This window comes from Nonomuraea sp. NPDC004186 (assembly GCF_053603495.1).
This window is the reverse complement of record NZ_JBSGFQ010000103.1, coordinates 1-44354: the sequence shown is the minus strand read 5'-3', so window position 1 is coordinate 44354 and position 44354 is coordinate 1. Positions and strand designations below refer to the sequence as shown.

General features: G+C 70.9%; 42 protein-coding genes. 18 read left to right on the top strand and 24 right to left on the bottom strand.

From position 1 onward, the window contains the following. Positions 1–114 (top strand): zinc ribbon domain-containing protein (locus ACWEPL_RS50620; protein WP_452440581.1); only part of this gene is annotated, 114 nt, incomplete at its 5' end. Positions 115–374: 260 nt separating this feature from the next. Here the strand turns inward: ACWEPL_RS50620 and ACWEPL_RS50615 are convergent. The 6 genes from ACWEPL_RS50615 to ACWEPL_RS50590 are packed head-to-tail and all read right to left on the bottom strand — an operon-like array spanning position 375 to position 7920. Further along, positions 375–2189, bottom strand: a complete 1815-nt coding sequence (locus tag ACWEPL_RS50615; protein WP_452440580.1) for a right-handed parallel beta-helix repeat-containing protein — start codon at positions 2187–2189, stop codon at positions 375–377. Next, a complete protein-coding gene (locus tag ACWEPL_RS50610; protein ID WP_363966693.1) occupies positions 2186–2953 on the bottom strand; it encodes an RraA family protein in 768 nt (255 codons plus the stop codon). The genes ACWEPL_RS50615 and ACWEPL_RS50610 overlap by 4 nt, the downstream gene beginning before the upstream one ends. A gap of 8 nt (positions 2954–2961) precedes the next feature. After that, positions 2962–4914, bottom strand: a complete 1953-nt coding sequence (locus ACWEPL_RS50605) for a hypothetical protein (RefSeq protein ID WP_452440579.1) — start codon at positions 4912–4914, stop codon at positions 2962–2964. Positions 4915–4916: 2 nt separating this feature from the next. Beyond that, a complete protein-coding gene (locus tag ACWEPL_RS50600) occupies positions 4917–5687 on the bottom strand; it encodes a carbohydrate ABC transporter permease (RefSeq protein ID WP_363966690.1) in 771 nt (256 codons plus the stop codon). Positions 5688–5719: 32 nt separating this feature from the next. Continuing rightward, on the bottom strand, positions 5720–6652 hold the full coding sequence (locus ACWEPL_RS50595; protein ID WP_363966689.1) for a carbohydrate ABC transporter permease: 933 nt from the start codon (positions 6650–6652) through the stop codon (positions 5720–5722). Continuing rightward, positions 6649–7920, bottom strand: a complete 1272-nt coding sequence (locus tag ACWEPL_RS50590) for an ABC transporter substrate-binding protein (RefSeq protein ID WP_452440576.1) — start codon at positions 7918–7920, stop codon at positions 6649–6651. Before ACWEPL_RS50590 ends, ACWEPL_RS50595 begins: the two co-directional genes overlap by 4 nt. A gap of 161 nt (positions 7921–8081) precedes the next feature. Here ACWEPL_RS50590 and ACWEPL_RS50585 point away from each other — a divergent pair, with 161 nt between their 5' ends. Next, positions 8082–9170, top strand: a complete 1089-nt coding sequence (locus ACWEPL_RS50585; RefSeq protein ID WP_363966685.1) for an FCD domain-containing protein — start codon at positions 8082–8084, stop codon at positions 9168–9170. Positions 9171–9253: 83 nt separating this feature from the next. Here ACWEPL_RS50585 and ACWEPL_RS50580 read toward each other — a convergent pair whose 3' ends face one another. After that, positions 9254–11656 carry a glycoside hydrolase family 95 protein gene (locus ACWEPL_RS50580; protein ID WP_452440575.1) on the bottom strand — a complete coding sequence of 801 codons (2403 nt, stop codon included), beginning with the start codon at positions 11654–11656 and terminating at the stop codon, positions 9254–9256. 193 nt (positions 11657–11849) lie between these two features. On the opposite strand from ACWEPL_RS50580, the gene ACWEPL_RS50575 reads away from it, so the two are divergent. Together ACWEPL_RS50575 and ACWEPL_RS50570 are read left to right on the top strand one after the other, a co-directional pair. Then, positions 11850–12728 carry an aldo/keto reductase gene (locus tag ACWEPL_RS50575; RefSeq protein ID WP_350733790.1) on the top strand — a complete coding sequence of 293 codons (879 nt, stop codon included), beginning with the start codon at positions 11850–11852 and terminating at the stop codon, positions 12726–12728. A gap of 3 nt (positions 12729–12731) precedes the next feature. Continuing rightward, positions 12732–13562, top strand: a complete 831-nt coding sequence (locus tag ACWEPL_RS50570) for an amidohydrolase family protein (RefSeq protein ID WP_363966682.1) — start codon at positions 12732–12734, stop codon at positions 13560–13562. Here ACWEPL_RS50570 and ACWEPL_RS50565 read toward each other — a convergent pair. From ACWEPL_RS50565 to ACWEPL_RS50540, 6 genes are read right to left on the bottom strand one after another with little or no spacing between them, the layout of a single operon-like run. Next, positions 13559–14599, bottom strand: coding sequence for an aldose 1-epimerase family protein (locus ACWEPL_RS50565; RefSeq protein ID WP_452440573.1), 1041 nt, complete (start codon positions 14597–14599; stop codon positions 13559–13561). The genes ACWEPL_RS50570 and ACWEPL_RS50565 overlap by 4 nt on opposite strands. Continuing rightward, on the bottom strand, positions 14596–15294 hold the full coding sequence (locus ACWEPL_RS50560) for an SDR family NAD(P)-dependent oxidoreductase (protein WP_452440572.1): 699 nt from the start codon (positions 15292–15294) through the stop codon (positions 14596–14598). Before ACWEPL_RS50560 ends, ACWEPL_RS50565 begins: the two co-directional genes overlap by 4 nt. Beyond that, entirely contained in the window at positions 15291–16307 is a 1017-nt protein-coding gene (locus ACWEPL_RS50555; RefSeq protein WP_452440570.1) for a hypothetical protein, read from the bottom strand. Before ACWEPL_RS50555 ends, ACWEPL_RS50560 begins: the two co-directional genes overlap by 4 nt. Beyond that, positions 16295–17485: a CaiB/BaiF CoA transferase family protein gene (locus tag ACWEPL_RS50550; RefSeq protein ID WP_363966675.1), complete on the bottom strand. Its 1191-nt coding sequence runs from the start codon at positions 17483–17485 to the stop codon at positions 16295–16297. Before ACWEPL_RS50550 ends, ACWEPL_RS50555 begins: the two co-directional genes overlap by 13 nt. Next, the gene (locus ACWEPL_RS50545) at positions 17485–18249 is read right to left on the bottom strand and encodes an enoyl-CoA hydratase/isomerase family protein (RefSeq protein ID WP_363966674.1); all 765 of its coding nucleotides are present in this window, start codon (positions 18247–18249) and stop codon (positions 17485–17487) included. Before ACWEPL_RS50545 ends, ACWEPL_RS50550 begins: the two co-directional genes overlap by 1 nt. A gap of 26 nt (positions 18250–18275) precedes the next feature. Next, positions 18276–18986, bottom strand: a complete 711-nt coding sequence (locus ACWEPL_RS50540; protein ID WP_350733778.1) for a FadR/GntR family transcriptional regulator — start codon at positions 18984–18986, stop codon at positions 18276–18278. An 83-nt stretch (positions 18987–19069) separates the two neighbouring features. Between ACWEPL_RS50540 and ACWEPL_RS50535 the strand changes: the two genes are divergently transcribed. The 6 genes from ACWEPL_RS50535 to ACWEPL_RS50510 all read left to right on the top strand — a co-directional run bounded on the left by ACWEPL_RS50535 (position 19070) and on the right by ACWEPL_RS50510 (position 23869). Then, a complete protein-coding gene (locus tag ACWEPL_RS50535; RefSeq protein WP_452440568.1) occupies positions 19070–19717 on the top strand; it encodes an aspartate/glutamate racemase family protein in 648 nt (215 codons plus the stop codon). Further along, complete coding sequence (locus ACWEPL_RS50530; RefSeq protein ID WP_452440567.1) at positions 19714–20961, top strand: RuBisCO large subunit C-terminal-like domain-containing protein; 1248 nt, start codon at positions 19714–19716, stop codon at positions 20959–20961. The genes ACWEPL_RS50535 and ACWEPL_RS50530 overlap by 4 nt, the downstream gene beginning before the upstream one ends. Positions 20962–20983: 22 nt before the next feature. Beyond that, entirely contained in the window at positions 20984–22246 is a 1263-nt protein-coding gene (locus tag ACWEPL_RS50525) for a four-carbon acid sugar kinase family protein (RefSeq protein ID WP_452440566.1), read from the top strand. Positions 22247–22279: 33 nt separating this feature from the next. Further along, complete coding sequence (locus ACWEPL_RS50520) at positions 22280–22540, top strand: type II toxin-antitoxin system VapB family antitoxin (protein ID WP_350733771.1); 261 nt, start codon at positions 22280–22282, stop codon at positions 22538–22540. Beyond that, entirely contained in the window at positions 22537–22929 is a 393-nt protein-coding gene (locus ACWEPL_RS50515) for a type II toxin-antitoxin system VapC family toxin (protein WP_355201028.1), read from the top strand. Before ACWEPL_RS50520 ends, ACWEPL_RS50515 begins: the two co-directional genes overlap by 4 nt. A 187-nt stretch (positions 22930–23116) precedes the next feature. After that, a complete protein-coding gene (locus tag ACWEPL_RS50510; RefSeq protein WP_355201026.1) occupies positions 23117–23869 on the top strand; it encodes an SDR family NAD(P)-dependent oxidoreductase in 753 nt (250 codons plus the stop codon). A 6-nt stretch (positions 23870–23875) separates the two neighbouring features. On the opposite strand, the gene ACWEPL_RS50505 is transcribed toward ACWEPL_RS50510, so the two are convergent. The 4 genes from ACWEPL_RS50505 to ACWEPL_RS50490 all read right to left on the bottom strand — a co-directional run bounded on the left by ACWEPL_RS50505 (position 23876) and on the right by ACWEPL_RS50490 (position 28095). Then, positions 23876–25465, bottom strand: coding sequence for an FAD-dependent oxidoreductase (locus ACWEPL_RS50505; RefSeq protein ID WP_452440564.1), 1590 nt, complete (start codon positions 25463–25465; stop codon positions 23876–23878). 214 nt (positions 25466–25679) lie between these two features. Beyond that, positions 25680–26435 carry a class I SAM-dependent methyltransferase gene (locus ACWEPL_RS50500; RefSeq protein WP_452440562.1) on the bottom strand — a complete coding sequence of 252 codons (756 nt, stop codon included), beginning with the start codon at positions 26433–26435 and terminating at the stop codon, positions 25680–25682. Positions 26436–26449: 14 nt separating this feature from the next. Further along, positions 26450–27076, bottom strand: a complete 627-nt coding sequence (locus ACWEPL_RS50495; protein ID WP_452440561.1) for a sulfotransferase family protein — start codon at positions 27074–27076, stop codon at positions 26450–26452. A gap of 11 nt (positions 27077–27087) precedes the next feature. Continuing rightward, positions 27088–28095, bottom strand: coding sequence for a cytochrome P450 (locus ACWEPL_RS50490; protein WP_452440560.1), 1008 nt, complete (start codon positions 28093–28095; stop codon positions 27088–27090). Between the two features lie 827 nt (positions 28096–28922). Here ACWEPL_RS50490 and ACWEPL_RS50485 point away from each other — a divergent pair. The 4 genes from ACWEPL_RS50485 to ACWEPL_RS50470 are packed head-to-tail and all read left to right on the top strand — an operon-like array spanning position 28923 to position 34516. Further along, entirely contained in the window at positions 28923–29900 is a 978-nt protein-coding gene (locus ACWEPL_RS50485; protein ID WP_350733761.1) for an ABC transporter permease, read from the top strand. A gap of 1 nt (position 29901) precedes the next feature. Further along, entirely contained in the window at positions 29902–30741 is an 840-nt protein-coding gene (locus ACWEPL_RS50480; RefSeq protein WP_363966662.1) for an ABC transporter permease, read from the top strand. Beyond that, positions 30738–32807, top strand: coding sequence for an ABC transporter ATP-binding protein (locus ACWEPL_RS50475; RefSeq protein WP_363966660.1), 2070 nt, complete (start codon positions 30738–30740; stop codon positions 32805–32807). Before ACWEPL_RS50480 ends, ACWEPL_RS50475 begins: the two co-directional genes overlap by 4 nt. Continuing rightward, a complete protein-coding gene (locus ACWEPL_RS50470; protein WP_452440559.1) occupies positions 32804–34516 on the top strand; it encodes an ABC transporter family substrate-binding protein in 1713 nt (570 codons plus the stop codon). Before ACWEPL_RS50475 ends, ACWEPL_RS50470 begins: the two co-directional genes overlap by 4 nt. Here the strand turns inward: ACWEPL_RS50470 and ACWEPL_RS50465 are convergent. Together ACWEPL_RS50465 and ACWEPL_RS50460 are read right to left on the bottom strand one after the other, a co-directional pair. Beyond that, positions 34504–35391 (bottom strand): NAD(P)H-binding protein, encoded by an 888-nt coding sequence (locus tag ACWEPL_RS50465; protein WP_363966656.1) that lies wholly within the window; start codon positions 35389–35391, stop codon positions 34504–34506. The genes ACWEPL_RS50470 and ACWEPL_RS50465 overlap by 13 nt on opposite strands. Beyond that, positions 35388–36434: a saccharopine dehydrogenase NADP-binding domain-containing protein gene (locus ACWEPL_RS50460; RefSeq protein ID WP_452440557.1), complete on the bottom strand. Its 1047-nt coding sequence runs from the start codon at positions 36432–36434 to the stop codon at positions 35388–35390. Before ACWEPL_RS50460 ends, ACWEPL_RS50465 begins: the two co-directional genes overlap by 4 nt. A gap of 85 nt (positions 36435–36519) precedes the next feature. On the opposite strand from ACWEPL_RS50460, the gene ACWEPL_RS50455 reads away from it, so the two are divergent. Next, positions 36520–37230: a TetR/AcrR family transcriptional regulator gene (locus ACWEPL_RS50455; protein WP_452440556.1), complete on the top strand. Its 711-nt coding sequence runs from the start codon at positions 36520–36522 to the stop codon at positions 37228–37230. Here ACWEPL_RS50455 and ACWEPL_RS50450 read toward each other — a convergent pair whose 3' ends face one another. The 4 genes from ACWEPL_RS50450 to ACWEPL_RS50435 form a co-directional block, all read right to left on the bottom strand. Then, positions 37231–37656 (bottom strand): peptidase inhibitor family I36 protein, encoded by a 426-nt coding sequence (locus ACWEPL_RS50450; RefSeq protein ID WP_363966651.1) that lies wholly within the window; start codon positions 37654–37656, stop codon positions 37231–37233. It abuts the gene before it with no gap. Positions 37657–37763: 107 nt separating this feature from the next. Further along, positions 37764–38216, bottom strand: coding sequence for a hypothetical protein (locus ACWEPL_RS50445; protein WP_452440555.1), 453 nt, complete (start codon positions 38214–38216; stop codon positions 37764–37766). Continuing rightward, a complete protein-coding gene (locus tag ACWEPL_RS50440) occupies positions 38165–38389 on the bottom strand; it encodes a hypothetical protein (protein WP_452440554.1) in 225 nt (74 codons plus the stop codon). Before ACWEPL_RS50440 ends, ACWEPL_RS50445 begins: the two co-directional genes overlap by 52 nt. Positions 38390–38654: 265 nt before the next feature. Next, a complete protein-coding gene (locus tag ACWEPL_RS50435; RefSeq protein WP_449964484.1) occupies positions 38655–39233 on the bottom strand; it encodes a TetR/AcrR family transcriptional regulator in 579 nt (192 codons plus the stop codon). 109 nt (positions 39234–39342) lie between these two features. Between ACWEPL_RS50435 and ACWEPL_RS50430 the strand changes: the two genes are divergently transcribed. Together ACWEPL_RS50430 and ACWEPL_RS50425 are read left to right on the top strand one after the other, a co-directional pair. Next, the gene (locus tag ACWEPL_RS50430) at positions 39343–39750 is read left to right on the top strand and encodes a nuclear transport factor 2 family protein (RefSeq protein WP_355201006.1); all 408 of its coding nucleotides are present in this window, start codon (positions 39343–39345) and stop codon (positions 39748–39750) included. A 123-nt stretch (positions 39751–39873) separates the two neighbouring features. Next, entirely contained in the window at positions 39874–42312 is a 2439-nt protein-coding gene (locus ACWEPL_RS50425; protein ID WP_452440553.1) for a glycoside hydrolase family 3 N-terminal domain-containing protein, read from the top strand. 147 nt (positions 42313–42459) lie between these two features. On the opposite strand, the gene ACWEPL_RS50420 is transcribed toward ACWEPL_RS50425, so the two are convergent. Continuing rightward, positions 42460–42981: a snapalysin family zinc-dependent metalloprotease gene (locus ACWEPL_RS50420; protein ID WP_350733745.1), complete on the bottom strand. Its 522-nt coding sequence runs from the start codon at positions 42979–42981 to the stop codon at positions 42460–42462. A 162-nt stretch (positions 42982–43143) separates the two neighbouring features. Between ACWEPL_RS50420 and ACWEPL_RS50415 the strand changes: the two genes are divergently transcribed. Further along, the gene (locus ACWEPL_RS50415) at positions 43144–44274 is read left to right on the top strand and encodes a hypothetical protein (protein ID WP_452440552.1); all 1131 of its coding nucleotides are present in this window, start codon (positions 43144–43146) and stop codon (positions 44272–44274) included. The last annotated feature ends 80 nt before the right edge of the window (positions 44275–44354 follow it).

Below are 44354 nucleotides of genomic sequence, written 5' to 3'. Positions count from 1 at the left end.
CAAGCCGTCTTCCGATGTACGGGGTGCGGGTTTTCCGCGCACGCCGACGTGAACGCGGCGATCAACATCTTGAGGGCAGGGCTTGCCCTTCGCGACGCTGCGCAAGCGGCTTAGCGAGAAGCCGCTCCCTTCATAGAGCGGAGGAGTCACGATGCGTGCGCTCCAGGGGTGCGGCGCCCGCGCGACGGACGCGGACACAGGCTGCTAGGAGGCCGGACAAGCGGGCAGCCCCCGCCGCGATGCGACGGCGGGCGTCAGGTGTCGGACGGCGGACGGTGGACGGCGGACGGTGGGTGTCGGGCGGTGGTCGGCGGTGGGGCGAGGGGCGAGGGCGAGCGCGAGGGCCCGGCCGGGCCGGACCCTCGCGATGGCGTCTAGCTCGGGATCGGGTACGGGAACGCGCTCGTCACACCGATCTTGTCGTACTCCATCTTCGAGGTGTCGAAGCCGTCCGCCCAGTTGGCGTTCTTGACCTCGTTGCACTTGTAGGCCTGGTACTTGTCGTCGCTGACCTTGCCCACCTCGACGTTCTCGATCGAGAACCCGCAGCCGCCCGCGTCCATGTGGACGCCGCGCGTGCCGGAGTCCGGCATCTGCCCGGCGGGGTCGTTGATGACGTCGCCGATCACCATCTGCGAGACGTAGTTGTCGATCGGGTGCGGTTCGACGTTGTGCACGCCGTAGGTGTAGAAGGCGCCCATGTCGCCGCTGTCGAGGCCGGTCTCCTCCAGGCGGATGTAGGAGAACCGGTTGTTGCGGGCGTAGTTGTCCTCGTTCTTGATCTCGGGACGGACCTCCAGGCTGATGCCGTAGCGGGCGCTGTGCTTGACGACGATGTTGCTGACCACGTTGTTGCCGGTGCTCATCAGCTCGATGCCGGCCGCGTCGCCGGGCACCAGCTCGCCGACGTGGTAGATGTAGTTGTTGGCGAACGTGTGGTGCCCGGTGATGTCGCCCTCGCCGGGATAGCCGCCCTCCACCTTGATGCCGTCGCCGCCGATGTTGTCCAGCAGGCTGTCGGTCACCTTGACGCGCTCGTTGGCGAAGAGCAGGAAGACGCCCGTGAAGCCGCTGTCGGACAGGTGCAGCCTGGTCAGGTCGATGTCGCGGGAGTTCGTCACGGTGATCATGCCGAACCGGTTGCGCGGCAGCTCGATCTGCCGGTCGTAGATCGGGTACTTGTGCTCGTAGCCCGAGTCGCCGGCGGCGTTCCACCCGTAGCGGTACCAGTCGACGAAGTCGGAGTACTGCAGCGCCAGCCCGTCGAAGGAGAGGTTCTGCACCCGCCGCTCCGGCGAGGACCCGGCCAGCGAGATGAGCGTCTTGACGGTGGGCGCCACGACCTTGTCGATCGAGCCCTTCGGCCAGTAGTAGACCTCGCTGTTGGCGAAGTCGAAGTAGTACTCGCCCGGCTGGTCGAGGAAGCGCAGCGTGTTCTGCAGGAAGTAACGCGAGCCGCTGCGGCTGTTGACGAGGCTGAAGCGGGTGTCGTGGTTGAAGGTGAAGAAGTTCTTGCGGAAGTCGGCCCCGCCCAGCGGCACGGTGTCGCTGAACCAGCTCCACGACCCGCCCGACCAGACGACCATCTGGGCGTTCTTGTCGAAGTCGGCGTCCCACTCCTTCGGGACGTCCTTGGGGTCGAAGAAGAGCCAGTTGTGCACGGCCTGGTACTCCGCCTCCGGCAGCACCGAGAACAGGTACGGCGACCAGAGGTCGTCGCTGGTCCTGTTGGGGTAGCGGGCGGTGGTGGCGCGCTTGCCGTCCTCGAAGAGGGTGTAGAAGTTCCGGTCGACCTTGGTCTTGTAGATGTTGTCGTCGTACTTCTGCCAGCCCGTCAGCGGCCTGGCCCCGAGCAGCCTGGCCTTGCCGGGGCCGTCGGCGCTGCGGTAGATGATCTTGTGGCCGTTCTCGCCGGAGTCGGCCTCGGTGAAGGTGATCGTCTTGTCGACCACGTAGTCACCGGTCTTGAGGTTGACCACGATGTCGCAGTTCTGGTGGTACTTCTTCTTGGCCCGGAGCTGGTCGCGGGCCTGCTCGATGGACTTCCACGGGCGCTGGGCGCTGCCGTCGCCGCGGTCGCCGCCTGAGGGGGAGACGAAATAGTCACACGTCTTGGCGGCAGCCGCCGGGGTCGGGGTCGTCAGTCCGCCCAGGAGTAAGACGACCGCGCCCAGGGACCTGAGGATCACTGGCTCTCCTTAACTTCCCGCCACCGCTCGTACTCGGCGCGGGTCTCGGGGGTGAGTGGGTAGTAGTCAGAAAGCGCCCCGCCCTCCTCGATGCGGGCGCGGCTGTAGCGCTCCCACTGCTCGTGGTCGGCGGCGGCCTCGAGCACCGACGTGGCGCGCCGGCGCGGCACGACCACGGCGCCGTCGTCGTCGGCCACGCACAGGTCGCCGGGCAGCGCGAGCGCCCCGCCCACGGCCACCGGCACGTCGTACGCCCACGGGAACAGCTCCGCCTGCGAGGCGTAATGAGGGGTCGCGCCCGTCGTCCAGAGCGGCAGCCCGATGCCGCTCACCCGGGGCAGGTCCCGGATCCTGCCGTCCACGACGATGCCCGCGCCGCCCTTGCGCTTGAAGTAACGCACCAGCATGTCGCCGAAGCAGCCGGTGTACGCGCTGCCGTACGCCTGCACGAGCAGCACGTCGCCGGGCTCGATCGTCTCCAGCACGGCCCACAGCGCGGTGTGCCGCTCGACGTACTCCTGGCCGAGCCCGGAGGCGATGTCCTCGCGCTGTGGCATGAACTGCAGCGTGCGGACCCGGCCGGCGATCTTCTGCCCCTGGGCGATGGGACGCGGTCCCTCGATGAAGGTCCGCCGGATGCCCTGGGCGTGCAGCTTGGCGCAGGCGGTGGCCGAGCTGATCCGCTTCAGCCCCTCCACGAGGACGGGGTCGGGTCCGGCGGGCAGCTGCCCGCGAACAGGCAGATCCCAGATGGCGTCGTCCATGTAACTCCTCAGTAGTACTGGTGTGACGGCGTGCGGACGCGCGCGGTCGTGTGCAGGTCGAGCCGGATGCGGCGGCCGGGCGGCAGCTCGACGACGAGGCGCGGCCCGTCCACCGTCACCTCCCGCTCCGACTCGGTGATCGGGGGAGTGGTGTAGGCGCGCGGGTCACCGGGGTAGTCCTCGTCCCCCCGGGTGATGACCGCGCGGTCGATGCGGTGCTCGCCGAACGCGCCCGCCTGGAGCACGACTCTTCGGGTGTGGGTGAGGCCGAGGTTGACCAGCTCGACGCGGGTGCCGTCGGGGCGTACCGAGTCGACCAGCGCGGCCACGTCCCGGGGCAGCCCCGGGCGGTGGCGGTCGGCGTCGAAGTAGGCCAGCCGGGTGGGCAGCAGCCCGCCGTTGTAGAGCACCTGCGGGGTGCCGGTGACGAGCTGCAGCAGCGCTTCGGTGAGCACGGGGTTGAGCCGCTGCCAGTGGTGCACGTGGATGGCGGACAGGTCCTCGTGGTCGGCGTCGATGAGCGCCATCCGGCGCTGCACCTGCCCGAGCGCGGTGGACAGCATGGCCTCGGGGAAGCCGGGGTTGGCGCCGCGCAGGAACTCCAGCCAGGGCGCCTCGTGCCCGGCCTCCTCCTTGTTCCGGAACGGGCGCACCGTGGCCCAGTCGTATCCGGAGGCGGCTCTCAGCCGGTCGAGCCGCTCGGCGTCCTGCCCTCTGAAAGCGGTCTGTCCTCCGAGCGAGGTGTGCCAGAGCCAGACGGGCAGGCCGAGCTGCGGCGGCTGGAAGTCGAACCAGCCCCCGTCGTCGTGCCGGTTCGGCACCAGCATGGTGGGCTTGCCAGCCTCGTCGCCCAGCTCGGCCAGCCAGCGGTCGCTGGTGCTCATCTCCGTCTCGGTCACGCCGGCCTGGATGGCCTTGTCGTACACGATCTCCAGGGGGTCGCGGCCGATGGCGAGCGCGGCTTCGTCGCCGGTCAGCAGGTGGGCGTTGACGGCGGCGATCGCGGCGGCGGCGCCGACGCTGTAGAGGCCGTGCGGCCACTGCCAGCCGTAGGTGCCGCCGTACCAGCGGCCGCCGTGCAGCTCGCCGACCTCGCCGGACAGGCCCACGTTGTCGGGCAGGATCCCGCCGTTGGCCGCGGCCCGGCGCTCCCAGGCGCCGATGTAGCGCAGGGCCCAGTCGCGGTAGCGGTCGTCGCCGTCGTACAGCCAGGCGTTGACGGCCAGGCTGGTCGCGGCCAGGTTGACGGCCACGTCGCCGCGGCCGAGGCGCTCGTTCATGGCGGCGCCCATGCGGGCGGCGTTGCTCGGGTCGCCCAGGTCCGCCCACTCCGCGATGCCCGGCAGGTCGCGCAGCGGCAGGCCGTACGGCCGCATGCTGATCAGGTCGGTGTGGTAGGAGGCCCACTCCCACTGCAGGCCGTAGCGGGGGCCGCCGGCGCCGTTGTGCGGGGCGCGGATGATGTCGTGCTCGGCGTCGTAGTTGGCCGAGCCGGGCAGGTAGAGGTCGGCGAAGCGGCGGGCGCGCTCACGGAATTGCTCGTCGCGCGGGTCGGCGGCGCAGATGCCGTAGAACAGCAGCAGCGACTCGCCCTGGTGGAACCAGTCATAGCCGCGCTCGAACTCGTCCACCAGGTAGCCCAGCTCGGTGAGCTGCGCGGTCACGCCCTCCCAGTGGTGCTTCGAGGCGTCCAGCAGGTCGTCGGCCCCGCCCAGCTGGTAGAGCGTGGGCCAGTTGAAGAACGCCTCGTAGAAGTCGTCGGCGCCGTCCCGGTCGGCGGCCGGCCCGTGGTAGACGAGCCGCCCGTCGGGGCCGCAGTAGCGGGCGGCGAACGCCCGCCAGGCCTCGTCGAGGGCGTCGAACAGCCTGCGCTCGAGCACCGCCCAGACCGGTGGCACGCCGAGCGGGACGGTCGCCGTGACAGAGGGACCGTTCGCGGGTCCCGGAGATACTGTCCGCATCTTCACCCTTTCGTTGCTCCGGCGGTCAGGCCGCTGATGATGTGCCGTTGCATGAAGACGAAGAAGACCAGCAGCGGGGCGATGGCCAGCAGCAGCGTCGGGAAGACCACCGTGTAGTCGGTGGAGTACTGGCTGACGGCCGCGTAGACGCCGGTGGTCACGGTGTAGAGGCCGCTGCCGGGGCCCAGGATGATCTGCGGGTTCACGAAGTCGTTCCACACCGAGAAGGTGTTGAGGATGACCATCGTGGCGACCGCGGGCCTCATCAGCGGGAAGACGATCTGCCAGAACGTACGCAGCCTGCCCGCCCCGTCCACGGCCGCCGCCTGGTCGAGCACGGCCGGGATGGTGGCGATGTAGCCGGCGTACAGGAAGATCGAGAACGGTAGCGTTAACACGGTCTCGAACAGCACGAACCCCCGGATGGTGCCCATCAGGCCGAGGGTCTTGAGCACGTACACGACGGGGATGACCAGCACCTGGCCCGGGATGAACGTCCCGGCCAGGAAGAACAGCATCAGCATCCGGAAGCGGCGCTTCGGGCTGCGCGCGATCACGTACGCGGCCGGCGCGGCCAGCACCACCGACAGCACGTTGACCGCCACCACGAACAGCAGCGTGACCGCGTAGCCCTTGACCACGTTGAACTGCGGGTTCGTCAGCGCCCTGCCCAGCGGCTCCAGCGTGAGACCCCCCAGGCCGAACGGGTCGGCCAGGATGTCCTGCTGGCCCTTGAACGCGTTGACGGTCAGCACGTACAGGGGGATCAGCATGAAGGCGACGGTCGCCCAGAGGAACGTCCTTCTCACTGGTGGACCGCCAGTTCCCCGCGCCTGCGCAGCCTGGTCACCACGAACGCCAGCGCCGCCGTCACCAGCATGAGCAGCACCGACTGCGCGGAGCCGAAGCCGAGGCGGGCGTCGTGGAAGGAGTTCCACAGGATGAGGTAGGCGACGGTCTGCGTCTGCCCGGCCGGGCCGCCCGCCGTCAGCGACACCACCAGGTCGTACGTCTTGAGCAGCGTCACCAGCGACAGCACGATGTTGACCGTCACGGACGGGCCGAGCGCCGGGAGCGTCACGTTCCTGAACACCTGCCGGCGCGTCGCGCCGTCGATGCGCGCCGCCTCGATCAGGGAGTGCGGCACGGCCTGCAGCCCCGCCAGGTAGAGCACCACGTTGACCCCGAACCCGGCCCACACCAGCACCCCGATCATGGTGACCGTGGCCCACGCCGGGTCCGACAGGAACGGCAGCACCTCGCCGCCCCACTTCGTCACCAGGTTGTTGACCGCGCCATTGGTGCCGAGGATCGCCGACCAGAGGAAGCCGACCACGAGGGCGCTGAGCACGTGCGGATAGAACAGGACGATCCTGAAGAACGTGTTCGCCTTCGAGGCGCCGTTCACCAGGAGGGCGAAGCCGAGGCCGAGCAGGTTGAGCCCGGCCGTGCCCGCGGCGGCGACCAGCAGGGTGACGAGGGCGGCGCGGCGCAGCTCGGGGTCGTCGAGGAGGTCGAGGTAGTTGGCGGCGCCGACGAAGGCGGGGTCGGCGCTGAAGCCGTCCCAGTCGGTGAGGCTCAGGTAGAGCGCCAGGCCGACCGGGACGATCAGCATCACGGTGTAGAGGACGGTGGCGGGGGCGACCATGATCGTGGTGGCCCACCCGTCACCGCGCCTGGTCTTCGGAAGGGCGGGAGCTTCGGGGACGGCTGGGGGCGCTTCCCGGGTGAGCGTCATTTGCGGCCGGCCAGCCAGCGGTCCACGCCCTCGGCCACTTCCTTGGGCGACTTGCCCACGTACAGGCCCTGGACCTCGGTGTTCCACGCGGCGTTGAAGCCCTTGGGGAGGGTCGCGTCGCCGTACCCCTCACCCTGCGGGACGCCGGAGGGGGCGCTGTCGAGGATCTGCTGCACCTGCTTCTCCAGCGGGGTGAACTCGCGCTCCACGCCGGCGCGGAAGTTGCCGTCCTGCTTGAGCTGGCTCTTGACCGCCACCTGGTCGGTGACGAGCCACTGCACGAGCTTGAGGGCCGCGTCCTTGTTCGGGGTGGACTTGAGGATCATGTACGGGGCCGCCATCGTGGCGCCCTGCGGACCCGGGTACGCCTGGCCCTTGTCGACCGGGGCGGGGAAGACGCCGACCTCGAAGTCCTTCGTGGACTTGGCCTCGGCGGCGGTGAACCAGCTGCCCATCACGTACATGGCAGCCTTGCCGGACAGGAACGCGGTCTCGGCGTCGGCGTACTTCGTGCCCAGGGCGTTCTTGTCGACGTAGCCCTTGTCGATCCAGGTGCGGTAGCGCTCCAGGTAGGGCAGCAGCGACTCGCCGGCCTTGAGCTTGTCCGCCTTGACGTCCTGCTGCCAGGTGGGGTGGAGCTGGGCGCGCGACGGTCCGGAGAACTGCAGCAGCTGGAGCCCGGTCAGGAACTCGCCGCCGGTCTGCAGCGGCAGCCACCCGGCCGTCTTGAGCTTGCCCATGGCGGCGTCGAACTCGTCGAGCGTGGCCGGCGGCTTGTCGATCCCGGCCTTGTCGAACGCGCTCTTGTTGTAGAAGACCAGCGACTGCGCCTGCACGCCGACGCCGACCGTGTAGATCCTTCCGCCCAGGCTCGCCTCCTTGGCCAGCGGCGTGTCCTTCGCCCACGGCTGGTCGGTCAGGTCGAGCATCTGCTTGGAGAGCGTCTCGTCCACCGTCAGCGTCTCGACCACGTCGGGCGCGTTGCCCGCCGCGAGCTGCTGCGGCAGCGTGTCGGCCACGCCCTTGCCGGTCGGCGCCTCGACCTTGACGTCGACGCCGGGGTTGGCCTGCTCGAACGGCTTGACCAGGCCGTCCCAGTACGCCTGGGTGAGGTTCGGGGTGATGTTGACCAGCATTCGCACGGTGATCTGGCCGCCCTCGCCCTGCTTGGCCTGCGAGTCGCCGGCGAAGCCGCCCCCGCCGCAGCCGGTGAGCAGGAGCAGGCAGCTGAGGGCTGTGGGAGCGAGGAATGGATGGGGGGAACGCATCGCACCTCCAAGGGGGCGAGATCTGCGACGCCTTTTAATGGGTCGATACTCGATTAGCGATTATTTAATACGTTGGTCACATGGCCTCGTCAAGGGGCTATGTGGTGCTACAAATAAGTTTCCAGCGGATGACTGAGTCATAAATACGTTAAGGTGGGGCCGTGGCTGGACGCGATGACGACAAGCGGCTGATGCTGGGCGAGGAGGAGCGCACCGCGCTGCGCGAGTGGGCCGAAGGGTCCTCCGGGGGTCTGGGACTGCGCAGCCGGATCGTGCTCGCCTGCGCGGACGGGCTGCCGCGCAAGGAGATCGCCGACCGGCTCGACGTGAGCCCGGCGACGGTGGCCAAATGGCGGGCCCGCTTCGTGGAGCGCGGGCTCGACGGGCTGGCGGACGCGCCCCGGCCCGGCCGCCCGCGCACCGCGGAGCGGCAGGAGGCCGAGCGCGTGATCGCCGCCGCGGCGGTCGGCACGGCCGTGCCCTCGACCCGTACGATGGCGCGCCAGCTCGGGCTGTCGCAGTCGACGGTGGCCCGGATCTGGCAGGAGCAGCAGATCGCGCCGCCCGCGGCCCGGCTGCTGCCCAGGGAGCTCCTGTCCGACCGCGTCTACGCGCTGCTCCGCGGGTGGATCGTCTCGGGGGAGCTGGTGGCTGGGCAGCGGCTGGTGGAAGCGGAGATCGCCCGCCGGGTCGGCACCAGCCAGGCCCCGGCGCGTGAGGCGATCAAGCGGTTGGCGCACGAGGGGCTGGTCATCTCCTATCCCAACCGGGGGAGCTACGTCGCGGAGATCTCGGACGAGCAGGCCCGGGAGGTCCGTGACATCAGGGTGCTGCTGGAGGAGTATGCCGCACGGGGCGCCGCCGCCCGCATCCAGGCCGACACCCTGCGGGAGCTCTCGGCCGACGTGCTGGCCATGCGGCAGGCCGCCCAGGACGGGGACATCGGCGCCTTCCGCGACGCCGACCTGGCCTTCCACCGGCGGGTCTGCGCGGCGTGCGGCAACTCGTTCCTGCTGCGGCTGTGGCGGACCATCGAGTCGAACCTGTGGAGCCTGCACGTGGTGGGCAACCCGCTGTACGACGGTGACTGGACGGCCATGGCGGGCCACCACGACGACCTGGTGGCGGCCCTGGCGTCGGGCGACCCGGACGAGGCGGCCCGCCTCTTCGCCGCCCACGCCCGGGGCGAAGCCTCCCGCACCCGCCCCCGCACCCGCACCTCCCCACCCCCGCCCACCGCCACCGTCTGAGCGGCGCCGCGTCCGGACGGGGTGCGGTGGAGCCCGGCGCCCAGGCAGGGCGCTTGCCCGGGCGGGGCGGGGGCGGGCGGGGGTCAGGGGGACGGGGTGAGGTCGTAGGTGGTGCCTCGGCGGGTGTCGAGGACGACGACGTTAGGCTCCGGGCGGGAGACCGTGACCGGGCGCCCGCCCGACGTCACCGTCACCGGCGCGGCGGTCCGGAGGGTGAGTTCGCGGCCCAGGTCCGAGCGGATCCGCCCCCCGGTCAGCGCGCCCGCGCTCCACGACAGGTCCACCTCGAAGCCGCCCCGCGCCCGGAAGCCCCGGATCGACCCGGCCGGCCAGGCGGCGGGCAGGGCGGGCAGCAGGTGCACCTGGTCCCCGTGGCTCTGCAGCAGCATCTCCGTGATCCCCGACGTCCCGCCGAAGTTGCCGTCGATCTGGAACGGCGGATGCAGGTCGAACATGTTCGGCGCCGTACGGGCGGGCAGCAGCAGGTTCGACAGCCGCTTGTACGCCTCGGCAGCGTCCAGCAGCCGCGCCCAGAAGTTGATCTTCCAGGCGAGCGACCACCCGGCCCCCGCCTCGCCGCGCAGCTCCAGGGTGCGCCGGGCGGCGGCGGCCAGGTCGGGCGACAGGCGCGGGTCGATCTGGTGGCCGGGGAAGAGGCCCCACAGGTGCGAGATGTGGCGGCTGCGCGAGAGCGCCGCGTCCCCCCGGTAGTCCTCCTGCCACTCCTGGATCTGCCCCAGGTGGCCGATCTGGTTGGGGACGAGCTTCGACCGGGCGTCGGCGGCCTTGGCGCGCATGTCCGCCTCGACCCCCAGGATCTCCGACGCCTCCGAGAAGGCCCCGAACAGGTCCCGCAGGATCTGCATGTCCATGGTGGGCCCCGCGCAGATGCTGACGTTCTCGCCGCCGTCCTCGTGGTGCCCGACCTCCGGGGAGTGCGACGGGTTCGTCACCAGGTAGCCGCTCCGGGGATCGGTCTGCAGCGTGTCCAGGAAGAACTCCACCGACCCCTTGATCAGCGGGAAGTGCTCGCGCAGGCGCCGCTCGTCCCCCGTGTAGAGGTAGTGCTCCCAGAGCATCAGGCACAGCCACGCCCCGCCGCTGGGCCACACGCCGTAGAAGGCGAAGTCCACGGGCGCCGTCCCGCGCCAGCCGTCGGTGTTGTGGTGCGCCACCCAGCCCTTCGCGCCGTACTGCGCCGCGGCGGTCCTCGCCCCCGTCTCCGCCAGGTCCTTGATCAGGTCGAACAGCGGGTCCATGCACTCGACCAGGTTCGCGGGCGCGGCGGGCCAGTAGTTCATCTCGCAGTTGATGTTGATCGTGTACTTCGACTCCCACGCGGGCGTGAGCGAGTCGTTCCAGATGCCCTGCAGGTTGGCGGCGTGGCCGGGCGAGCGGGAGGAGGAGATCAGCAGGTAGCGCCCGAACTGGTAGTACAGGGCGGCCAGCCCGGGGTCGGTGTCGAGCTGCTTGCGCGCGATCCGCTGGTCGGTGGGGAGCGCGGCGGCCTCCGAGGTGCCCAGGTCGATCTCGAGCCGCCCGAAGAGCCGCTGGTAGTCCCGTACGTGCTTGCGCTTCAGCACCTCGTACGGCTGCCCGCACGCACGCGTGAGATGCCGGCCCGCCACCTCGGCCGGGTCGCCGCCGACGTCCTTGTAGCTGCGGTAGCTGGAGCCCATGGAGATCAGCAGCGTGACCTCGTCCGCCCCCTCGACGATCAGCGTGCCGCCGTCGGTGCGAACCGCGCCGCCGCGGGCCTCCGCCCTGGCCAGGGCCCGGAAGCGGACCTCGCCCTTCAGGCCCTGCGTGTCGGTGCTGACCCCGTCAAGGGCGATGGAGTCGCGGCCGGCGGAGGAGGTGGAGGACGCCTGCGGGCTGGTGAAGGCCGCCTGGAACGTCACCGAGCCGGGCTTGTCGGCCGTGTGGCGGACGACGACGACCTGGTCCGGGTTGCTGGCGAAGACCTCGCGCGTGTGGCGCGCGCCGTCCCGCACGTACGTGACCGTCGTGACGGCCCGGGACAGGTCCAGCTCGCGGCGGTACTCCGTGAACTCCGCCGCGCCCGGGAAGGTCAGCGTGAGGTCGCCCAGCACCTGGTACGGCGCCTGCTCGCTGGGCTTGCCGAGGAACTTCTTGTCCGCCAGGTTCTGGGCGGCCTGCCACTTGTCCTCCCAGACCAGCCGCCTGATCTCGGGGAGCGCGGCCAGCGCCTCGGGATTGTCGTAGTCGTGCGGCCCGCCGGCCCAGATGCTGTCCTCGTTGAGCTGCAGCCGCTCGGTGGCCACGCCGCCGAAGACCATGGCCCCGAGCCTCCCGCACCCGACCGGCAGCGCCTCCAGCCAGGCCGCCGCCGGGCGGTCGTACCAGAGCTTGAGCGGGCCGGCGGCCGTGGAGGCGTGCGCGGGGGTGGTCACGAGCAGGGACCCGGCCGCGGCGCCTAAGCCGGTCTTGAGTACGCCTCGTCGTGTGTAGCCGTCGTTGGACACCGTCACTCCTGTTCCAGAACACGGTGGAGGGGGGAGCGCATGGATGCGTACGACCTGTCCGGCTCAGCAGCCGCTCACAGGGACGCCACAAGCGCGGTGAACGTAGGATGTATCTTTACGCGAAGAAGTCATCTGATGTCCATACCTCCCGTAGATCTAGCCGAAAGATGGGAGCTCTGCTAGGTTGCCGATCATGGAGAAACTCGGACGCAGCGGCGTTGGCGTTTCCCGGATCGGCCTCGGCACCGCGCCCCTGGCAGGGCTCTACACCGCGGTCGGCGACGAGCAGGCCGCCGCCACGCTCGACGCCGCCTGGTCCGCGGGCGTCCGCTACTTCGACACCGCCCCCCGCTACGGCTCCGGCCTGGCCGAGAGGAGGCTGGGAAGCTTCCTCGCGGGTGTCGACCGGTCCGAGGCGACGGTGTCCAGCAAGGTCGGCGCGCTGCTCGGCCCCGCCAGGCGCGACTACACCGTGGAGGGCGTCTACGCCTCGCTCGCCGCCAGCCTCGAACGCTCCGGGCTCGACGCGTTCGACATCCTGCTCATCCACGACCCCGACGACCACTGGGAGGAGGCCGTGCGGCACGCCTACCCGGCGCTCGCGCGGCTGCGCGAGCAGGGCGGGGTGCGGGCGATCGGCGTCGGCATGACGCAGGCCGAGATGCTGGTCAAGTTCGTGCGGGAGACCGACGTCGACTGCGTGATGGTGGCCGGCCGCTACAGCCTGCTCGACCGCACGGCGGCCGACGAGTTGCTCCCGCTGTGCGCCGAGCGCGGCACCGGCGTGCTGGTCGCGGGGGTGTTCAACGGCGGCATCCTGGCCGACCCGGGGCCCGGCGCGTACTACGACTACGCCCCTGCGCCCGAGCCCGTGCTGAAGCGGGCGCGCCGCCTGGCCGAGCGCTGCGCCGCGTACGACGTGCCGCTCGCGGCGGCCGCGCTCCAGTTCCCGTTGCGCCACCCGGCCGTGACCGGCATCGTGGTCGGCGCCCGCAGCCCCGAGGAGGTGGCCGAGGACCTCGCCCTGGCCGCCACCCCGATTCCCGAAGCCCTCTGGACCGAGTTGGACTGAAGCATGACCCGTATCGACGCCCACCACCACATCTGGGACCTCGCCGCCCGCCCGCACGGCTGGCTCGACCCCGAGCCGATGGCGCCCGTCCGGCGCACGTTCACCCTCGACGACCTCGCCGGGCCCGCGGCCGCGGCCGGAGTGACCGCGACCGTGCTGGTGCAGGTGCTGCCCGATCTGGCCGAGACGCGCGAGTTCCTGGCGCTGGCCGCGAAGTCCGACCTGGTCGCGGGCGTCGTCGGCTGGATCGACCTGACCGCGCCCGACGCCGCCGACACCCTGGCGGGCCTGCCGGCCGGGCTGGTGGGCGTCCGCCACGGCGTCCAGTCCGAGCCGGACCCCGACTGGCTCACCCGGCCCGACGTGCGCCGCGGGCTCGCCGCGGTGGCCGCCGCCGGGCTGGCGTACGACCTGCTCACGCTGCCGCACCAGCTCCCCGCCGCCGTCGACACCGTGACGGCCATGCCCGAGCTCACGTTCGTGCTCGACCACCTGTCCAAGCCGCCGATCGCCACCGGCGAGCTGGAGCCGTGGCGCAGCCGGATCCTGGAGCTGGCCGCCCGCCCGAACGTCTACTGCAAGCTGTCCGGCATGGTCACCGAGGCCGACTGGGCGTCCTGGCAGGTGGCCGACCTGCGGCCGTACGCCGAGACCGTCCTGGAGGCATTCGGGCCCGAGCGGGTGATGTTCGGCTCCGACTGGCCGGTCTGCCTGCTCGCGGCCGGGTACGACCAGGTCGCACAGGCCGCGGACGACCTGTGCGCCGGGTTGTCGGAAGGCGAGCGGGCCGAGGTCTTCGCCGGTACGGCCCGCCGCGCGTACCGGCTCCACTAGGAGACGCGGAAGGTCGTGCGGTAGGTCCGCGACTCCTGCGGGCCCAGCCAGATCATGCTGCCGTCCTCCCGCGCCGCCGCGTCGCCCGACACGTGGTGGGTGGACGGCTCCAGGCCGACCGCGTAGTTGCCCGAGCGCAGGTTCAGCCACTCGAAGAAGTACGGGAACTCCTCCGCCCGCCACTCCACGGTGACCTTCATCCCGAGCCGGTCGTTGGCCACCGCCACCCGGTGCAGCCCGTCCGTGCCCAGGTTGAGCGCGTGCTCGTACACCTGCTCCACGAACCCCGGCACCGGCCCCGGGAAGGTCACGTGGTCGGCCTTCTGCTCGGCCACGCTGTCGCTCTGCCAGAGCGTCTCGCGGATGTCGGCCTCCAGCCGGGCACCCTCGTCGAGCAGCGGCCAGCCCAGGTTGATGTGGTACAGGAACATGTGCGGCGCCGGCTCGAACCCGGCGTTGGTGACGGTGTCGACGAGCCTGATCTCGTCGCCGCCCAGGTCGGCCTCGATGCGGCGGACCAGGCGCAGGTTCTCGGCGAACACCGCGGCCTGGCGCACCTCGCCCTCGGCCCACAGCACGCAGCGGTCGCCGTCCCAGCGCTCGCCGTATCCGGTGAGCCGAGCCGGGAGGTTGCCCGCGCGGCCGTGCAGCCCGTGCCGCACCGACTGCCGGGGCGGGTAGCGGTAGGTGCCGGCGGGCACCTCGCCCCCGAACAGCGTGTGGTCGAGCCCGGCCGTGACGATGAGCCCGGAGAACGAGCGCAGCCAGGACAGCCCGTCCTCGTCGGCGTTCTCGTGCAGCCCGGGGTGGCGGAAGCCGGTGGGGGAGCGCCAGCCGAACGAGCGCCCGGCGTGCTCGGCGTGCCCGATGTCCATGCACCTGTCCACCAGCACGTCGAACGCCAGCCCCGAGCCGGTACGGAACTCCAGCGTCCTGATGCCCCGCTCGACCCCGTCCCCGAGCGTCACCAGCCGGACCCCGCCGGCCGCGCTCAGGTCCCCGGTCAGCTCGGCCAGCCGCCTGCGGTCCGGCGTCATGCCATCACCCACCCTCCGTTGACTTCGATGGTCTGGCCCGTGACGAACGACGCGTCCGGGCCCGCGAGGAACGACACCACGGCCGCCAGCTCGTCGGGCGTCCCGCGCCGCTGGAGCGACTGCCGCTCCAGGACGAACCGGTTGTACGCCTCGGGGTCCTCGTGGATCTTCTCGGCCGCCGTCGGGAACGCGCCCGGCGAGACGCAGTTGACCCGGATCTCCCGCGGTCCCAGCTCGCGGGCCAGCGCCCTGGTCAGCGCCGCCGCCGCGCCCTTGGTGGCCACGTACGCGGCCAGGTCGGACCAGCCGCCGTGCATGGTGATCGAGGCGATGTTGACGATCGCGCCGCCCGAGGTCATCTGCCCGGCCGCGTGCTGGGCGGCCAGCCAGTAGGCCCGCTGGTTGACCGCGTGCACGTCCTCGTACTCGGCCAGCGGCACCTCCAGGAACGGCCTGGCGGGGTAGATCGCCGCGTTGTTGACGAGGATGCCGACCGGGCCGAGCCGCGCGGCCGTCTCGGCGAACGCGGACTCGATCGCGGCCGGGTCGCGCAGGTCCACCTTCAGGTTGAGCGCGCCTTCGAGGGAGCCGGCGTCGAGGTCGAGCGCCGCCACCTGGTGGCCGTCGGCGGCCAGCCGGCGGACGATCGCCCTGCCGAGCGCTCCGGCGGCGCCTGTCACGAGCGCCGTGGTCATGTCTGCCTCCATTCCTTGTGCAGGTCCCTGAGCAGGTCGCGGGGCCGGACGCGGGCGAGCAGCCCGTCGCGGACCAGCGCGGACGACCGCTCCTGCAAAGCGATGTAGCCGGGGAAGCGCGGCCTGATCCAGGCGGCCTCCAGGGTGGCGAGCGTGGGGTCGCCCTGCCAGGCGGAACGGGCCGCGGGCTGCCCGCCGGTGGCCGGGAACAGCTTCGTCTGCACGGGCTCCGACACCAGGCGGCGCAGGTGGGCGCGGACGGCTTCGCGGATCGAGCCGACGCGCCGCCTGGAGACCACGAGCCCGGTGCCGCCGAGCACGCTCCCGGGCGGCTCGCCCGGCCAGGCGGGGGCGTCCGAGAAGGTCAGAGGGTAGGTCACGTAGCCGTACAGAAGGGGGCAGAAGTCCACCCCGCCGGCCGTCATGGTGTCGAGCACGCCGATCGGGTTGAGCAGCGACACGTCGCGGTCGGCCCGCGCGAGCAGCTCCGACATGAGCTCCAGCGCCCGCTCCCCGGCCGCCTCGTCGAGGAAGTCACCCGAGCACAGCGCGCAGAACATGAGGAACGCGTGCGGCCCGCCCAGGCACAGCGCCATCCGCGCGTCCCGCGCGAACTCCGCCATCTCCGGCCACGTCCTCGGCACCTCGACGCCGGGCCCGGCCGCGCTCACCTGGGTGGCCGCGTCGAGCGGCAGCGCCCACTGGCGGCCCTCCAGGTGGTAGCTCTCGTAGCTCCTGCCGACGAACCGCGTCTCCACCGGCTCGTCGAACAGTTCGTCCATCGGCACCAGCGCGTCCATGGCCGCGCCCAGCCCGGGATGGTCGATCACGAGCACGTCGTACGTCTCGCACAACTTCGCGATCGGCTCCGACTCGAACCCCTCCAGGGGCTGCCGGTCCCACTCGATCGGCTCCGGCACGTCCCCGTAGGGGTTGTCCCCTGCCAGGTCGAGCCGGGTCAGCTCGTCCAGCGGCGCGTACCCCCGGGGATGGTCCCAGGTCAGTCCTCGCATGCCAGCACGCCCTCCGCCACCAGCTCGGCCGTGCGCTCCGGCGGGTAGCCGAGCTCCTCCAGCAGCTCCCTCGTGTGCTCGCCGACCAGCGGCGCGCCCCGGCGCACCCGCGGCGGGGTGGCGCTGAAGCCGTAGGGGAAGCCGGGCGTGGTGACCGTGCCCTCGGTGCGGTGCTCGTACGTGACGAACGAGCCGTTGTGCTTGACCTGCGGGTCCGCCACCAGCTCCGCGTACCCGTACACCGGGCCCGCCCACAGGTCGTGGCGGGCGCAGATCTCCAGCCACTCGGCCGTCGTCCGCTCCGGCAGCCGCCCGGCGACCATCGCGGTGATCTCGTCGCGCCTGGTGTGGCCGTCGGCGTCGCCGTCCATGGCGGCCAGCTCCGGCAGGTCGAGCGCGACCGCGAGCGCGTCCAGCCTGGGCATCCCGAGCGCGAGGTAGCCGTCCTTGGTGGCGAACACCCCGTACGGCGCGCGGATGTAGGTGTGGCCGTGCGGCTCGTGCCCGCGCCGCTGCGGCACGCCGCCGACCGTGAAGATCGACAGCTCCTGCATCTGCACGGCGACGGCCGCGTCCAGCATGTTGACGCTCACCCGCTGGCCCTCGCCGGTCCGCTCGCGGTGCAGCAGCGCGGCCAGCGCGCCCTCGAAGGCGCTGTAGGCGGTGATGGCGTCGATGGCGTACGTGCCGGCGGGCGCGGGCGGGTCGCCGTCGCGGCCGGTGCTCAGCATGGCGCCGCTCATGGCCTGCAGGAGCAGGTCCTGGCCGGGTCTCGACACGTACGGGCCCGTCTCGCCGTACCCGGACATGGAGACGTACACGATGCCCGGGTTGATGGCGCGGATCGTGTCGTAGTCCATGCCGAGCCGCTCGGCCACGCCGGCGCGGTAGTTCTGCAGGAACACGTCCGCCGTCGCGGCGAGCTTGTGCACGATGGCGCGGCCCTCGTCGGACTTGAGATTGACGGCGAGGCTGCGCTTGTTGCGGTTGAGGGACAGGAACGAGGCGTTCACCTGGTTCCCCGTCGCCCCGCCCGCCGGGGCGTGCCGCTGCCACTCGCCGGTCACCGGCTCCACCTTGACCACGTCCGCGCCCAGGTCGCCCAGCCGCATGGCGGCCAGCGGGCCCGCCATGGCGATGGACAGATCGACCACGCGGTAGCCGTCCAGGACGCCCATCAGCGCCCCTCGAAGACGGGCTCGCGGCGCCCGGCGAAGGCGGCCCGGCCCTCGGCCGCGTCCTCCGTGGCGAAGCAGACGGTCTGCAGGTCGCGCTCGTACTGGATGGCCTGGTCGAGCGGCATCGAATAGGCCGCCTTGAGGTTGGCCTTGGCGGTCTGCGCGGCGATCGGCGGCCGCTTGGCGATCGTCGCGGCCAGTTCGAGAGCCGCCGGCACCAGCTTCTCCTGCGGGAACACGTCGGTGACCAGCCCCCAGCTCTGAGCGCGGGCGGCGTCTATGGGGTCGCCGGTGAGCAGCATCGTGGCGGCGTTGCCGGGCCCGACGGAGTGGGCCAGCAGCGCCGACTGGCCGCTGCCGCCGATCCAGCCGAGCTTGATCTCCGGCGCGGCGAACGTCGCCGTCTCGGCCGCCAGGCGGATGTCGCAGGCCATGGCCAGCTCCAGGCCGCCGCCGTAGGCGTAGCCGTTGACGGCCGCGATGATCGGCTTGCGCAGGGCGCGGACCGCGTCGCCGTAGTCGCCGCGGTTGCGGAACTCCCACGGCGTGGCGTACTCGTCCAGCTCGCGGATGTCGCTGCCGACGCAGAACGAGCGCTCGCCCGCGCCCGTGAGCACCGCGACCCGGATGGCGGGGTCGGCGTCCACCCGGCCCAGGCAGGCACGCAGCGCGGCGGCCATGTCAGGGGTGATCGCGTTGAGCTTGGCGGGTCTGTTGAGGGTGACGACGGCCACGGGGCCGTCCACGTCGATGAGGACGTCCAAAGTCAGCTCTTTCTTGCTGGAGATAGCTAGCAGCAGAGGCGTACGTGCTGCTCGGCGTCGGCGCGGGCGACCTCGACCACCTCGCGCATGGCCTCCTCGGCCTTGCGGTGGTGCCGTCGCCTGATCGCCAGCGCCACGCGCTCGTGGCCGGGCAGCGTTTCCTTGTTGTGCGCGACCGAACGGGTGTGCACCTGCCGGACGGAGCGCAGGGCGATGCTGATCATGTCGTAGATGTAGAGCAGCAGGTCGTTGTCCGCCGCGGCGAACACCGCCTTGTGGAAGGCCAGGTCGGCCTCGATGAAGGGTTCGGGGTCGTCGGCTGTGGCGTACAGCGCGGCCAGGGCCTCGTCGATGCGCCGCACCGCGACCGCGTCCGCCCGCTCGGCCGCCACCCTGGCGGCGCCAGGCTCCAGCGCGACCCGCAGGTCGGCCAGCATCTGGATGTCCCGGGGGCGCGGCTCGGGCTCGAACCGCCAGCTCAGGACATCGGGGTCGAGCAGGTTCCAGGACTCGCGCGGGCGCACCCTGGTGCCCGCGCTCCGCCTGGTCTCCAGCAGGCCCTTGCCGGCCAGGACCTTCACGCCCTCCCGGACCGCGGAGCGGCCGATGCCCAGCTCGCCCACCAGGTCCTCCTCGATCGGGATGGACGTGCCGGGAGCGAGCTCGCCCGTGACGATGCGGGGGCCGAGGGCCTGGACCACCTGGGCGTGCCTGTCCCGCTTGGGATCGATTGCCACGCTCCGGACGCTACCGCTCCCGCCTGATTTTTCATAGCATTTCATCCGATGAAGATGACATTTCATCTGATGAAGTGAGGCTCATGACGAAGAGGCTGGGACTGATCCACACCTCCGCGACCCTGGTCGACGTGTTCGCCAAGCTGTGCGCCGAGCACCTGCCGGGAGTCGAGACCTTCAACATCGTCGACGACAGCCTGATCAAGAACACCATCGCCGCCGGCCGGCTCACCCCGCGGACCGCCCGCCGCGTGGCCGGCCACATCGGCTCCGCGGAGGCGGCCGGGGCCGACCACATCCTGGTGACGTGCTCGTCGATCGGCGCCGCCGTGGAGGCCGCCGAGCCGCTGACGGGCGTGCCGGTGACCCGGGTGGACCGGCCGATGGCCGACCGTGCCGTCGCCCTCGGCCGCCGGATCGGCGTGCTCGCCACCCTGTCCACCACCCTCGAACCCACCGCCGACCTGGTACGCCGTCGCGCGGCCGCCTCGGACAAGGAGGTCTCGCTGACGGCCAGGGTGTGCGAGGGGGCGTTCGAGGCCCTGATGGGCGGGGACGCCGCCACGCACGACGCGCGGGTGGCCGATGCGCTGGCCGCGCTGGCCGCGGAGGTGGACGTGATCGTGCTGGCCCAGGCGTCGATGGCCCGCGTGGCCGGTACGGTCGAGGCCCCGGTCCCGATCCTCGCCAGCCCGCCGCTCGCCATGGAGCACCTGGCGGCCGTGCTGTGAGCGGCGAGCTCACGGTCGCGACGTACCGGGTGCTCACCCGCCTCCCGCTGGAGCAGGCCGTGAGCGCGATCGCGGGGGAGCAGAGCACCGGCACCTTCGTCAGCGTGCGCGGCGAGACCGACGAGTTACGCGCCCGCCACAGCGCCGTGGTGCTGTCCATCACGGAGACCCCGCCCGGCTCCGAGCCCCTGCCGGGCGCGATCGGGGACGGGCCCCTGACGGCGGCCCTGGTCAGGATCGGCTTCCCGCTGGCGAACACCGGTCCCTCGCTCACGAACCTGCTCCCGGTGGTCGCGGGCAACCTCTACGAGCTGCGCGAGCTGGCCGGGCTCAAGCTGGTGGACCTGGAGCTGCCCGACGCCTTCGGGGCGGCGTACCTGCCGGCGGGGTTCGCCGTCGAGGGCACCCGGCGGCTGGTCGCCCGTCCCGAAGGCGTGCTGATCGGCACCATCGTCAAGCCGAACGTCGGGCTGCGCCCCGCCGACTACGTGGACCTGGTGCGCGAGCTCGGCCTGGCCGGAGCCGACTTCATCAAGGACGACGAGGTGAACGCCGACTGCCCGCCGGCCCCGCTCCCCGAGCGGATCCGCGCGGTGACGGCCGCACTCGACGAGGTGGAGCGGCGGACCGGGCGGCGGCCGATGTACGCGTTCAACATCAGCGACGAGCCCGACCGGATGCTGCGCAACCACGACCTGGTGGTGGCCGCCGGCGGCACGTGCGTGATGGTCAACCTCAACGTCGTCGGCTTCCCGGCCGTCGCCATGCTGCGCCGGCACGCCAGGGTGCCGATCCACGGCCACGTCACCGGCATCGGGGCGCTGGCCCGCCACCCGGGGCTCGGGATGGGGCACGTGGCGTACCAGAAGCTGGCCCGGCTGGCCGGGGTCGACCAGCTGCACTGCGGCGGGTTCCACAGCAAGTTCTACGTCACGGACGACGAGGTCGCCGCCACGGTGGCGGCGGTCCGGGAGCCGCTGCTCGGCGGCTTCCCCTGCCTGCCGGTGCTGTCGTCCGCCCAGTGGGCCGGCACCGCGCCCGTCGCCCTGGCCCGCACGGGGACCACCGACCTGCTGGTGCTGGCCGGGGGCGGCGTGCTCGGCCACCCGGACGGTCCGGCCGCGGGGATCACCAGCATGCGCCAGGCCTGGGCGGCCTCCGTGGCGGGCGTGCCGCTGGACGAGGTGGACGAGCCGGAGCTGCGCGCGGCGCTGACGTACTTCGGCGGGGTGATCCGGAAGTGAGGCTGAAAGGGGTGAGGTGGCCGTGACGTCGTTCGCCTTCGTCGCGGACGACTTTACGGGGGCGACCGACGCGTTGTGGCAGTTCAGGCGGTTGGGGTTGACCGGCTCCCTGGTCACCGACGCCGGCCGTCTGGACGACGCGTACGACGTCATCGGGATCGCCACCACCGCCCGGGCGTCGGCGGACCCGGTGCCGGTGGTGCTGCCCGTGCTCAAGGCCGTGGCGGCGCTGCGGCCGCTGGTGATCCAGTACAAGGTCTGCTCGACGTTCGACTCCTCGCCCGCGCACGGGAGCATCGGGGCGGTCATCGCGGCCCTCCACCGTGAAGGGCTGGCGCGGGGCCCGGTCCCGGTGCTCGCCGCCCAGCCGGAGCTGGGGCGTTACACGTGGTTCGCGAACCATTTCGTACGCTCGGGCGCCGAGGTCCACCGGCTCGACCGCTACCCGCCGATGCGCGACCACCCGGTCACCCCCGCCTCGGAGTCGGACCTCCGGATCCGCCTGGCCGAGCAGGGCGCGGGGCGGGTCGGCTGGCTGCCCGCATCACCCGCGCCGTCGGAGGAGGCGTACCGGGCGCTGGGGGAGGACGCGGCCTTCGTGGCGGACGCCCAGACCGAGGAGCACGTCCGCGCGCTCGGCCGCCTCCTGCTCGCCGACGCGGGAAGCCGGGGCGGGCCGCTGTACTGCGTCGGCTCCGGCGGCCTGAGCCATGCCCTCGCCTCCGCCCACGCGGCGGCGGCCGGTGCGGGGCGGCGGCGGGAGCCCGAGCCGCTCGGCCCCGCCGCCCCCGTGCTGGTCGTGTCGGGCAGCCGCTCTCCGATCACCGTCCGTCAGATCGACGCGGCCGAGCGGGCGGGGTGGCGCGTGCTGGACGCCTTCAGCGGGCTTCGAGGCGCGACAGGCTCCTTCGCGGGGCTCCTCGCCGAGGTGGCGGAGAGCCTGGGGGAGGAGCGCCACACGATCGTCCAGTCGACCCGCGGCCCGGCCCGGGACCCCGCGGCCATCGGGGACCTCCTCGGGCGGATCGCCTCGGTGGCCGTCCGCGCCGGGCTGGTCGGGCGACTGGTGGTGGCGGGCGGCGACACCTCGGGCCAGGTCGTGGCCGCGCTCGGCGCCCGCTCCCTGGACGTGGTCGCCGCGCTGGCCCCTGGCGCGCCGGTATGCGTGCTGACCTCGGACGATCCTGCATACGACGGGCTCGAAGTGGCGCTGAAGGGTGGCCAGGTGGGCGGTGACGACTACTTCCTGGCCGTCGCAGCTGAAGGCCCAGGGGAGAAAGGGTAGAATCTGAGTAAGGACAGGGTAGAAGGAGGCGTCGTGAGCTTGAACATCAAAAATCCCGAGGCCGAACGGCTGGCAGCGGAGATCGGCGCGCTCACGGGAGAGAGCAAGACCGCCGCCGTCATCTCCGCCCTGCGCGAGCGGCGCGAGCGTCTGCTTGCCAAGCGTCTGGAGGAAGAAGACGCCACGATGGCGGAAGAACTGCTCGCGCTCGCCGCGAAGATCCGCTCGAGATTGGGTGATGCGGACCTGTCCACCGACTTCCTGTATGACTCCGAGACGGGGCTCCCCGCGTGATCATTGACACCAGCGCGATCGTCGCGATCCTCAAGGGAGAGCCGGATGCCGCCGCCTTTACTGAAGCAATCCGAGATGCCGTGTTGCGCCGTATGTCGGCCGCGACGTATCTGGAGGTAGCCGCCGTGGTCGAGCGTACGCGCGATCCGGCCGCTTCCCGACTCCTGGACGATTTCCTGAGCAGGATGAAGGTCGAAATCATGCCTGTCACAGTGCAGCAGGCACGCATCGCCCGTCGGGCTTACTGGGACTATGGCAGGGGGAGTGGGCACAAAGCTGGGCTGAATTACGGCGACTGCTTCTCCTACGCGCTGGCAAGAGATTGTCATGAGCCACTGCTCTTCAAGGGCGACGACTTCGTTCACACCGACGTCACACCGGTGCTGTGACGACTGCGTGCTCCACGCCGCCGCCCTGACATACCTCGCGTACGACCTACGGAGTACGGACCGCGCCCTGGCACACGCCCACGGGCGCAGCGGGAAACGCCCCTCGCGCCTGATGTACCGAGCCCTCCGCACAGGGCAACGTTGACTCGCAAGGGAACGGCCGCGAGTTGGCGAGGGAGTGGGAGTCATGATGTATCCGGATCTGCAGGGCAAGGTAGCGCTGGTCACCGGCGGCTCCGGGGGGATCGGGCGGGAGACCGCCCGGGTGCTGGCCGAGCAGGGCATGCGGGTGGTCGTGAACGGGCGCGACCCCGCCGCGATCGAGGCGGCCGTGAAGAGCATCGGCGGCGGGGCGCTCGGCGTCGCCGCCGACACCACCGACTTCGCCGCCGTCGAGGAGATGCGGGTGGAGGTCGAGCGCAGGATCGGACCCGTGGACGTGCTGGCGATCTTCGCGGGTGGCGGGACCGGGATCCCGCGGCCGATCGACCAGACGAGCGAGGAGGACTGGCACGCCACCATGCACGCCAACCTCACCTCGACGTTCCTGGTGATCAAGGGGTTCCTGCCGCGCATGAGAGAGCGGCGCAGCGGGTCCATCATCACGATGTCGTCGCTGGCGGCCCGTACCGCGACCTCCGCCTCCGTGGCCTACACGGTGGCCAAGGCCGGGATCATCGCGCTGACCAGGCAACTGGCGCACGAGCTCGGCCCCACCGGCATCCGGGTAAACTCGATCGCGCCTTCGACGATCATGACGGACCGGCTGGCGGAGCGCATGCCGCAGGAGTATCAGGAGCGCATGCTGGCCGAGCACCCGCTCGGACGGCTCGGCACCCCGCTCGACGTCGCGAACGTGACGGCCTTCCTCGCCTCCGACGCCTCGTCCTGGCTCACCGGGCTCACGATCGACGTCGCGGGCGGCAAGTGGATGCCGTGATCATGCCTATGTCGGGGGCGGCGCGGACAGGATGGCGGTGAGCGCCGCGAGCAGTTGCGCGGCGGGATCCGCGGCCGGTCCCGGGCTGCGCCAGGCCACGAACCCGTCCGGCCGCACCAGCAGCGCCCCTCTCGGCCCGAGGCCGTGCCGAGCCGCCGCCGCGCCGTCGGTCTCCAGCCGCCGGGCGGTCACCGGCATGGGCAGCTTGCCCGCCGCCGTCACCCAGTCCTGGCCGTCGTGGCCGGTCAGCAGGACGAAGCGGTCACCGTACAGGTCGATGGTGGATCGCTCGCCGGAGCCGGCGAGCGGGAGGTGCGGAGCCCTGGTGCCGGGCTCTCCGCACAGGCCGGAGACCTCCACCGGCGCGGTCACCCCGCTCGCGCCGCCGATCACCGCCGTCGACCGGTAGCGGTGCCCCATCATCACGGTCGAGCGGTCCACCGGCACCTCATCGGTCGCGGGTAGCCGTTCCAGGCGGGACCGGTAGCGCGCGAGCGCCTGCCGCAGGGCGAACTCCGCGACCGGGCGGCGCTCGTCCTCGTACGTGTCGAGCAGCCGTTCCCCGGCGTGACCATGGACGACGGCGGCCAGCTTCCAGGCCAGGTTGTGCGCGTCCTCCACGCCCACGACACCGCCGAATCCCCCGGTCGGCGGCATCAGGTGCGCCGCGTCGCCGATCAGGAACACCCGCCCCTTCCGGTAGGCGGCCGCCACGGCCGCGCCGACCTCGAAGCGCAGGACGGTCCTGGCGGTGCCGGGTATCTGCGGCCGGAGCCTCACCCGTGCCTCCGGCAGGCCGGCGGCGGCGCGTACCAGCTCGACGCATTCGTCCTCGTCCGGCTCGGCGCCGTCCGGATCGTCCGTGGTGCCGAAGACCCACCGCTGACCGGTCCGGTCCAGCGCCATCAGGTACGTCCGCGGCCGGGGCCGTTCGAGGAAGGCCATGTGCACGGTACGGCCGGCCAGCGCGGGACGGAGGTCGGCCTCGACCATGAGCGTCAGCAGGCGGAAGAAGTCGACCGGCCCCTCCATCGGGATGCCGAGCCCGTCCCGGACCGAGCTGCGCCCGCCGTCGGCCGCGACGACGTATCGGGCCAGGAGCCGATGCCCGGTGCCGTCGAGATCGCGCAGGTGCGCCTCCACCCCGTCCTCGTGCTGGGTGAGGCCGCGTACCTCGGTGCCGAACCTGATCCGCGCGCCGAACTCGCGCGCCCGGGTCCGCAGCAGATCCTCCACCCGGTTCTGATCGATGGGGGTGCCCGAGCAGGGGCTGAAGGCGGCGGTTCGCGCGGCGTCGTCCTGCTGGTCCACGGGGAGGTGCCGGGCGCCGGCCAGCGTCTCCGCGCGGATGGCCACGTATTCCGCGGAGCTCGCGAAATCCACCCGGTTCTCCCGGATCCGGGACTCCAGACCGACCTGCCGGTAGATCTCCATGAGGCGCGGGACCAGGCTGCGCTGCCTGGGGTGGCTCAGCAGGTCGGGGTGGCGCTCGACGAGCGTGCACCGTACGCCGTGCCGGGCCAGGAACAGCGCGCAGGACAGCCCGGTCAGGCCGCCCCCGACGACCAGCACCTCGGTGTCGTGGGACTGGAGCATCGGATGACCCCCCGTTCGTGTCGTTGCCAGGGCCAGGCCGTGGCCTGATCGCGCAGGATCAGGCCACGGTGTGAGTGATCAGTACCAGTACCGCATGGCGCACCTCCTTGACTCGCCGCTGCCGTCCGCCGAGGTCCGGCGGACGGTTCCGAGGCCCGAACGGCGCCCGGCAACCTGGCAGGTGGCCGCGGGACGTCCACGGTGGGCCTCGAGCTCAGAGCCGGGCGATCAGCGTGCCCTTGTCGTCGAGCGGGGTCACCTCGTCGGCGACGGCCGAGCCGCCCACGGCGGTCAGGCCGGCCGCGCGCAGGTCGGCGAGCACGTCGGCGGGCCGATGGAGGTGGTAGTCGCATTCCACGGTCTCGGTGGCCACCAGGGTGTCGCGGTGGTAGGTGCGGTAGACGCGCCGCACTCCGGCCAGGTCGGGGCCGAGCGGCCGGACGGCCGACGACAGGGTGTAGCGGCACTCTCCCTGGTGCGCGCCGCGCGTCTCACGCTCGGGATGGTCGGGTACGGCCTCGTCCGTCACCATGTCCATGGCCAGCACGCCACCCGGCGCGAGGTGCTCGGCCAAGCCGGCGAAGAGCGGCCGGCGCGCCCGCGGCGGCACGTCCTGCAGCACGGCGGCCAGGTAGACGTAGTCGAAGCGCCGGTCGAGAGGGAAGTCCGGCGCGGCGCCGGCCAGCACGGTCACCCGGTCCCGCAGGTCCGGCCGCGCGGCCAGCTTGGTCATGAGCACCGCCCGCATCCCGGGGGAGGGCTCCAGGCAGTGCACGCTCGCCGCGCGCTCGGCCACCGCCAGGGTCATCCGGCCGGTACCCGGGCCGATCTCCAGCGCGTGCCCGCCGGGCGGGGCCAGGTCGGCGAAGAAGGAGACGAGCGCGGCCGATCGCGGGCCCACGTGCAGGTGGTCCCAGTGCGCTGCCGCCACTCCGTACGGGTCGGCGGTGGATGAAACGGTGAGCGCCACTTACCTGTCCTTTTTCATCGTGGCGGGAGCACCCCGGCCTGCTCGGCGCGGCGCAGATAGTCGCCAGTGGTGTTCGCCACGGGGAAGGGCTGGTCCGGCACGTCGACTCCCAGGGCCGCGCAGAGCGGCTCCCAGCCATGCGACGGCTCGACCTCGACGAGCCGTCCGGACGGCACTGCCGCGCGAACCTCGTCCAGATGGGCCCGGTAGACGCCCATGGCGTGGTCGCGGTCCTCGAACCGCCCGGAGAACGTCCCCTGCCAGACGATCTTCTCGATGACCTGGTCCCGGACGGCCGTCTCCTGGCCGGCGGGCCTGGTGCGGTACAGGGTGCGGCTCATGCTGGCGTACCACGAGGCCGGATCCCGCACGATCAGCAGGACCTTCGCCTCGGGAAAGGCGACGGCCAGCTCCCGCCAGTAGAATGCCGCCGGCCAGGCGATCGTCGAGGTGAAACCATTGAGCAGCCGTTTCCAGTCGGGTTTTCCGCCGTCGGCGACGCGGAGCCATTCCCGGGCATGCGCGGGGGCGGCGAAAAGCTCTTTCATGTAATGGCAGGGGCCGAATCCGAGGGTCTCCAGCGCTAATCGGACCGAAGAGGTCCCGGTCCGCCCGAACGATGCTCCGACGACCTTCAGCACATAAACCTCCTTCACCGAAGGGCAACGTCGAAACGCTCAATGCTGCGGGCGGTCAGGTTCGGGAAATACGTCGGCGCGCCGAGCGCCCGGATGTCCGGATAACGCTCCGCGAGGACGCGGAGCACCACCCGGGTGAAGATGGCTGTAAAGGGGGAGCCGAGGCAGGACTTCGGGCCCCGGCCGAAGCCGAGATGCGGATTGGGATGGCGGTCCAGCCGCACCGTGTCCGGGTCGGGGAACCGCGCGGGATCCCGGTTCGCCGCGCCCAGGAACAGGGTGACAGCCTGTCCCGCGCGCACCGTGGTCCCGCCCACCTCGGTGTCGCGCACGCACGCGCGGGCGACCGCCTGGATCGGGGAGGCGTAGCGGACCAGCTCGTCCACCGCGCGTGCGGTGTCGGCCTCGCCGAACCGCTCCAGCTCGCCGGCCCGCTGGTGCAGCAGGGCGATCGCCACCAGCCCGAGCAGCTTGCTGCCGGAGCTGTAGCCGCTGAACAGCAGCCCCCGCACGGTGTTGGCGACGATGTCCGGGTCCACGCCGCTGCCGGCCGCCCGCCGCGCGATGGCGCCGACGACGCCGGAGGGCGGCGGATCGGCGAGCCAGCCCTCGACCAGCACGGCCAGCTCTTCCTGCGCGGCCATTACGGGCCGCGCCCGCTCGGGCCACAGCCCGGCGTCCATCCCCGCGACGATGTCCCGGGCGGCCCGGCCGGCCCAGGCCGGATCCGGCATCGGCACGCCCAGATACGCGGAGGTCGTCGACAGCGCCAGCGGTTCGGCGAATTCCGTGAGGAACTCGAACGACGGGCGGCGCGCGAGACCGGCCAGCAGCTCGGTCGTGTGCTGCGCGATCATCTGCTCCAGGGCCGGGTGGTCCTGCTCGCGCAGCGCCTCCATGAAGAACCGGCGGACCACGGTGTGCTCCGGCGGGTCCAGGGTCAGCATGTTGATCGCCCGCGGCGGCATCGTCTCACCGACGCGGCGCCAGTCGGCGGCGAAGTTCGCGCTGTCCTTCAGCACGGAGACGCAATCGTCGTACCGGCTGAAAATCCAGGAGTTAAGTCGGTCGTAGAAAAAGGTGGGTCGTTCCCGGCGGAGGATTTCGTACCAGGGATAGGGGTCGGCAAGGAGTTCGGGAGAGGCGAGGGAGATAATGGGGTCGTGGTCAACAATTTCCGACAAGAGGCCCCTCTAACCGGCTGTCCAGCCTAATCAGACTCAAGCTCTCTAGAGAGATGATCCCTCGCGACCGGGGTGCTGTAAAGGGCGTCAACTCGACACAGCACTGCGAATTCTCTCGGTGAGTAAACCGGTGCCCACGGTGACCTTTTCCGGTGCCCCGGGCCGGTTTTTCGCGGGCCGCGGGACGGTGGCGCCCCCTCGCTGACCGGCCTCGTCATGCCTCGTACGGGCCTTCGTCGGTGGGGTGCCGGCGGCGGAGGGCCGGGGGAGCGCCCGAGCGGGGGTGCGGGGGGTGTCGTCAAGATGGTGTCCGAACTCACTTGACGATGAGATCAACGTGAAGTGGATCACTTTGCGTAGTCGCCAATTTATGTCCGGGTTTCGTGACACAACCCCCCGGATGGATCCCGAAAAATCCGTCTAAAATGGGACGTTTCCGCAGGTCAGATGGGGTGTGGTAAGTGACCGTTCCGGTCTTGTCGATCTATTGCGAGTGACCTTACCGTTATGTCGGACGGTTTCTGACTGTTACATCTTTGCTTATATTCTGCGCGTTGATCGCCATCTCGTGGCAAGTGGTTTTTGCACCGCGAGACGGGTTTTCGTTGCGGGGACGCCACTCCGGCCCGGAGGTGCGCGCCCCCCGTCAGCGCGAACGGAGAGTAATGGGCAAGTACCTGCTCCGCAGGTTGGCAATAAATGTGGTCTTGGTCGCCATCGCGGCGAGTCTCGCGTACATGCTCGCGGCCACCACCATGAACCCGCGAGCCGCGTATCAGGCCCGCCAACCTCCCATCGCCGAGTCGGTGATCGACTCCACGCTGGACGCCTACAACATGAACGACAAGGTCCCGGTGCTCGTGCGGTACGGGACCTGGGCGAAGGGCGTCATCACGGGCGACTTCGGCAAGACCTGGAACGGCGGCTCGGTCAATGACGAGATGGGCCGCCGGATCTTCGTCAGCCTCCGGCTGCTGCTCATCGGCACGCTGGTGGGCTTCGCCGTGGGGGTGGCGTTGGGTGCGATCTCGGCGGTGAAGCAGTACAAGTTCAGCGACCGGTTAATAGGCGTCAGCTCTTTCGTGATCATGGCGATTCCGGTGTTCGTGCTGGCCACGGTGCTGGCCATCGCGACGTACAGCCTCAACGACGGGCTCGGGTTCACGCTGATCGAGTACACCGGCGAGTACAACCCGAAGCTGGCGGGCTGGGACCTGTTCCTCAACCGGCTGAACCACCTGATCCTCCCCACGATCTCGCTCAGCCTCGGTTCGATCGCGTTCTACAGCCGCATCCAGCGCAACATGATGCTCGACGTGCTGGGTCAGGACTTCGTCCGCACGGCGATGGCCAAGGGCCTGCGGCGCAGGACCGCGCTCACCAAGCACGCGCTGCGCACCGCGCTGATCCCCTCCGCCACGTACTTCGCCTTCGCGTTCGGCACGATGTTCACCGGTGCCACGTTCACCGAGAAGATCTTCGCCTGGCACGGCATGGGCGCCTGGCTGGTCGAGGCGGTCAACTCGAACGACGTCAACGCCGTCGCCGCGGTGACCTTCTTCACCGCCGTGTGCGTCCTGTTCGCCGCGTTCCTGTCCGACGTGCTGGTCGCGGCCCTCGATCCTCGGGTGCGGGTGAGCTGAGATGCGTTCGAAAGTCGTCCTGCGGCGCCTGTTCCGCAACAAGCAGGCGCGTTACGGCATCGCCGCCCTGTTGCTGCTGGTCCTGCTGGCGTACGTCGGCCCCTACTTCGGCTCGTACGACTGGACGGACAAGGACTTCATGGCCTTCCTGTCGGCTCCCGACGCCGACCACTGGTGGGGCACCACCTCGATCGGCCAGGACATGTACGCGGTCACGCTGCGCGGCATGCAGAAGTCGATCATCATCGGCCTGCTGGTCGCCCTGATCGCCACCGGACTCGCCGCGGTCGTGGGCGCGTTCGCCGGATATTTCGGCGGCTGGATCGACCGGCTGCTCATGTGGTGGGTCGACCTGCTGCTGGTTCTCCCGAGCTTCCTGGTCATCGCGATCGTCTCGCCGAGGCTGAAGGACGCCACCTGGCTGTGGTTCGTGGTGCTGCTCGCCGCGTTCTCCTGGATGATCACCTCCCGGGTGGTGCGGAGCATGACGCTCGCGCTCCGCGAGCGGGAGTACGTCCTGGCCGCCGTCTACATGGGCATCCCGCGCTGGAAGATCATCTTCCGGCACATCGTCCCCAACCTGTCCTCCTTGCTGATCATCGACGCGACGCTCAACGTCAGTGGCGCGATCATCGGCGAGGCGGCGCTGTCCTTCTTCGGCTTCGGCATCCAGCCGCCGGACGTCTCGCTCGGCACGCTGATCGCGGAGGGCTCGCGCAACGCCACCGGTTATCCATGGCTGTTCGTCTTCCCGGCCGGCCTGCTGGTGGCCATGGTGCTCGCCGTGAACCTGATCGGCGACGGCCTGCGTGACGCACTCGACCCGGGGAGCAATTCGTGAGCATCTTGGAGGTCAAGGACCTCACCGTCACCTTCCCCGGCGGCATCGAGGCCGTGCGCGGCGTCAGCTACGAGGTCGAGCGCGGCGAGGTGCTCGGCATCGTCGGCGAGTCCGGCTCCGGCAAGTCCGTGACCTCGCTCGCGGTCATGGGCCTGCTGCCGCGCAACGCCACGGTCAGCGGCTCGGTCAAGCTGCACGACCGCGAGCTGCTCGGCATGGACGAGGACCAGCTGATCAAGGTGCGCGGCAAGGCGATCAGCATGATCTTCCAGGATCCGCTGTCGGCGTTCACGCCCGTCTACACGATCGGCGACCAGATCGCCGAGGCCGTGCGCGTCCACCAGAAGATGGGCAAGGACAAGGCCGCCAAGCGGGCCGTCGAGCTGCTCGACCTGGTCGGCATCCCGAACCCGAACCTGCGGGCCAAGGCGTTCCCGCACGAGTTCTCGGGCGGCATGCGGCAGCGCGCGATGATCGCCATGGCCATCGCCAACGACCCCGACCTGCTGATCTGCGACGAGCCGACGACCGCGCTCGACGTGACCATCCAGGCGCAGGTGCTGGAGGTGCTCAAGACCGCGCAGCGGGAGACGGGCGCCGGCATCGTGATGATCACCCATGACCTGGGCGTCATCGCGGGCATGGCCGACCGGGTGCTGGTCATGTACGCGGGCAAGCCGGTCGAGCAGGGGCCGGTGGACGACATCTACTACCGGCCGCGGATGCCGTACACGATGGGTCTGCTCGCCTCGATCCCCAGGATCGACGGCGAGGAGGGGCCGCTCGTGCCCATCGAGGGCAACCCGCCCTCGCCGTCGGCGCTGCCGCCGGGCTGCCCCTTCGCGCCGCGCTGCCCGATGAAGGTGGACATGTGCGACGACGAGGAGCCGCCGCTGACCCCCTTCGGCGGTGGCCGTCACGTGGCGTGCATCCGCTCGCACGAGATCGAGCACAAGGGCCTGACCGGGGCCGACGTGTTCCCCGTGCCGGTCATCCCGCCGAGTGACGTGGTACGGGTGCCGCGCGCCGAGCGCGCCACGGTGCTCGAGCTCGACGACATGATCAAGCACTATCCGCTGATGAAGGGCGCGGTCTTCAAGCGCCGCGTCGGCACCGTGTTCGCGGTGGACGGCATCAGCTTCGACATCGCCGAGGGCGAGACGCTGGCGCTGGTCGGCGAGTCCGGCTGCGGCAAGACCACCACGCTCCAGCAGATCATGCAGCTCCAGCCGCCGCAGGGCGGGCGGGTCGTGGTGCTCGGCAAGGACAGCGCCAAGATCGACTCCGGGGGGCGCAAGGCGCTCAGGCGCGACCTGCAGATCGTCTTCCAGGACCCGATGGCCGCCCTGGACCCGCGCATGCCGGTCAGCGCCATCATCGCCGAGCCGCTGCGCGCGCACGGCCGGAAGAACGTGGACGCCCGGGTCGCCGAGCTGCTCCAATTGGTCGGGCTGTCGCCGGAGCACGCCGACCGCTATCCCCAGCAGTTCTCCGGCGGCCAGCGCCAGCGCATCGGCATCGCCCGCGCGCTCGCGCTGGAGCCGAAGCTGCTGGTGCTGGACGAGCCGGTGTCGGCACTCGACGTCTCCATCCAGGCGGGTGTGATCAACCTGCTGGAGGAGCTGAAGAACCGGCTGGGGCTGTCGTACCTGTTCGTGGCCCACGACCTGGCGGTGGTCAGGCACCTGGCCGACCGGGTCGCCGTCATGTACCTCGGCAGGATCGCCGAGATCGGCACGGTCGAGGACGTCTACGACCATCCAGCCCACCCCTACACGCAGGCACTGCTGTCGGCGATCCCGCTGCCGGACCCCGAAATGGAGCGAACCCGGAAGCGGATCCTGCTCGAAGGCGACCTGCCCAGCCCGGCCGACCCGCCATCGGGATGCCGGTTCCGTACTCGCTGCCCCAAGTTCGCCCTGCTCAGCGAGGCGGAGCGACGGCGGTGTGTGGACGAAGAGCCCTCGGTTGCTCGGCTCGCGAACGCTGTGGATCACGGCGCCGCCTGCCACTACGCGGAGGAGATCGAGGTCATCACGGCCTCGGACGATCAGGAGGAAAAGTGAAGGTTCGTTACCGTGCGGCTGCGGGCATCGCGGTCCTGGCCATGGCCGTCGCGGCCTGTGGCGGAGGTGGCGGTGCAGCCAAGAAGCCGAGTGCCGAGCAGTCGCAGCAGGCTCAGCAGCAGATGGCGGAGACCCCGTCGATCACCATCAACCCGGTCGCCTACGACCAGGTCAAGGACGGCGGCACGCTGACCCTCCCCATCGGGCAGTGGCCCACCCAGTGGAACATCAACCACGTCGACGGCAACCAGGCCGACACCGCGGACATGCTCGACCCGATCATGCCGCAGCTGATGTTGTCCGACGACAAGGCCAACTTCACGCCGAACCCGGACTACGTGACCGACGTGAAGAACGACATGTCGTCGGGCAAGCAGGTCGTGACCTACACGCTCAACGACAAGGCCAACTGGTCGGACGGCACGCCGATCACGTGGAAGGACCTCGAGGCCGCGTGGAAGATCAACAACGGTAAGGACAAGAAGTACAAGCCGGCTTCCACGGACGGTTGGGACAAGATCGAGTCGGTCACCAAGGGTGACTCCGACAAGGTCGCCATCGTCACCTTCGCCAAGCCGTACCTGGAATGGCAGGGCCTGTTCAACCGGACCACCAACCACCTTCTGCCCGCCGCGCACATGCTCGACGCGGACAAGTACGAGAACGACTACAAGCAGAAGATCCCGGTCACCGCGGGTCCCTTCAAGGTCGAGAAGATCGACGAGGGCACCAAGACGCTCACCCTCGTGCGTGACGACAAGTGGTGGGGCAAGAAGACCAAGCTCGACAAGCTCATCTACCGGACGATCAGCGACCCCTCCGCCGCGGTGAACGCTTTCGCCAACGGCGAGCTCGACGCCACGGACATCGCGGCCGGCGCTCCCGCCGACCTGAAGCGCGCCAAGGAAGTCCCCAACTCGGACATCCGCAAGGCGCTCAGCCCCAACTGGCGGCACATCACGGTCAACAACCAGAGCGCCAACCTGAAGGACAAGTCCGTCCGCCAGGCCGTCGCGTACGCGATCAACCGTGACGTGATCACGCAGTCGGACCTGAAGGACATGGACTGGCCGCTGCAGACGCTCGGCAACCACGTCTTCATGAACAACCACAAGGCCTACGTCGACAACTCCGGCGACATCGGCAAGTACAACCTGGACAAGGCCAAGCAGATGCTGGACGCGGCCGGTTGGAAGCAGGAGGGCGACTACCGCAAGAAGGACGGCAAGGAGCTGGACCTGACCTTCGTCATCCCGACGGACACTCCCGTCGCGAAGACCGAGGGCGAGCTCACGCAGGCCATGCTCAAGGAGGCCGGGGTCAAGCTCACGGTCCGACCGGTCCCCGTCGACAAGTTCTTCACCGACTACATCATCAAGGGCGACTTCGACCTGGTGCCGTTCACGTGGATCGGCACGCCGCTGCCGCTCGGTGGCCTGCCGCAGATCTACAAGACCGGCTCCGAGAGTAACTTCCCCAAGAGCAACGACCCTGAGCTCGACAAGGCCATCGAGGCCGTGGGGAACGAGACGGACCAGACCAAGGCCTACGAGCTGGCGAACGCCGCCGACAAGATGATCTGGGACCTGGTGCACACCATCCCGCTGTACCAGCGTCCGGAGATCTGGGCCACGAAGAAGACGCTCGCCAACTTCGGCGCTCGCGGCTACAAGTTCTACGACTGGTCGGCGGTCGGCTACACCGGCTGATCCCCGCCCGCACGGAACCCCCGGCCGCTCCTCGGCCGGGGGTTTCCCCATTCGTGCAGCGTCATGGGCGGGCGGCCGCCGTAGCGCTCGATGCTCTCGGTGACCCGGTAGAGCGGGTGGTCGCCGGAGCCGATGAGGCGGAAGATCGCCCAAAGGTGTGTCAGGTGCTCGACCGTGTACGGGTCACCGTAGGCGCCCAGCGCCCGCGCCTCCCACTCCTCGGGCGGCAGATCCGCGTACGAGAGCCCGAGCGCGTCCGCCGCCTCGCCGATCGTCGCCATCTGCCCCGTCACCAGGCACACCGGGTCGGCGGGTCCGGGTTCGAGCAGCAGCCCGGCGGCGACCCTGGCCACGTCCTCGCCCGCCACCAGCGGGATCCGCGTGTCGCGCGGCCCCAGCGGGAGCGCCAGCGTGCCGCCCGAGGCGGCGACGGACAGGTTCTCGAAGAAGACCGCGGCCCGCAGGTGCACCGCTCCCACCCCGGCCCAGTCGAACACCTGCTCCGCCACCCAGTGCCGGCGCATCCGCGGCGTCAGGGCCCCGGGGGACGCGTCGAGCTGCGACACCTCGACGACGCGCGCCACCCCCTCCTCCCTGGCCGCGGCGGCGAACACGCCGGTGGCGTCCAGCAGCCCCGCCGTCACCGGATAGGTGAAGAACGCCCTGCTGACCCCGCGCATGGCGGGCCGCACCGACGTGATCTCCCTGAGGTCGCCCACCACCACCTCGGCCCCGAGCTTGCGCAGCTCCTCGGCCCGGTGGTCGTCGGAGTGCACGAAGGCGCGCACCGCCTCGCCGCGCTCCAGCAGCAGGTTCGTGACGTGCCGGCCGGTCGAGCCCTGCGGGCCGCCGGCCGCGCCCGTGACCAGGATCATCGCTCCTCCTTGTCCGGCTTCTTCGGCAGGGTGAGGGTGAACAGGCCGAGCCGCTCCAGGTCGCGCAGGAACGGCTCCGCCGGGAACGCCTCGGCCGGGCCGTACACGCCGGGGCTCCCCGGGTCCGCGGCCAGGCGGACGGCGGCCTCCACCGAGGTCAGCGCGCTCATGCGCCACAGGTCGCGCCCGCTGACCTGCCCGGCCCTGCCGCCGTCCGCCGTGATCACCTGCGCGGCGACCGTGAACGCGGAGCCCGCCCGCGTGTCGGCGTCCGCGTCCTCGCTGCTGAACACCTGCTCCTCCTGGAACGTGTCCGCCGTGAGCTGCGCCTCGACCATGCGCGCGCGTACGTGCCTGGGGACCGTGACGACCTCGGAGAACGGGACGGGGGCGATCATCGTGCGCGGGCCGAGCGGCGGCGGGAACGGGAAGACGGCGTTGCGCGGCTCGACATAGCCGACGTGCTGCTCGCCGTCGGTGTAGGTGATGCGCCGCGTGTCGGCGAACAGCAGCTCGGCGGTCTGCTTCGCCCCCGTGGTCAGCCGCCAGCCGGACACCGCGTAGGCGGCGATCACCCGTTCGACGTCCGTCAGGCCGTCGGCCACGGCGGCGGCGAGCAGATCGCCTGTCCCGCCGTAGAAGCTCATCGCCGTGACCATGGTGATGCCCGCTCTCCTCGCGGGCTCCTGCATCGTGTCGAACATCCACTTCGTGTGGTGCTGCTCCAGGGCGTGGTCCACGTAGTGGCAGCCGCCCTCGGCCGCCGCCGTGGCGACGGGCTTGCCGGTGTGCGTGAACGGGCCCGCGCAGTGGATCAGCACGGTCGCCTGCTCCGCGAGCGCGCGTAACGCGGCGGGGTCGTCCAGCGGGGCCTGGTGCACGGGCGCCCCGCCGAGCTCGTCGGACAGGGCCTTGAGCGCTCCGCCGTCGCGACCGGCCAGGATGACCTCCTTGCCGCGGGCGCTGAGCTCCGCCGCGACCAGCCGCCCGGTGTGGCCCGTGGCGCCGTAGACGGCGATGCGCGGTGGGGACGAGGGGGACACGACTCACCTCCATGTTTCATACTGGCGGTACGTAACTGTTCTTCGAAGTTACGTACCGCGAGTATGTAAGTCAATGGGGAGCACGATGGTCCGCCGTACCCAGGCAGAGCGTTCGGACGAGACGACGGGGCGGCTGGTGCGGGCCGCGCGGAAGCTGTTCGGGGCCCATGGTTACGCGCTCACGTCGATCGATGCGGTGGCCGCCGAGGCCGGGGTGACCAAGGGTGCGGCCTACCACCACTTCCACGGAAAAGTCGCGCTGTTTCGGGCGGCGTTCGTGGGGGAGCAGGAGGAGGTCGCCGCCGAGCTGGAGCGGGCGGCCCTGTCGGAGCCCGACCCCTGGGCGGCGCTGCGGCGCGGCTGCCGCACCTTCCTCGAGCGCTGCCTCGACCCGGGATTCCGGCAGATCGTCCTTCTTGACGCGCCGTCGGTGCTGGGGTGGGAGACGGTCCGCGAGATCGAGTACGCCCACACGCTACGGGTCCTGCTCATCGGCCTCCACCTGGCCACCGCAGCCGAACAGCCCCCCAACGGCGGCTCGGCGAACGGGCGTGAGGCCGACGGCGACACGGCGGTTGGGGGTGCGGCCGACGGCGACACGGCGGTTGGGGGTGCGGCCGACGGCGACACGGCGGTTGGGGGTGCGGCCGACGGCGGCCTCTCCATGCGTGCGCAGCTCGTCTTCGGTGCGTTGTGCGAAGGCGGCATGCTGCTGGCCCGCTCCGCCGACCCGGCGGCCGACCTGCCGCGGCTCGCCGCGGAGGCCGACCGCTTCCTGGCGGCGCTCAGGCCGTGATCAGCCGTGCGAGTCGGTCTGTGCCGCCTTGACGGTCGCCCCCTCAGGGGGGAAGCACGACGGGCCGTTCGGGCCGTCGAAACGGACGGAGTCGAAGAAGTCGCGGAACGGGGTGTAGAAGTTGCCCTTCCCGCCGGCACTGGTCACGGCCGAGCAACCGCCGTAGTTCGCCTCCGAGTAGAGGTGGATGGTCGATCCCGTGCGGTTCCAGTCGGACTTGGCACGGTCGGCCATGTTGAGGGCGGCCAGGTCGGGGGTGTTGCTCTGGATCTGGACGATGTCGCCGGTGCCGTCCAGGCCGGAGAACAGGCAGTAGTAGTTGGTGGGGCAACGGTCATAGCCGTCGGCCGCCTGCGCGGGAACGGCCGTCAGCGCCAGGGCCGCGGCGGCGATCGGTAATGCCAGAATGTGAAGCTTCTTGCCCAACGTTCCTCCATGGGTGAAACTTTCTTTCGGATCGAACATACAGGGCGGGATCTTGTCAGGAAAGAGGGTCGAACAACGCCGCCGCCCCGCATCGGAGGGAACGGTGGTCAGAGGCGGGCGCCTACGTCCGCGCGCCGCCATCGCGCTCGCCGCATCAGATCCCCCAGTGCCCGGATCACCTGCTTACGCCGGTTCGACCCCTTCTTTGACCGGGCGAGTCGCCGTTGCAGCCGCACATACCGCCTCGCCTCACCCGCCGCGAGGAACCCCGTATCGCCAAAATCACCGCCGGCTGCATCCGGCGGCGGCACCATCGACGTCACGCCGCTCTCACCGGCGTGACGGCGATCGAAGAACTCCCCGTCACTGGTGACCGCGGCGGTGACCACTCCCCGGTCCACCCCGGCGTGCCGACCGGGACGAGCATGTCGGCTCACCTCGGCAAGGCCGTCGTCCCCCAGGAAGCTGATGAACCAGTGCTTGCCTTCGCGGGTCACGGTCGCCGACTTCACCTCGCCTTGCTCTTCCAGCGGACCTTCCAGGTGCCGTGCCTGCGGCACGCCTCGTCCAGATCCTTCAGCGTCTGCTGGATGACCTGCGCGGGAGCCTCGGCGAGCCAGGCGCAGTCCGGGTCGGTCTTCGCCTCGGCCAGCCGGCGGCACTGCTCGGCGTAGCCGATGAACGCGCCCCGGCGCCGATAGGCGCGGCGCTGCTCCAACCCGGTGTTCCACACGCTGCGGTAGATCCCGCCCAGCCGCTCGGGAACAGGCGCTGGCCGAGATCGAAGTCCAGCCGATACTTCCGGCCCGACAGCACGCGCGAAACACCTCCCCCGCAAGCCTCCCGCGCCACAGTAGTTCGAACATAGTATCGCCTAGTTCTTGAGCCAGGAAGCGGAATGCCGGCACTACCGGCCTGGACGTCCCGGGTCCGCCCTACGCGCTACGGTCTGTCTCAGCTCCACCGGGTCATCCCTTGACGGGGATCGCATCCAGGTTTCACGCCGCCCCCATCGCCCGGAGGCCGTGGATGAACAGCTCCAGGTGGCGCCGGGCGAGCGCGTGCTTGGCCTCGTCCGGGAGCGGCCCGGGGAGGGGGCGGGAGATCCGTACGAGCATGGTCGTGATGTCCATGAACGTGACACCCTCCGGCAGCGTGCCCGCCGCGTGAGCGTCGGAGATCATCCGGCGTATGGTGCGGGCGGACTCCTCGCGCACGGGTGCCAGCAGCGGGTCGTTCGCCGGGTCCACCGCGTCGAGCAGGGCCGGGAGCACGGCCGAGACGCGCAGTTCGAGCGCCGCGCGCAGGTAGCGTGCCAGCGCCTCGAACGGGTCGCGCTCCTCCTCGGCCGCCGCCCTGGCGGCGGCGGCCGTCCTGGTCAGGGCGTCGAGCGCGACCGCGCGGAGCAGGGCGTCGCGGTCGGGGAAGCGGCGGTAGAGCGTGGCGCTGCCGACCCCGGCACGCCGGGCGATGTCGTCGAGCGGGACGTCGGGGCCGCGTTCGGCGACCATGTCGCGGGCGGCGAGCAGGATCTGCTCCAGGTTGCGCCGCGCGTCGGCCCGCATGGGCTTGGTCATCACACTCACCAGCATATGGGGGAAAACTCCCCGGTTGGGGTTGTGCCGATTGCCGGTATCTGCCAGATTTAAGTGGGGAGAATCTCCCCGGTTAAGAGAGGGGCAGATCATGAGCAGTCAGGAGCAGGTGCTCGACCTCGTCCGCCGCTGGGCGCGGGCCGAGTTCGACGGTGACGCGGACGCCTTCGACGACCTCCTCGGCGACGACTTCGCCGGAATCGGTCCTGTGGGGTTCAAGCTGGACAAACGGCAGTGGGCGGGCCGGCACCGGGGCGACCTGAAGAACCACCACTTCGAGATCCTCGACCCGCAGGTGCGCCTCCATGGCGACACCGCGATCGTGGGCGGCGTGCAGGAGCAGCGCACTTCGGTCAGAGGGCACGAGGTCAACGACTCGTTCCGGCTGACCCTGGTCGCCGTCAAGCAGGGCGAGCGCTGGGTGATCGCCAACATCCAGCTCAGCGGCCCGCTCCAGGACCCGTCCGCGCCGCCGCCGTTCGCCCGTAAGCAGGGGTGAAACTTTCACCTCGTTTGCGCTGCTGGGGGTTGTGGGTGCGGGCTGGGCCCTGGGCGGCGGCACCGGCGTGTTCTAGAGTCATGGGAGCGCTCCCACTTGTGGCCCACAACCTCTGGACGTGCCATGAGCAGCAGACAGTGGGCGATCAGGGCGGCCGTGCCGCTGCTCGTCGCCGCCGGACTGGTCGTTCCCCGGGCGTCCGCCGCGCCCTGGTACGGGGCCGCCCCCTACCAGGACCCCAGCCTCCCCGTGCCCACGCGGGTGGCCGACCTCATGTCCAGGATGACGCTGGACGAGAAGCTCGGCCAGATGACCCAGGCCGAACGCGGCTCGGTCAGCAACTCCGACGTCACCACGTACCGGCTCGGCTCGGTGCTGTCGGGCGGCGGCTCCGCGCCGTCGCCCAACACGGCCGCGTCCTGGGCGGACATGTACGACGGATTCCAGAACGCGGCCCTGGCCACGCCGCTCCGCATCCCCATCCTCTACGGGGCGGACGCCGTGCACGGCCACAACAACGTCGTCGGCGCCACGATCTTCCCGCACAACATCGGCCTCGGCGCCACCCGGGACCCCGCCCTCGTCGAGCGCATCGGCCGGGCGGTGGCCGAGGAGGTGTCGGGCACCGGCGTCGACTGGGACTTCGCCCCCTGCCTGTGCGTGGCCCGCAACGACCGGTGGGGCCGCACGTACGAGTCGTTCGGCGAGACGCCGGAGCTGCCCTCGTCCATGGCCACGATCGTGACGGGCCTGCAGGGAGCCACGCTGAACGGTCCCGCGTCCGTGCTCGCCACCGCCAAGCACTACGTCGGCGACGGCGGCACCACGGGCGGCGTGGACCAGGGCGACACCCAGCTGTCCGAGGCCGACCTGCGGGCGATCCACCTGCCGCCGTTCAGGGCCGCGGTGGAGCGCGGGGTCGGCTCGGTGATGATCTCGTTCAGCAGCTGGAACGGCGCCAGGCTGCACGGACAGCAGTACCTGATCACCACGGTGCTCAAAGGCGAGCTGGGATTCTCGGGGTTCGTGGTCTCCGACTGGAACGGCATCGACCAGATCGACGGCGCCCCCGGCACGTCCGCGCTCGACGTGCGCACCGCCGTGAACGCGGGCATCGACATGGTGATGGTCCCCACGGCCTGGCGCCAGTTCATCGACCTGCTGCGGGCCGAGGTCCAGGCCGGCCGGGTGACCACGGCCAGGGTCGACGACGCGGTACGGCGCATCCTCACCAAGAAGTTCGAGCTCGGGCTCTTCGAGAAGCCGCTGACGGACCGCTCGTACACCTCGACCGTGGGCAGCGCCGCGCACCGCGCGCTGGCCCGCGAGGCGGTCGCCAAGTCGCAGGTCGTCCTGAAGAACGCCGGCAACGTGCTGCCGCTCGCCCGCAGCGGCAAGATCTTCGTGGCGGGCCGGAGCGCGGACAACATCGGCTACCAGAGCGGCGGCTGGACGATCTCCTGGCAGGGCTCGTCCGGCAACATCACCCCCGGCACCACCATCCTGCAGGGCATCAGGAACAGCGCGGGCTCCGGCACGACCGTCACCTACAGCCAGGACGGCACCGGCATCGACTCCTCCTACCGCGTCGCCGTCGCGGTGGTCGGCGAGCCGCCGTACGCCGAGGGCCAGGGCGACCGGCCCGGCAGCCTGGGCCTGGACGCCGTGGACCTCAACACCATCGCGAACCTGCGCGCGTCCGGCGTCCCGGTCGTCGTGGTGCTGGTCTCGGGCCGCCCCCTCGACGTCGCCTCCCAGCTGTCCGGCTGGAACGCGCTGGTCGCCGCCTGGTTGCCGGGCACCGAGGGGCAGGGCGTGGCGGACGTGCTGTTCGGGTCCGTCCAGCCGACCGGCAAGCTGCCGGTGACCTGGATGAGCAGCGCGTCCCAGCAGCCGATCAACTCCGGGGACGGGAAGACGCCGCTGTTCCCGTACGGGTTCGGTCTGGCGTACGGGCAGGGGGACTCCACCCCGCCCACCGCGCCAGGCACGCCCGCGGCCTCCGCGGTCACCTCCTCGTCCGCGACCCTGACCTGGGCCGCCTCCAGTGACGACGTGGGGGTGACCGGGTACGACGTGGTCCGCGTACAGGGCTCGACGGAGACGGCCGCAGCCACGAGCGCGACCGCCTCGGTCACCGTCACGGGGCTGGCGGCGGGCACGTCGTACACCTTCGCCGTGTACGCCAGGGACGCGGCGGGCAACCGCTCGCCACGCTCGGGAACGGTGAGCGTGACGACGTCCGGCGGCGGCCAGACGGGCGGCTGCACGGCCACCGCGACCGTGCAGAGCCAGTGGAGCACCGGGTACGTCATCCAGGTCGCGGTGACCAACACCGGCACCACGTCCCTGACCGGGTGGGGCGTCACGTTCACGCTGCCGCCCGGGCACGCGGTCACCGGGTCGTGGAACGTCACGATGACCACGTCCGGCCAGGCCGTCAGCGCCCGCAACGCCGCGCACAACGGCTCGCTCGCACCGGGGGCGAGCACGTCGTTCGGCTTCCAGGCCAGTCGCCCGAACGGCGACACCCGCCTGCCGTCCGGCTACGCCTGCGGGTGACGCGGACGCGCTATGTCCGGTTACGCCTGTGAGTGACGGCGGATCGGTATGTACGGCTAGGTCCGGCGGGTGACGGCGGATCGGTATGTACGGCTACGTCCGGCGGGTGACGGCCGACCCGGTGCGTCCGCCGTCACCCGGGAGAGGTCAGCGGTCGACGTGCAGTTGACCGAACTCGACCTGCGGCGCGCTTCCGGCGAAGTTGCGGTCGACCTCGGCCCGCTCGGCGGCGCTAGGGTTCGCGTTGGTGCAGCTCACGGGCGCGCTCGACCCCGACATCAGGTCGGAGCACAGCCCGGTGCGCCGGTCGGGCAGGCCCAGGATGTGGCCGATCTCGTGGGTGGAGATGCGCAGCGGGTTGTAGCCCTGCGTGGTGGCCTGCCGGCCGATCCAGACCGTGCCGCGGCCCAGGCTGGTGGGCAGCGCGCGCGGCCAGCCGTTGTCGGCGTACACGACGAAGTCGGCGGGCGTTCCCTGGACGAGCCGGACGTTGACGACGCTGGAGTTCCAGAGCTGGGCCGCCTGGTTCACCACGGACACGAACTCGGCCGCCCTGCTCGCGTCGTACCTGACGACCCTGACCAGGGCCGCGGCCTGCGCGGGCGCGGTGACGAGCAGGAACGTGAGGCCGAGTAAGAGGGAGAGCGCGAGACGAAGGGGTCTGGGCACGGAGCCTCCTCCGGGAGTTGGGGGTGCCGCCACGGTATGCGCGCCCTCCGCCCCGGGAGAGGTACCAGATTGCCCCTATCGCGGTGATATGGCGTGCGCGCCCTGTCCATCGCGACGCGCAGCCGAATGAAAACTGTCAGTGGTCGAACGCATACTCAGAGCATGCAGGATGAGCCTCTCGAACTCGGCGAGATCGCCACCCCCACCTGGAATGTTCACAACGACAAGATGGCGGAGGTCGGTTTCCTGACCATCGCCAGGCGGCTGCCGTCGCTCGTGGCACAGGCGATGCGCATGGCCTGGGGCGCGAGCCCGCGCGACACCCTGGCCACGATCACGCTCAACCTCCTCGGCGGCGTCTTCACGGCCTTCGGCCTGCTGGCGACCACCGGCGTCCTCAGCGCCCTCTTCAGCGAGGGCCCGACCCCCGATCGCGTGCTGGCCGCGCTGCCCAGCCTCGCCCTGGTCGGCGGCGCGGCCGTGCTGCGCACGACCGTTCAGGCGGGCGCGGGCTGGGCGGAGTCCCGCCTGACCCCCCAGATCACCCGGCTGACGGAGGAGCGCCTGTTCGGGCTGACCAGCCGGGTGGAGCTCGTGGCCTACGACGACCCGGAGTTCCACGACGCCCTCGAACGCGCCAGGGCACGCGGCGCGGGCGTGGCCGACTGGGTGGTGTCGTCGGCCATCGACGTGGTCACGGCCGCGGTCGGCATCGCGGCCGCGGCCGGCGTGCTCGGCCTGCTCCACCCGGTGCTCCTGCCGCTGCTGCTGCTCGCCGTCCTGCCCGACGCCTGGGCGGCGGTCCGCAGCGCGCGCATGCGCTACGCGACCATGTACGGCCTGATTCCGGCCCGCCGCCGCAAGTGGATCATCGCGGAGCTGCTGGCCGAGCGCGAGGCCGCGGCCGAGGTCCGCTCGTTCACCATGCGCGGCTTCCTGCTGCGCATGTACGACGCGGTGGCCAGGGCCGAGCAGGACGTCCTGCTCCAACTGGCCAGACGCCAGACCTTCGCCCGGCTCGTCGGCGAGGCCCTCGGCGGCCTCGGCACCGCTCTGGTCTACGTCGCCCTCGGCGTGCTCCTGGCCCTGGCCGCGATCCCGCTGGCGGTGGCGGGCACCGCGGTCCTGGCGATCAGATCGGGCCAGAGCTCGCTGAGCAGTTTCCTGTACGCCACCAACAGCCTCTACGAGCAGGGCCTCTACTTCACCGACTTCCTGGAGTTCTGCGAGGACGCCGAGCGCCGCCTGACCGGCCCCCGCCCGGCCGCGGCCCCGATCGGCCCGGCTTGGTGAGCACTTCGTGCATCTCCCCCCACAACGGATCGGTGATCCCGAGCAGGGTCAGGTCGCGTTCCGTCATCTCCTCCAGCCGC

Coding starts and splice junctions, on each gene's coding strand:
- ACWEPL_RS50610 (WP_363966693.1), bottom strand. CDS start 2,953: ATGGACGACGCCATCTGGGATCTGCCTGTTCGCGGGCAGCTGCCCGCC.
- ACWEPL_RS50605 (WP_452440579.1), bottom strand. CDS start 4,914: ATGCGGACAGTATCTCCGGGACCCGCGAACGGTCCCTCTGTCACGGCG.
- ACWEPL_RS50600 (WP_363966690.1), bottom strand. CDS start 5,687: ATGCTGATCCCCCTGTACGTGCTGACCGTCAACGCGTTCAAGGGCCAG.
- ACWEPL_RS50595 (WP_363966689.1), bottom strand. CDS start 6,652: ATGACGCTCACCCGGGAAGCGCCCCCAGCCGTCCCCGAAGCTCCCGCC.
- ACWEPL_RS50590 (WP_452440576.1), bottom strand. CDS start 7,920: ATGCGTTCCCCCCATCCATTCCTCGCTCCCACAGCCCTCAGCTGCCTG.
- ACWEPL_RS50575 (WP_350733790.1), top strand. CDS start 11,850: ATGGAGAAACTCGGACGCAGCGGCGTTGGCGTTTCCCGGATCGGCCTC.
- ACWEPL_RS50570 (WP_363966682.1), top strand. CDS start 12,732: ATGACCCGTATCGACGCCCACCACCACATCTGGGACCTCGCCGCCCGC.
- ACWEPL_RS50565 (WP_452440573.1), bottom strand. CDS start 14,599: ATGACGCCGGACCGCAGGCGGCTGGCCGAGCTGACCGGGGACCTGAGC.
- ACWEPL_RS50560 (WP_452440572.1), bottom strand. CDS start 15,294: ATGACCACGGCGCTCGTGACAGGCGCCGCCGGAGCGCTCGGCAGGGCG.
- ACWEPL_RS50555 (WP_452440570.1), bottom strand. CDS start 16,307: ATGCGAGGACTGACCTGGGACCATCCCCGGGGGTACGCGCCGCTGGAC.
- ACWEPL_RS50550 (WP_363966675.1), bottom strand. CDS start 17,485: ATGGGCGTCCTGGACGGCTACCGCGTGGTCGATCTGTCCATCGCCATG.
- ACWEPL_RS50535 (WP_452440568.1), top strand. CDS start 19,070: ATGACGAAGAGGCTGGGACTGATCCACACCTCCGCGACCCTGGTCGAC.
- ACWEPL_RS50510 (WP_355201026.1), top strand. CDS start 23,117: ATGATGTATCCGGATCTGCAGGGCAAGGTAGCGCTGGTCACCGGCGGC.
- ACWEPL_RS50505 (WP_452440564.1), bottom strand. CDS start 25,465: ATGCTCCAGTCCCACGACACCGAGGTGCTGGTCGTCGGGGGCGGCCTG.
- ACWEPL_RS50485 (WP_350733761.1), top strand. CDS start 28,923: ATGGGCAAGTACCTGCTCCGCAGGTTGGCAATAAATGTGGTCTTGGTC.
- ACWEPL_RS50480 (WP_363966662.1), top strand. CDS start 29,902: ATGCGTTCGAAAGTCGTCCTGCGGCGCCTGTTCCGCAACAAGCAGGCG.
- ACWEPL_RS50465 (WP_363966656.1), bottom strand. CDS start 35,391: ATGATCCTGGTCACGGGCGCGGCCGGCGGCCCGCAGGGCTCGACCGGC.
- ACWEPL_RS50455 (WP_452440556.1), top strand. CDS start 36,520: ATGGTCCGCCGTACCCAGGCAGAGCGTTCGGACGAGACGACGGGGCGG.
- ACWEPL_RS50435 (WP_449964484.1), bottom strand. CDS start 39,233: ATGACCAAGCCCATGCGGGCCGACGCGCGGCGCAACCTGGAGCAGATC.
- ACWEPL_RS50430 (WP_355201006.1), top strand. CDS start 39,343: ATGAGCAGTCAGGAGCAGGTGCTCGACCTCGTCCGCCGCTGGGCGCGG.
- ACWEPL_RS50425 (WP_452440553.1), top strand. CDS start 39,874: ATGAGCAGCAGACAGTGGGCGATCAGGGCGGCCGTGCCGCTGCTCGTC.
- ACWEPL_RS50415 (WP_452440552.1), top strand. CDS start 43,144: ATGCAGGATGAGCCTCTCGAACTCGGCGAGATCGCCACCCCCACCTGG.